This is a genomic window from Kaistella soli (genome assembly GCF_019038595.1).
Classification (GTDB): Bacteria; Bacteroidota; Bacteroidia; order Flavobacteriales; family Weeksellaceae; genus Kaistella; species Kaistella soli.
This window is the reverse complement of record NZ_JAHOPF010000002.1, coordinates 461,371-519,041: the sequence shown is the minus strand read 5'-3', so window position 1 is coordinate 519,041 and position 57,671 is coordinate 461,371. Positions and strand designations below refer to the sequence as shown.

At 38.9% G+C, this 57,671-nt stretch carries 54 protein-coding genes and 2 tRNA genes (2 of these 56 only partly in view); 36 read left to right on the top strand and 20 right to left on the bottom strand.

The features are described from left to right. Window positions 1-278 carry the start of a KpsF/GutQ family sugar-phosphate isomerase gene (locus KSK37_RS05465; RefSeq protein WP_088360135.1) on the bottom strand. 682 nt of this gene lie to the left of the window's left edge, so 278 of the gene's 960 nt are visible here — the first part of the coding sequence; the start codon lies at window positions 276-278; the stop codon falls past the left edge of the window. A gap of 232 nt (window positions 279-510) precedes the next feature. Between KSK37_RS05465 and recQ the strand changes: the two genes are divergently transcribed. The 6 genes from recQ to lpdA all read left to right on the top strand — a co-directional run bounded on the left by recQ (window position 511) and on the right by lpdA (window position 8,745). Beyond that, window positions 511-2,715 (top strand): DNA helicase RecQ, encoded by a 2,205-nt coding sequence (recQ, locus tag KSK37_RS05460; RefSeq protein ID WP_217199927.1) that lies wholly within the window; start codon window positions 511-513, stop codon window positions 2,713-2,715. 12 nt (window positions 2,716-2,727) lie between these two features. Then, window positions 2,728-2,979: a hypothetical protein gene (locus KSK37_RS05455; protein WP_217199925.1), complete on the top strand. Its 252-nt coding sequence runs from the start codon at window positions 2,728-2,730 to the stop codon at window positions 2,977-2,979. Continuing rightward, window positions 2,964-3,287, top strand: coding sequence for a hypothetical protein (locus KSK37_RS05450; protein WP_217199923.1), 324 nt, complete (start codon window positions 2,964-2,966; stop codon window positions 3,285-3,287). The genes KSK37_RS05455 and KSK37_RS05450 overlap by 16 nt, the downstream gene beginning before the upstream one ends. A 15-nt stretch (window positions 3,288-3,302) precedes the next feature. Continuing rightward, window positions 3,303-4,436, top strand: a complete 1,134-nt coding sequence (locus KSK37_RS05445; RefSeq protein ID WP_425514006.1) for a glycosyltransferase — start codon at window positions 3,303-3,305, stop codon at window positions 4,434-4,436. Window positions 4,437-4,656: 220 nt separating this feature from the next. Beyond that, a complete protein-coding gene (locus KSK37_RS05440; RefSeq protein WP_217199921.1) occupies window positions 4,657-7,209 on the top strand; it encodes an adenosylcobalamin-dependent ribonucleoside-diphosphate reductase in 2,553 nt (850 codons plus the stop codon). Between the two features lie 132 nt (window positions 7,210-7,341). Then, the gene (gene lpdA / locus KSK37_RS05435; RefSeq protein WP_217199918.1) at window positions 7,342-8,745 is read left to right on the top strand and encodes a dihydrolipoyl dehydrogenase; all 1,404 of its coding nucleotides are present in this window, start codon (window positions 7,342-7,344) and stop codon (window positions 8,743-8,745) included. A gap of 111 nt (window positions 8,746-8,856) precedes the next feature. Here lpdA and KSK37_RS05430 read toward each other — a convergent pair whose 3' ends face one another. Both KSK37_RS05430 and KSK37_RS05425 read right to left on the bottom strand, forming a co-directional pair. Next, window positions 8,857-9,027: a hypothetical protein gene (locus KSK37_RS05430; RefSeq protein ID WP_217199916.1), complete on the bottom strand. Its 171-nt coding sequence runs from the start codon at window positions 9,025-9,027 to the stop codon at window positions 8,857-8,859. 51 nt (window positions 9,028-9,078) lie between these two features. Beyond that, the gene (locus KSK37_RS05425) at window positions 9,079-9,273 is read right to left on the bottom strand and encodes a KTSC domain-containing protein (RefSeq protein WP_217199914.1); all 195 of its coding nucleotides are present in this window, start codon (window positions 9,271-9,273) and stop codon (window positions 9,079-9,081) included. Window positions 9,274-9,346: 73 nt separating this feature from the next. On the opposite strand from KSK37_RS05425, the gene KSK37_RS05420 reads away from it, so the two are divergent. After that, window positions 9,347-10,183: a CvfB family protein gene (locus tag KSK37_RS05420; protein ID WP_217199911.1), complete on the top strand. Its 837-nt coding sequence runs from the start codon at window positions 9,347-9,349 to the stop codon at window positions 10,181-10,183. Between the two features lie 39 nt (window positions 10,184-10,222). Here KSK37_RS05420 and KSK37_RS05415 read toward each other — a convergent pair. After that, window positions 10,223-10,296 (bottom strand) — tRNA-Pro (locus KSK37_RS05415). Window positions 10,297-10,405: 109 nt separating this feature from the next. Continuing rightward, on the bottom strand, window positions 10,406-10,753 hold the full coding sequence (locus tag KSK37_RS05410; RefSeq protein ID WP_088360125.1) for a hypothetical protein: 348 nt from the start codon (window positions 10,751-10,753) through the stop codon (window positions 10,406-10,408). 309 nt (window positions 10,754-11,062) lie between these two features. Here KSK37_RS05410 and hisG point away from each other — a divergent pair, with 309 nt between their 5' ends. The 10 genes from hisG (at window position 11,063) to mgtA (ending at window position 21,602) form a co-directional block, all read left to right on the top strand. Then, window positions 11,063-11,920: an ATP phosphoribosyltransferase gene (gene hisG, locus KSK37_RS05405; RefSeq protein ID WP_217199909.1), complete on the top strand. Its 858-nt coding sequence runs from the start codon at window positions 11,063-11,065 to the stop codon at window positions 11,918-11,920. An 11-nt stretch (window positions 11,921-11,931) separates the two neighbouring features. Beyond that, complete coding sequence (hisD, locus tag KSK37_RS05400) at window positions 11,932-13,224, top strand: histidinol dehydrogenase (protein WP_217199907.1); 1,293 nt, start codon at window positions 11,932-11,934, stop codon at window positions 13,222-13,224. After that, window positions 13,214-14,251: a histidinol-phosphate transaminase gene (gene hisC, locus KSK37_RS05395; protein ID WP_217199905.1), complete on the top strand. Its 1,038-nt coding sequence runs from the start codon at window positions 13,214-13,216 to the stop codon at window positions 14,249-14,251. Before hisD ends, hisC begins: the two co-directional genes overlap by 11 nt. Further along, the gene (hisB, locus tag KSK37_RS05390) at window positions 14,244-15,335 is read left to right on the top strand and encodes a bifunctional histidinol-phosphatase/imidazoleglycerol-phosphate dehydratase HisB (protein WP_217199902.1); all 1,092 of its coding nucleotides are present in this window, start codon (window positions 14,244-14,246) and stop codon (window positions 15,333-15,335) included. The genes hisC and hisB overlap by 8 nt, the downstream gene beginning before the upstream one ends. After that, entirely contained in the window at window positions 15,332-15,910 is a 579-nt protein-coding gene (gene hisH / locus KSK37_RS05385; RefSeq protein ID WP_217199900.1) for an imidazole glycerol phosphate synthase subunit HisH, read from the top strand. Before hisB ends, hisH begins: the two co-directional genes overlap by 4 nt. After that, window positions 15,907-16,620: a 1-(5-phosphoribosyl)-5-[(5-phosphoribosylamino)methylideneamino]imidazole-4-carboxamide isomerase gene (hisA, locus tag KSK37_RS05380; protein WP_217199897.1), complete on the top strand. Its 714-nt coding sequence runs from the start codon at window positions 15,907-15,909 to the stop codon at window positions 16,618-16,620. The genes hisH and hisA overlap by 4 nt, the downstream gene beginning before the upstream one ends. Then, window positions 16,614-17,369, top strand: coding sequence for an imidazole glycerol phosphate synthase subunit HisF (gene hisF, locus KSK37_RS05375; protein ID WP_217199895.1), 756 nt, complete (start codon window positions 16,614-16,616; stop codon window positions 17,367-17,369). Before hisA ends, hisF begins: the two co-directional genes overlap by 7 nt. Beyond that, window positions 17,366-17,953 (top strand): bifunctional phosphoribosyl-AMP cyclohydrolase/phosphoribosyl-ATP diphosphatase HisIE, encoded by a 588-nt coding sequence (gene hisIE / locus KSK37_RS05370; protein WP_088360117.1) that lies wholly within the window; start codon window positions 17,366-17,368, stop codon window positions 17,951-17,953. Before hisF ends, hisIE begins: the two co-directional genes overlap by 4 nt. Before the next feature lie 221 nt (window positions 17,954-18,174). Then, the gene (locus KSK37_RS05365; protein WP_217199893.1) at window positions 18,175-19,020 is read left to right on the top strand and encodes a class I SAM-dependent methyltransferase; all 846 of its coding nucleotides are present in this window, start codon (window positions 18,175-18,177) and stop codon (window positions 19,018-19,020) included. A 71-nt stretch (window positions 19,021-19,091) separates the two neighbouring features. After that, window positions 19,092-21,602, top strand: a complete 2,511-nt coding sequence (gene mgtA, locus KSK37_RS05360; RefSeq protein WP_217199891.1) for a magnesium-translocating P-type ATPase — start codon at window positions 19,092-19,094, stop codon at window positions 21,600-21,602. Window positions 21,603-21,653: 51 nt separating this feature from the next. Here mgtA and KSK37_RS05355 read toward each other — a convergent pair whose 3' ends face one another. Both KSK37_RS05355 and KSK37_RS05350 read right to left on the bottom strand, forming a co-directional pair. Further along, window positions 21,654-22,190 carry a DUF892 family protein gene (locus tag KSK37_RS05355; RefSeq protein WP_217199889.1) on the bottom strand — a complete coding sequence of 179 codons (537 nt, stop codon included), beginning with the start codon at window positions 22,188-22,190 and terminating at the stop codon, window positions 21,654-21,656. A 128-nt stretch (window positions 22,191-22,318) separates the two neighbouring features. Continuing rightward, window positions 22,319-23,461 carry a methionine aminotransferase gene (locus KSK37_RS05350; RefSeq protein ID WP_217199887.1) on the bottom strand — a complete coding sequence of 381 codons (1,143 nt, stop codon included), beginning with the start codon at window positions 23,459-23,461 and terminating at the stop codon, window positions 22,319-22,321. Window positions 23,462-23,570: 109 nt separating this feature from the next. Here KSK37_RS05350 and KSK37_RS05345 point away from each other — a divergent pair, with 109 nt between their 5' ends. After that, complete coding sequence (locus tag KSK37_RS05345) at window positions 23,571-24,590, top strand: M28 family metallopeptidase (RefSeq protein ID WP_217199885.1); 1,020 nt, start codon at window positions 23,571-23,573, stop codon at window positions 24,588-24,590. Window positions 24,591-24,655: 65 nt separating this feature from the next. Beyond that, window positions 24,656-24,730 (top strand) — tRNA-Arg (locus KSK37_RS05340). 275 nt (window positions 24,731-25,005) lie between these two features. Here the strand turns inward: KSK37_RS05340 and KSK37_RS05335 are convergent. Next, window positions 25,006-25,569 carry a hypothetical protein gene (locus tag KSK37_RS05335; RefSeq protein ID WP_217199883.1) on the bottom strand — a complete coding sequence of 188 codons (564 nt, stop codon included), beginning with the start codon at window positions 25,567-25,569 and terminating at the stop codon, window positions 25,006-25,008. Between the two features lie 11 nt (window positions 25,570-25,580). After that, a complete protein-coding gene (gene uvrA / locus KSK37_RS05330; protein WP_217199881.1) occupies window positions 25,581-28,367 on the bottom strand; it encodes an excinuclease ABC subunit UvrA in 2,787 nt (928 codons plus the stop codon). A 390-nt stretch (window positions 28,368-28,757) separates the two neighbouring features. Between uvrA and KSK37_RS05325 the strand changes: the two genes are divergently transcribed. The 5 genes from KSK37_RS05325 (at window position 28,758) to KSK37_RS05305 (ending at window position 35,864) form a co-directional block, all read left to right on the top strand. Then, entirely contained in the window at window positions 28,758-30,566 is a 1,809-nt protein-coding gene (locus tag KSK37_RS05325) for a TonB-dependent receptor plug domain-containing protein (protein ID WP_217199879.1), read from the top strand. An 80-nt stretch (window positions 30,567-30,646) separates the two neighbouring features. Next, window positions 30,647-31,363, top strand: a complete 717-nt coding sequence (locus tag KSK37_RS05320) for a DUF2490 domain-containing protein (RefSeq protein WP_217199877.1) — start codon at window positions 30,647-30,649, stop codon at window positions 31,361-31,363. Between the two features lie 167 nt (window positions 31,364-31,530). Then, window positions 31,531-32,661, top strand: a complete 1,131-nt coding sequence (dnaN, locus tag KSK37_RS05315) for a DNA polymerase III subunit beta (protein WP_088360109.1) — start codon at window positions 31,531-31,533, stop codon at window positions 32,659-32,661. Between the two features lie 187 nt (window positions 32,662-32,848). Continuing rightward, entirely contained in the window at window positions 32,849-35,251 is a 2,403-nt protein-coding gene (gene pheT, locus KSK37_RS05310) for a phenylalanine--tRNA ligase subunit beta (RefSeq protein ID WP_217199875.1), read from the top strand. Between the two features lie 214 nt (window positions 35,252-35,465). Beyond that, the gene (locus KSK37_RS05305) at window positions 35,466-35,864 is read left to right on the top strand and encodes an META domain-containing protein (protein ID WP_088360107.1); all 399 of its coding nucleotides are present in this window, start codon (window positions 35,466-35,468) and stop codon (window positions 35,862-35,864) included. A 65-nt stretch (window positions 35,865-35,929) separates the two neighbouring features. Here the strand turns inward: KSK37_RS05305 and KSK37_RS05300 are convergent, their stop codons facing one another. From KSK37_RS05300 to KSK37_RS05275, 6 genes are all read right to left on the bottom strand, one after another. After that, window positions 35,930-36,172, bottom strand: coding sequence for a hypothetical protein (locus KSK37_RS05300; protein ID WP_088360106.1), 243 nt, complete (start codon window positions 36,170-36,172; stop codon window positions 35,930-35,932). 37 nt (window positions 36,173-36,209) lie between these two features. Beyond that, complete coding sequence (locus KSK37_RS05295) at window positions 36,210-37,532, bottom strand: hypothetical protein (protein WP_217199873.1); 1,323 nt, start codon at window positions 37,530-37,532, stop codon at window positions 36,210-36,212. A gap of 61 nt (window positions 37,533-37,593) precedes the next feature. Further along, entirely contained in the window at window positions 37,594-38,484 is an 891-nt protein-coding gene (locus KSK37_RS05290; RefSeq protein ID WP_217199871.1) for a 3-hydroxybutyryl-CoA dehydrogenase, read from the bottom strand. Then, entirely contained in the window at window positions 38,485-39,375 is an 891-nt protein-coding gene (bla, locus tag KSK37_RS05285) for a class A beta-lactamase, subclass A2 (RefSeq protein WP_217199869.1), read from the bottom strand. 31 nt (window positions 39,376-39,406) lie between these two features. Beyond that, complete coding sequence (locus KSK37_RS05280; RefSeq protein ID WP_217199867.1) at window positions 39,407-40,228, bottom strand: M23 family metallopeptidase; 822 nt, start codon at window positions 40,226-40,228, stop codon at window positions 39,407-39,409. A 58-nt stretch (window positions 40,229-40,286) separates the two neighbouring features. Beyond that, window positions 40,287-41,249, bottom strand: coding sequence for a Gfo/Idh/MocA family protein (locus KSK37_RS05275; protein WP_217199865.1), 963 nt, complete (start codon window positions 41,247-41,249; stop codon window positions 40,287-40,289). A gap of 158 nt (window positions 41,250-41,407) precedes the next feature. Here KSK37_RS05275 and KSK37_RS05270 point away from each other — a divergent pair, with 158 nt between their 5' ends. From KSK37_RS05270 to KSK37_RS05250, 5 genes are all read left to right on the top strand, one after another. Next, window positions 41,408-42,058: a protein-L-isoaspartate(D-aspartate) O-methyltransferase gene (locus KSK37_RS05270; protein ID WP_088360100.1), complete on the top strand. Its 651-nt coding sequence runs from the start codon at window positions 41,408-41,410 to the stop codon at window positions 42,056-42,058. A 150-nt stretch (window positions 42,059-42,208) separates the two neighbouring features. Beyond that, window positions 42,209-45,505 carry a cytochrome c biogenesis protein CcsA gene (locus KSK37_RS05265; RefSeq protein WP_217199862.1) on the top strand — a complete coding sequence of 1,099 codons (3,297 nt, stop codon included), beginning with the start codon at window positions 42,209-42,211 and terminating at the stop codon, window positions 45,503-45,505. A gap of 159 nt (window positions 45,506-45,664) precedes the next feature. Then, on the top strand, window positions 45,665-46,582 hold the full coding sequence (locus tag KSK37_RS05260) for a ribonuclease Z (protein WP_088360098.1): 918 nt from the start codon (window positions 45,665-45,667) through the stop codon (window positions 46,580-46,582). A 22-nt stretch (window positions 46,583-46,604) separates the two neighbouring features. Beyond that, on the top strand, window positions 46,605-47,369 hold the full coding sequence (locus KSK37_RS05255; protein WP_217199860.1) for a TIGR02757 family protein: 765 nt from the start codon (window positions 46,605-46,607) through the stop codon (window positions 47,367-47,369). Window positions 47,370-47,393: 24 nt separating this feature from the next. Beyond that, window positions 47,394-47,945 carry a DUF1003 domain-containing protein gene (locus KSK37_RS05250; protein ID WP_217199858.1) on the top strand — a complete coding sequence of 184 codons (552 nt, stop codon included), beginning with the start codon at window positions 47,394-47,396 and terminating at the stop codon, window positions 47,943-47,945. On the opposite strand, the gene rsmA is transcribed toward KSK37_RS05250, so the two are convergent. Further along, the gene (gene rsmA, locus KSK37_RS05245) at window positions 47,942-48,709 is read right to left on the bottom strand and encodes a 16S rRNA (adenine(1518)-N(6)/adenine(1519)-N(6))-dimethyltransferase RsmA (RefSeq protein WP_217199856.1); all 768 of its coding nucleotides are present in this window, start codon (window positions 48,707-48,709) and stop codon (window positions 47,942-47,944) included. The genes KSK37_RS05250 and rsmA overlap by 4 nt on opposite strands. A 130-nt stretch (window positions 48,710-48,839) precedes the next feature. Here rsmA and KSK37_RS05240 point away from each other — a divergent pair, with 130 nt between their 5' ends. The 6 genes from KSK37_RS05240 to rluF all read left to right on the top strand — a co-directional run bounded on the left by KSK37_RS05240 (window position 48,840) and on the right by rluF (window position 53,355). After that, window positions 48,840-49,739: a cell division protein FtsX gene (locus KSK37_RS05240; RefSeq protein ID WP_088360094.1), complete on the top strand. Its 900-nt coding sequence runs from the start codon at window positions 48,840-48,842 to the stop codon at window positions 49,737-49,739. Between the two features lie 2 nt (window positions 49,740-49,741). Further along, window positions 49,742-50,044, top strand: coding sequence for a DUF3098 domain-containing protein (locus KSK37_RS05235; RefSeq protein WP_217199854.1), 303 nt, complete (start codon window positions 49,742-49,744; stop codon window positions 50,042-50,044). A gap of 94 nt (window positions 50,045-50,138) precedes the next feature. Continuing rightward, window positions 50,139-50,951: an undecaprenyl-diphosphate phosphatase gene (locus KSK37_RS05230; protein WP_217199852.1), complete on the top strand. Its 813-nt coding sequence runs from the start codon at window positions 50,139-50,141 to the stop codon at window positions 50,949-50,951. 415 nt (window positions 50,952-51,366) lie between these two features. Further along, the gene (truB, locus tag KSK37_RS05225) at window positions 51,367-52,068 is read left to right on the top strand and encodes a tRNA pseudouridine(55) synthase TruB (protein WP_217199849.1); all 702 of its coding nucleotides are present in this window, start codon (window positions 51,367-51,369) and stop codon (window positions 52,066-52,068) included. A gap of 4 nt (window positions 52,069-52,072) precedes the next feature. Further along, a complete protein-coding gene (locus tag KSK37_RS05220) occupies window positions 52,073-52,627 on the top strand; it encodes a hypothetical protein (protein WP_217199847.1) in 555 nt (184 codons plus the stop codon). A gap of 5 nt (window positions 52,628-52,632) precedes the next feature. After that, complete coding sequence (rluF, locus tag KSK37_RS05215) at window positions 52,633-53,355, top strand: 23S rRNA pseudouridine(2604) synthase RluF (RefSeq protein WP_217199846.1); 723 nt, start codon at window positions 52,633-52,635, stop codon at window positions 53,353-53,355. On the opposite strand, the gene KSK37_RS05210 is transcribed toward rluF, so the two are convergent. Both KSK37_RS05210 and KSK37_RS05205 read right to left on the bottom strand, forming a co-directional pair. Beyond that, window positions 53,352-53,795: a phosphohydrolase gene (locus KSK37_RS05210; protein WP_217199843.1), complete on the bottom strand. Its 444-nt coding sequence runs from the start codon at window positions 53,793-53,795 to the stop codon at window positions 53,352-53,354. The two genes, rluF and KSK37_RS05210, sit on opposite strands and share 4 nt — an antisense overlap. Window positions 53,796-53,798: 3 nt before the next feature. Further along, entirely contained in the window at window positions 53,799-56,057 is a 2,259-nt protein-coding gene (locus tag KSK37_RS05205; RefSeq protein WP_217199840.1) for a monovalent cation:proton antiporter family protein, read from the bottom strand. A gap of 241 nt (window positions 56,058-56,298) precedes the next feature. Between KSK37_RS05205 and KSK37_RS05200 the strand changes: the two genes are divergently transcribed. Continuing rightward, on the top strand, window positions 56,299-56,640 hold the full coding sequence (locus KSK37_RS05200; protein WP_217199839.1) for a hypothetical protein: 342 nt from the start codon (window positions 56,299-56,301) through the stop codon (window positions 56,638-56,640). A 73-nt stretch (window positions 56,641-56,713) separates the two neighbouring features. Here the strand turns inward: KSK37_RS05200 and KSK37_RS05195 are convergent, their stop codons facing one another. Next, complete coding sequence (locus KSK37_RS05195) at window positions 56,714-57,382, bottom strand: alpha/beta fold hydrolase (RefSeq protein WP_088360084.1); 669 nt, start codon at window positions 57,380-57,382, stop codon at window positions 56,714-56,716. Between the two features lie 12 nt (window positions 57,383-57,394). Further along, window positions 57,395-57,671, bottom strand: partial view of a phosphatidylglycerol lysyltransferase domain-containing protein gene (locus KSK37_RS05190; protein WP_217199837.1) — the 3' portion only. It continues 2,303 nt past the right edge of the window; the window shows 277 of its 2,580 coding nt (coding positions 2,304-2,580); its start codon lies off the right edge, out of view; it ends in the stop codon at window positions 57,395-57,397.

Sequence of the window (57,671 nt, the reverse complement as noted above, 5' to 3'; positions counted from 1 at the left end):
ACATCTGTTTTCTGGATGACGCCCAAATCGCCGTGAATTGCTTCTGAAGCGTGCAGAAACTGCGACGGAGTTCCGGTGGAATTCAGTGTGGCAACAATTTTATTTCCTACATGCGCCGATTTCCCGATTCCGACAATGATGAGTTTTCCTTTGGCTGAATGAATGATTTCAACAGCTTTGAGAAAATTTTCGTCAAGCCGGTTTTTCAGGCTTTCGAGTTCTGATATTTCAATGGAAAGAGCGTTTTGGGCTGTCTGAAGAATTTCGGAATGAGTCATTTTATTGGTTTGAAAATGAAAAATTTACTCCTTTAATATACGGAAATATTTTTATTATATTTCTATGAAATTTAGGGTGCAATATTTTTATTTTGATTTTTATTTTCTAACTTTGGGTAATATGCAAATTTAGCAAACATATTTAGATGAAACGCCAATGACCAATAATTTTGGAATTAAATGCAAGTGATTGTCGGCGCTGCATCTGTTGCTATAAAACTGAAAATTACAGATGAAAACAAATACCGCCGATTTATCGAAGGAACTCAAGAAATATTTCGGCTTCTCAACGTTTAAAGGTCAGCAGGAAGAAATTATTAAAAATTTACTCGAAGGTAAAGATATTTTTGTTTTAATGCCCACCGGTGGCGGAAAATCTCTTTGTTATCAACTTCCCGCGCTCATTTCTGAAGGAACTGCAATCGTGGTTTCCCCTCTTATTGCTTTGATGAAAAACCAGGTGGATGCCGTGAACGGGCTTTCATCTGATGAAGGCGTGGCTCACGTTTTAAATTCTTCACTGAATAAAACGCAGACCAAACAGGTTTTTGATGATATAAAAGCCGGAAAAACAAAACTGTTATACGTTGCCCCGGAATCTTTAATCAAAGAAGAATACCTTGAATTCCTGAGGGAAGTAAAAATATCTTTTGTCGCCATTGACGAGGCACACTGTATCTCCGAGTGGGGACACGATTTCCGTCCTGAATACCGAAATCTTAAACTGATTATCGATAAAATTGCTGACGTTCCTGTTATTGCCTTAACAGCGACGGCAACACCGAAAGTTCAGGATGACATTCAGAAAACACTCGGAATGTCCAAAGCTTTGGTGTTTAAAGAAAGTTTCAACCGCCCTAATCTTTTTTATGAAGTGCGCCCGAAAGTGAATATTGACCGGGAAATTGTAAAATTCATCAATCAGCATAAAGGGAAATCAGGGATCGTATACTGTCTGAGCAGGAGAAAAGTGGAGGAATTTGCACAGCTCCTTCAGGTAAACGGCATCAATGCGCTTCCGTATCACGCTGGTTTGGATCAGAAAACCCGGGTGATGAATCAGGACAAATTCCTTATGGAAGACGCGGATGTTATCGTAGCAACCATTGCGTTCGGGATGGGAATTGATAAACCGGATGTGAGGTTTGTGATTCATTATGATATTCCGAAATCGTTAGAAAGTTATTATCAGGAAACCGGTAGGGCAGGAAGAGACGGTGGGGAAGGGATTTGTCTGGCTTTTTATGACCCGAAAGATATTGAAAAATTAGAAAAGTTTCTGGCTCAGAAGCCTGTTTCCGAAAGAGAAATCGGTCTTCAGCTATTGAATGAAGTAGTAGGTTATGCCGAAACTTCGATGAGCAGGCGGCAGTATATTCTCTATTATTTTGGCGAGCAGTTTGATCCCGTCAACGGTGAAGGTGCACAGATGTGTGACAATTCTGTCAACCCCCCGAAACTGAAAGAAGTAACGAAAGAGCTGAAATTAGTGCTGACTTTGGTAAAGGAGCTGGAGGAGAAATTCAAAACAAAAGATTTAATTTCTGTAATTGTAGGGAAAGAAAATCCGGTTACAAAATCTTATAAACTGGAAACTTCAAAATATTTCGGCATCGGAAAAAATGAGGAAGAAAACTTCTGGAAATCGATTATCCGTCAGGCAACCGTTCAGGATTTTCTTCAAAAAGATATAGAGACTTACGGTGTTTTAAAAGTGACTGAAAAGGGTCTTAACATGATTGCCGGGAAAGACAAAAATCCTTTTCTCATCGCGGAAGACAAAGAATATGATTTGGCCCAAACGAAAGCAGATTCCGATCAGGTGCAGGTTCAGCAAAGCAGCGGACTCGACGAAAATCTTTTTAATCAGCTAAAAGAACTACGGAAAACCGTTGCTAAAAAACAGGGAATCCCGCCTTATACCGTTTTTATGGATCCGAGTTTGGAAGATATGACCGTGCAATATCCGATCAGCATTGAAGAAATTGGAAAAATTTACGGAGTTGGCGATGGAAAAGCCAAGAAATTCGGGAAAGAATTTGCTGATTACATCAAGAAATATGTAGAGGAAAACAATATCGAAAGAACTCAGGATATGGTGCTGAAACAGGTGGCGAATAAATCGAGCCATAAAGTTTTCATCATTCAGAGTACCGACAAGAAAATTGATCTGGAAGACATTGCTAAAGCTAAAAATCTTTCGATGGAAGATTTGTTGAAGGAAATGGAACGTATTGTTTATCAGGGAACTAAGTTGAATATTGACTATTATATCGACGAAAATTTTGATGAAGATATTGTAGAGGAATTTATGGAATTTATGGGCGAGAGCGAAAGCGACAGCATGAAAGTACTTCTGTCGGAATTCGGTGATGATTTGAGTGATGAAGAGGTGAGAATGTTGAGGATTAAGTTTATATCCGATGTAGCAAATTAAAATTTTTTGACAATGCACGAAAAAAGCTTACATCAAAAACAGGAAATCCTCAATTGGCTTTTGTCTCTGGAGGATGAAGCAATGATTAGTAAGATCGATGAGTTCCGTAAAGAAATGTTGTTGCATCCTATCGTAAGTGAGCCTCAAACTGAATTTAGTGTAAAAGATGATTTTGATGAAAGGTTTGCGAAGGGTTTGACTTCAAATGAGTTGCTTGGTGAAGTTTTTCAACATATTGATTCTCTGCCTTGGAAAGAAAAGTGATTTATCGTCAAGATGTAAAATTTTTTCTAAATGAATTAATTGACATTCTATTTGAAAATGAATTTTTCGGTTTTAAAAATGATGCAAAAAATTATGTTTTGGAAATTATCACCTATATAAATAATCATAATTTTAAAACCGGAGTGCGTGAATCACCTGTTGTGTTGCGGAGATTCGGACAAAAATTTATTAAATACAAAGCCAACCCACAGACGACCTGGTATATTTTCTTTGATCATAAGGATGGAAAATATCTTGTTAATCATATTCTGAACAATCATTCCAAAGATTTTCCTGAATTGTTGTAGATTTGGTTGAATGACATCTTAAGGCTTTTTCAATTCATTAAAAACAGCAAAACCTTGGCAGAAGACCGGAAAAAAATCACCATTATTTTTATCCTTCCCGATTTGGAAACCGGCGGTGCAGAACGCATTGTTACAACTATTGCCAATCATTTACCCAGAGAAAAATTTGAGCCGAAAATTCTTCTGTTAAGGAAAGAAGGTGGTTATCTGGAGTTCCTAAATGATGATGTTGAAATTATTGATATCCAAACTCCCAGAATCAGGCATTCTTTAAAACCGATTTTACGCGAAATTAAAAGAAGAAAACCAGATATTGTTTTCACTGGTTTTGGCGAAATAAACGCGTATCTTTCTTTATTTATAAGGTTTTTTCCTAATACAAAATTCATAGCGAGAGAAACAAATGTCGTTTCAAAACATGTGACACGAAAGGAAATCCGTTTTTTTTACAAATTTTACAAGAATTATCACCGCATTATCTGTCAAAGCGACGATATGATGAATGATTTAATTGAAAATTTCAGTATTAAAAAAGAAAAAATCTTCAAAATCAACAATCCCGTGGATTTTGATTTTATTGAAGAAAAATTGAACATTTCAAAAAAACCTGAAAGTTTTAAGACTGATTTTAGAAATATCGTGGCCATCGGAAATCTTTCTTCCAGAAAAGGCTTCGACAATCTACTGAAGGTTTTCAGCCACTTAAAAGGAGAGAAAATCCAAATTCATATTTTGGGTGACGGAAGAGATAGAGAGCTGTTGCTACAGATGAAAACTGATCTCTATCTTGAAAATGTGATTTTTCATGGACAGCAGAAAAATCCTTATCAGTTCCTGAAATTTGCAGACCTATTTATATTGTCGTCCCGTTATGAAGGTTTCCCGAATGTATTGCTGGAAGCTGGTGCGTGCGGAACTTATTCTTTGGCAAACGAGTGTCCGGGCGGGATTTCAGAGATTATTCAAACTGATGTCAACGGCGAAATTTTAGATATTGAAGATCATCGGCAATTCGCGGAAAAAATCTTAGCGGTTTTAAAGAAGGATCACAATAGAGAATCAATTAAAAATTCGGTCCGATTACGTTTTTCAAAAGAGTTGATACTTATTAAATATGAAAATCTATTTCTGGAAGTTTTAAAAAAATAAATCTGTTTCCTATGGGAAAATTGTAGATTCTCCATTTGACTTTAAGCAAGAATGAAATTATTATTATGACTTTGGTCATATGAATTTACAATATTTGTAAACTTTGAGATGTCCGGTAAAATTTATATATCTAATAATCAGTTTTATAAGTAAATAAATATGTAAACTTTTTGTTATTCAGGTAAACTGTTGTACTTTTAAAATTAATAAATATACAACTATGGAAGCCGGAGTATTCGCTAAAAAAAGTACCACATTTACTTATGAAGATGCATATCAATCAACCCTAAAATATTTCGAAGGCGACGATCTCGCTGCAAAAGTTTGGGTAAGCAAATACGCGCTGAAAGATTCAGACGGCAATATTTACGAACAGACTCCCGACGATATGCACCGACGGATTTCTTCGGAAATTGCCAGAATAGAAGAAAAATATCCCAATCCGCTTTCAGAACAGGAAATATTCGATCTCATTAAAAATTTCAAATACATTATTCCGCAGGGAAGTCCGATGACAGGAATCGGAAACAATTTTCAGATTGCTTCGCTTTCCAACTGTTTTGTCATTGGCAGCGGAACCCAGAGCGATTCCTATGGAAGCATCATGAAGATTGATGAAGAGCAGGTTCAGCTGATGAAAAGACGCGGCGGTGTTGGTCACGATCTTTCAAACATCCGCCCGAAAGGCTCTGCAGTGAAAAATTCCGCGCTTACTTCTACCGGTTTGGTTCCGTTCATGGAAAGATATTCCAATTCCACGCGGGAAGTTGCACAGGATGGAAGAAGAGGAGCGCTTATGCTTTCCGTTTCCATTAATCATCCGGATTCTGAAGATTTCGTGAATGCCAAACTGGAGCAGGGAAAGATTACAGGTGCAAATATTTCGGTAAGAATTGATGACGACTTCATGAAATCGGTTGTCGGAAAAGAAGATTACATTCAGAAATACCCGATCCACAGCGACCATCCTAAGTTTCAGAAAAAAATTAAAGCAACGGATTTATGGGATAAAATCATTCATAACGCCTGGAAATCGGCAGAACCGGGAATTCTTTTCTGGGATACGATTATCCGCGAATCTTTACCCGACTGCTATGCGGATTTGGGTTATGAAACGGTTTCCACCAATCCGTGTGGAGAAATTCCGCTGTGTCCTTATGATTCGTGCAGGCTTTTAGCCGTAAATCTCTTTTCTTACGTGGAAAATCCGTTTACAAAAAAAGCAAAATTTAATTTTGAACTTTTTAAAAAGCACGTCGGCTATGCCCAGAGAATGATGGATGATATTATCGATCTGGAGATGGAAAAAATCGATGCAATCCTTCTTAAAATCGATTCCGATCCGGAAGGAAATGAAATTAAAGCAACGGAAAAAAATCTGTGGACAAAAATCCGCCAGAAAACCATAGAAGGCAGAAGAACCGGTGTGGGAATTACCGCGGAAGGTGATATGTTAGCGGCTTTAAATATTCAGTACGGAAGTAAAGAAGGCAACGAATTTTCTACTTTAGTTCACAAAACCTTAGCGCTTGCGGCTTACCGTTCTTCCGTAGATATGGCGAAAGAAAGAGGAGCTTTTGGAATTTATGATGCGAAAAGGGAAGAGAAAAATCCTTTCATTCTAAGGATTAAAGAAGCTGATCCTAATTTATATAAAGACTTAAAGAAATTCGGCAGAAGAAACATTGCACTTCTTACGATTGCGCCCACAGGAAGTACTTCGCTGATGTCGCAAACCACATCGGGAATTGAGCCTGTTTTTCTTCCTGTTTACAAAAGACGGAGAAAAGTAAATCCTAATGATAAAGACGTTCGGGTTGATTTTGTAGATGAAGTAGGGGATTCCTGGGAGGAATATCTGGTTTTCCATCACCGTTTTAAACAGTGGATGGAAGTAAACGGAATGGATACGGACAGAAATTATACTCAGGAAGAAATCAATAAGATAATTGAAGTTTCTCCTTATTACAAAGCCACTTCCAATGATGTAGACTGGCTGAGCAAAGTAGAAATGCAGGGCGCGATCCAGAAATGGGTAGATCATTCGATTTCAGTGACGATTAATATTCCGAATGATGCGACAGAAGAACTGGTGAATCAACTGTACATCAAAGCCTGGGAAGTCGGCTGCAAAGGCGTTACCGTTTACCGTGACGGTTCACGGTCCGGAGTTTTGATTTCGAATGACGAAAAAAAGGAAGAAAAAACTGAAGTTCTTCAACCAGCATTTCCGACAAAAAGACCTCACGTTCTAGAAGCTGAAATCGTCCGTTTCCAGAACAATAAAGACAAATGGATTGCCTTCGTTGGGCTGATCGACAAAAAACCTTATGAAATATTCACCGGTTTGGCCGATGACGAAGAAGGAATTGCCCTACCGCGTTGGGTAAGTCAGGGACTTATTATTAAAAACCGCGATGAAGACGGCAAATCCCGTTACGACTTTCAGTTTACCAATCTTCGTGGCTACAAAACTACGATTGAAGGACTTTCACACAAGTTCAATCCTGAATTCTGGAATTACGCTAAATTGATTTCCGGAACCTTAAGACACGGTATGCCGATTGAAAACGTCGTGGAACTCATCAACAGACTAGAACTCGATTCTGAGTCCATCAACAACTGGAAAGCGGGTGTTGCAAGAGCTTTGAAACGTTATATTCCGGATGGAACGGATGCCGGCGGAAAATGTTCCAATTGCGGTTCCGATCAGGTTGTTTATCAGGAAGGATGCCTGATCTGCAAGAATTGCGGAAGCAGTAAATGTGGTTAAGAAAATAATATCGAATTAATTGCTTTCCGTTAAAATATTAGTTTAAAATCTATGGGAATCTCGCTTTCCACAGGCAAAAAATTTCGTAATTTTGTACAACTTTAATTTTTAATAAATCAAATAAATATAAAAATGAGTCAATTCGATGTTACCGTTATCGGTTCCGGTCCTGGAGGATATGTTGCTGCAATCAGATGCGCACAGTTGGGTTTAAAAACAGCTATTATTGAAAAATATCCCACCATGGGCGGTACCTGTCTGAATGTTGGATGTATCCCTTCCAAAGCACTTTTGGACAGTTCAGAACATTTCGAAAACGCAAAACACAATTTCGCCAATCACGGAATTATCATCGACGAGCCAAAAGCAGATCTGGCAAGAATGATCGCGAGAAAAAATGAAGTGGTAGACCAAACGACGAAAGGAATCACCTTCCTGATGGACAAAAATAAAATCACAGTTTTCGAAGGTGTTGGAAGTTTCGAATCTGCGACTCAGATTAAAGTAACGAAAAACGACGGTTCTGCAGAAACCATCGATTCAAAATACACCATTATTGCGACAGGTTCCAAACCAAGTTCGCTGCCTTTTATCAGTTTAGATAAAGAAAGAGTAATTACTTCTACAGAAGCTTTAAACCTTAAAGAAATCCCGAAACATTTAGTTGTAATCGGCGGCGGTGTAATCGGGCTTGAACTTGGTTCAGTTTACAAAAGATTGGGTTCTGAAGTAACTGTCGTTGAATTTATGGATAAAATCATCCCAACCATGGACGGTGCTTTATCGAAAGAACTCAATAAAGTTTTGAGAAAACAGGGCATGAAATTCATGCTTTCTACGGCGGTTCAGGCGGTTGAAAGAAACGGAGATACCGTAAAAGTTACCGCGAAAGACAAAAAAGGCGAAGAAGTAGTGGTAGAAGGCGACTATGTTTTGGTTTCTGTAGGCAGAAAACCTTACACTGACGGACTTTCCCTTGAAAAAGCCGGTGTTGATCTGGACGAAAGAGGTAGAGTGAAAACCAATGAGCATTTGCAGACTAACGTTTCAAATATTTATGCAATCGGTGATGTAGTTGCCGGAGCAATGTTGGCGCACAAAGCATCTGAGGAAGGCGTTTTGGTGGCAGAACAGCTTGCAGGACAAAAACCGCACATCAATTATAATTTAATTCCTGGAGTGGTTTATACTTGGCCAGAAGTTGCTGCGGTTGGAAAAACTGAAGAACAGCTGAAAGCAGAAGGCGTTGCCATTAAAGTGGGTAATTTCCCGATGAGAGCTTTGGGAAGAAGCCGTGCTTCCGGTGATTTGGATGGTTTCATCAAAATCATTGCTGACGAAAAAACCGATGAGGTTTTAGGCGTTCACATGATTGGAGCAAGAGCTGCCGATATGATTGCAGCTGCTGTAACCGCGATGGAATACCGCGCAAGTGCTGAAGATATTGCAAGAATGTCTCACGCGCACCCAACTTTTGCAGAAGCAATTAAAGAAGCTGCATTAGACGCGACCGGAAAGATTGCGATTCACATGTAAAAATAAGAATCTAAATTTTAGATATTTAAAAGAGAAGTTTCGGCTTCTCTTTTTTTTGCCCATTTAAATACGGCCATTTATCAGTCGTTTTTATTGAATTGATAAATTTATTTAGTTTTTAATATCAAATTTTTTAAAAATGCATGGAATGTTTGAGTTATCAGCTACAGAAATCGTTCCGCAATATTGTTTTGTCACTTCTGTACGTTGCGGAGCCATTTCTTCAGGTTGCGGAACCATTTCTTCAGGTGGCGCATCAATTTCTGCATATTGCGGATTCATTTCTGTTGCCTGTTATTCCGTTGCTCACGCTTGCGATTATATTTAACGGTTTCAAACTTTCTTGTATTTAAAAAAAGGTTTAATATTTTTATTCAGATACGTTCCTTTTGAAAATGCCGCGCGGAAATCATCGAAAACCTCCTGCGGCACGTCCAGATAGTCATACACAGCTCCGGACACATAAACGATAGTCAGGATCTGGAGTTCGGGCTTATAAAAATATTTTCTGATGACTGATGAAGGCATAATTCCATTTCAGCAATATCCGTTCCTTTAGTTTTCTTACCTTTGCAGTCAATATATAATATCAGGCTAACCTATGGATCTCGGCAAAACTCAATTATTAAAAATCGCAGAAAAAAATTATTCCGGTTTATTTCTGGAAGATGAAAACGGAGAAAGAGCATTTCTTCCTAAAATTTTTGCTTCAGAAGACGCCGAAATCGGGACGGAAATGGAAGTTTTTGTGTACCAGGACGACGACAAACTGAAAGCAACAACTGAAAAACCCAACGCCGAAGTAGGTGAATTTGCCGTGATGAATTGTGTGCAGAGTCTTCCCAGCGGTGCTTTTATGGATTGGGGAATTATCAAAGATTTATTCATTCCGTACAAACAGCAGAAACAGAAAATTGTTGAAGGAAAACGGTATTTGGTTCACGTTTATATTGATGAATTTTTAAACCTGATTACCGGAACTACCAGATTCAAAAGAAATCCTCAGTATGAAGATCTGCCTTTCCGAAAAGGCGATAAGGTGAATCTGATTTTAATGGGTGAAGGCGAACTGGGCTGGAATGTGATCGTGAATAAAAAGTATATCGGATTGATTTACGCTTCTGATGTTTATAAAAAACTGTTTCCCCTTTCTGAAGAAATCGGTTACATAAAATCCATCCGTGAAGACGGAAAAATAGATGTTTCCCTTCAGCCGGAAGGTTATGAAAACAACGATGAGTTTCAGCAGATTATTCTTGATAAACTTAATCAGAATTACGGATTGCTTTATCTTTCCGACAAATCTGAACCGGAAGAAATAAAGCAGGAACTTCAGATGAGTAAAAAGAATTTTAAGAAAGCAATCGGCGGATTGTACCGGGATAAAAAAATTGAGATTCTGGAAGATAAAATAAGATTGATTGACGGTCTTGATTAAAAAATAAAAAAAGAGCAGTTTCAAACTGCTCTTTTTTTGTCGGGATGACTGGATTCGAACCAGCGACCCCTTGCACCCCATGCAAGTACGCTACCAGGCTGCGCTACATCCCGAAACGCCATGCAAAAATAAGGATTGGCGCATTATTTTCAAAATGAAATGCTCTTCTAATTCCTGTTTTTTATCAGCAGCCAACCGTTCAGGATACGCCCGTCAGAAACTTTATTCCTTCCTTACCAACAATATCCAGTCTTCCTCCAGTAATTTATAACCGATATCATAAACGAAACGGTATTCTGCACCATTTTTATAGATTTTCAGGCTGGTGAAATATTCAAAATCGAAACCTTCCGACGTGAGTTTATTTCGTGTGGTTTTTGCCTTACCTTCGGTAAATTTCTGTTCACTCAGGATGCGGTGGTTTTTGCGCAGTTTGTTGTTGATGTTGCGCATCAGGTTGGTGGAATCTTTGTTGTGTTTATTGTTGAAAGCATTTCTGCAGCCATCGTTACAGAATTTTTTATCACTTCTTCCGATGATTTTGTCGCCACATTCCAGACAGTTTTCCATGCTTAATATTTTGATAATCAAATATAAAGAATTATCCGTTTACAAACGGTTTTGAATTTTTTCAGTAAAAAAATAAATTTTTTGCCACGGATATAAAAAATAGTTTATACATTTGTCCCTACAAAACAAACAGAATGTTCAATCAGTTACATCATCATCATTTTCATACTTGCACTCTCGCGAGCTGATTATGATATGCTGTAAATTCAACAAATATTTAATCCCGCCTGAGTAAATCAAGGCGGGATTTTTCTTTTACTAAAATCAATTTCCAGACTCCGGTTTACTCACGCATTTAGAAATAAAATTATGAGTAAACTTAAAATTGCCATCCAGAAAAGTGGCCGGCTCAGTGAAAAATCGGTCGCACTCTTTGAAGAATGCGGTCTTAAATTTCCCAACGGAGGCGGAAAACTGATTACAGAATGCACCAATTTCCCTGTGGAAATCCTTTTTCTCAGAGATGATGATATTCCGCAGTATGTGGAACAGAATGTCGCTCACATCGGCATTATCGGCGAAAACGTTTTCCTCGAAAGCCAGAAAGAAATCCGCATCGTCGAAAAACTTAATTTCTCCGGATGTCGCTTAAGTCTGGCTGTTCCTAAGGAGACTGAATATCAAGGATTGAGTTTTTTCAATAATAAAAAGGTAGCGACTTCTTATCCCAATATTCTTCAAAAATATTTTAAAGAAAATAACATTGAAGCAATGGTCGAAGTCATTTCCGGCAGTGTTGAAATTGCGCCGGGAATTGGCTTAGCTGACGGAATCTGTGATATTGTGAGCAGCGGTTCAACCTTGCTTTCCAACGGATTAAAGGAAGTGGAAACGGTGATTGAAAGTCAGGCTGTAATCGTTTCCAGTCCAAATCTTGAAGCTGAAGTTCAGGAGATTTTAAATAAACTGCTTTTCCGCATACGGTCAGTTCAGAAAGCCAAAGAGAACAAATATATTTTGCTGAATTCCCCAAACAACCAACTTGAAAAAATCATCCAGATTCTTCCTGGAATGAACAGTCCTACCATACTTCCGCTCGCAAAAGAAGGGTGGAGCAGTCTGCATTCTGTTATCGGCGAAGGTAAATTTTGGGATGTAATCGACGAGCTTAAGGAAGCTGGTGCTGAAGGAATTCTGGTGGTTCCAATTGAAAAAATGATTCTTTAAATACAAATAAAATGAAAATACTCATCAATCCGCCTGCTTCAGATTGGGCCAAAATTTGCGAAAGACCGGTTTTTCCTGCGGAAGATCTGGAAGATAAAGTGAAAGATATTCTCGGGAAGGTTCAGCAGAAAGGAGACATGGCGCTGAAAGAACTCACTTCACTTTTTGACGGTGCTAATATTGAAGATCTGAAAGTAAGCCAAGATGAAATAGAAAAGGCAAAACTAGAGGTTTCAGAAGAATTAAAGGACGCAATTTCTATCGCTGCTCAGAATATCCGGACATTTCACTCCTCACAAAAAGAAAAGGAAACCATTGTGGAAACCATGCCCGGTGTTGAATGCTGGAGAAAAAGTGTCCCCATTGAAAAAGTCGGGCTTTATATTCCCGGAGGTTCTGCGCCTTTGTTTTCAACGATTTTAATGTTGGGAGTTCCCGCCAGAATCGCCGGATGTAAAACCCTCGTTTTATGTACACCGCCCGACAAAAACGGAAAAATCAATCCCGCAGTTTTGTACACGGCAAATTTTCTGGGTATTACCGAAATTTTTAAAGTGGGTGGCGCGCAGGCGATCGCGGCATTGGCTTACGGTACGGAAACGGTCCCGAAAGTTGATAAAATCTTCGGACCCGGAAATCAGTTTGTCACCAAAGCAAAGGAGCTTGTTCAGAAAAACGGCATCGCCATAGATCTTCCCGCCGGACCAAGCGAAGTTCTGGTAATTGCAGATAACAGTGCTGATGCTGATTTTGTCGCTTCGGATTTGCTTTCCCAAGCCGAACACGGTCCGGACAGTCAGGTTGTTTTGCTTTCAGATTCGTCAGCATTTATTGAGAAAGTTAAAGTTGCGTTAGATGAACAGCTAAGTGATTTACCCCGGGCTGCACTTGCTGAACAGGCACTTCAAAACAGCTTTTCAGTGGTGTTAAATTCGATCAGTGAATGTATAGATTTCAGTAATTTGTACGCGCCGGAACATTTAATTCTAGCCATTGAAAATGCGGAAGAATTTGCTGATCAGATCAAGAATGCAGGTTCGGTGTTTCTTGGAAGTTATTCCTGCGAAAGTGCTGGTGATTACGCGAGCGGCACTAATCACACGCTGCCCACTAACGGTTATGCCCGAAGTTACAGCGGTGTTTCATTGGACAGTTTTGTGAAAAAAATTACTTTCCAGAATATCAGTAAATTAGGGTTGCGAAATATCGGCAGAACAGTGGAAGTGATGGCTGAAGCGGAGCAGCTTCTGGCACACAGAAACGCAGTTTCCATAAGACTCAAAAAAATACAGGATGAAAAGTAAAATTAAAGAACTCGTAAGAAAAAATATTCAGGCTTTGGCGCCGTATTCCAGCGCAAGAGACGAATATTCCGGGAAAGAAGGAATCTTTCTGGATGCGAACGAAAACCCTTTCGGGATCTACAACCGTTATCCGGATCCGTATCAGCCGGCTCTGAAAAAGAAGCTTTCTGAACTCAAAAACATTTCGCCCGACAATATTTTTGTCGGAAACGGCAGTGATGAAGCCATCGATCTGGCATTCCGGATTTTCTGCGAACCGGGTCAGGATAAAGCACTTACTTTCGTTCCCACTTACGGCATGTATGAAGTTTCGGCCAATATCAACGATGTGGAACTCATTAAACTTCCTTTAAATAAGGATTTTCAAATCGACAGAACTACGTTGCAGCCTTACTTTTCGGATGAAAAGCTGAAACTTATTTTCCTGTGTTCACCTAATAATCCCACCGGAAATTTATTGAGTATTGCTGATATTGAATTTATTCTTAATAATTATAATGGAATTGTAATCATTGACGAAGCGTATATCGATTTCTGTGATCAGCCTTCATTTATTCAGAAGATCGAGAAGTATCCGAATTTAATCGTCATTCAGACCTTAAGCAAAGCCTGGGGATTGGCCGGGATCCGTCTCGGGATCGGGTATATGAGTGAGGAAATTCTTTCTTATTTCAACCGTGTGAAACCGCCGTACAATATCAGTTTAATCAATCAGCAGACTGCGCTCGATATTTTAGATGATGAAGCACAATTCCAGAAGAAAGTACAGGATGTTTTAGCCGAAAAAGCGAAGCTGATTCAAAATCTTTCCGGCTTAAGTGCAGTCAGGAAAATATATCCTTCCGACGCAAATTTCATCCTAATGGAAGTGGAGAATGCCGATGAACTTTACGAAAAACTCATTGATAGAAAAATCATCATCAGAAACCGGAATTCCGTTATCAGAAACTGTGTGCGGATTTCGGTAGGAACTTCTGAGGAAAACAATGAATTATTAAATGCTCTAAAAGAATTCAGCAATGACTAAAAAAGTTTTATTTATAGATCGCGACGGAACGATAATCCGCGAACCTGAAGATTTCCAGATCGACAGTTTCGAAAAGCTGGAATTTCTGCCTAATGTCGTCAGCAGTCTTTCAAGAATCGCCAGAGAACTGAATTATGAACTCGTTATGGTAAGCAATCAGGACGGTTTGGGAACCGATTCTTTTCCCGAAAACACTTTCTGGCCTGTGCAGAATTTCATCATAAACACTTTAAAAAATGAAGGGGTGGAGTTCGCCGAAGTTTTGATTGATCCGTCTTTTGAACATGAAAACAAGCCCACAAGAAAACCGGGAACCGCCATGCTTCAGAAATATATTTACGGAAATTATGACCTCGAAAATTCGTTTGTAATTGGTGACCGACAGACCGACATCAAACTCGCGGAAAATTTGGGTTCTAAATCAATTTTCATTAACAAAGCGGAAAACGGGGAAGCGACATTGGTAACCAACGACTGGAACGAAATTTACAAATACCTAAAAGCCGTTCCAAGAATCGGAAAGGTAAAAAGAGATACTTTGGAAACTTCCATCAATATTGAATTGAACCTGGATGGAAGCGGTGTTTCAGAAATTGATACCGGTTTACCATTTTTCGATCATATGCTGCAGCAGATTTCAAAACACGGAAATCTCGATCTGAATATTCAGGTAAAAGGCGATCTTGAGATTGATGAGCATCACACGGTTGAAGATACCGCCATCGCCTTGGGTGACGCTTTTCTTCAAGCACTCGGAAACAAGAAAGGCATTTCGCGTTACGGTTTTTTACTTCCAATGGACGACTGTCTGGCTCAGGTGGCGGTGGATTTTGGCGGAAGACCGTGGCTGGTTTGGGGAGCGGAATTCAAGAGGGAAAAGATTGGTGACGTTCCGACAGAATTGTTTTTCCATTTTTTTAAATCATTCAGCGACCAGGCAAAATGCAATCTCAATATCAAAGCCGAAGGAGACAATGAGCACCATAAAATTGAATCGATATTCAAAGCTTTTGCAAAAGCCGTAAAAATGGCGGTAAGTCAAACTGAAAATTACAACATCCCAAGCACCAAAGGAATTTTATGATCGCAATATTAAAATACAATGCAGGCAACGCACTTTCCGTAGAAAATGCAGTGAAGCGTCTTGGTGTTGAAACGGTGATTACGGATGATATTTCTGTGCTGAAATCGGCTGAAAAAGTGATCCTTCCGGGGGTTGGCGAAGCCGGTTCTGCGATGCAATATCTCAAGGAAAGGGGTTTGGATGAGGTCATAAAATCTCTTAAACAGCCGGTTCTGGGAATCTGTCTTGGCATGCAGCTGCTTTGCGAATCATCGGAAGAAGGTAATAGTGAAACATTAGGAATTTTTAAAACCAAAGTGAAAAAATTTCCGCCCAAAGACCTCGTACCGCACACGGGATGGAATAATTTTACTTCAGTGAAAGGAAAATTATTTGAAAATGTTGAGCCTGACGAAAACTGCTATTTTGTTCACAGTTATTACGCGGAAATCAGTGAAGAAACTGTGGCGGTTACTGATTATATTCTGCCTTTCAGTGCGGCTTTGCAGAAGGATAATTTTTATGCGACCCAGTTTCACCCCGAAAAATCTGCAGCCACCGGAATGCAGATTTTAAAAAACTTTTTAAGCTTATGAGAATTATTCCGGCCATCGACATTATCGGTGGAAAATGTGTGAGACTGACGAAAGGCGATTATGCCACGCAAAAAACATACAGTGAAAATCCTTTGGACATGGCTAAAATGTTTGAAGATGCAGGCATTAAATATCTCCATGTCGTAGACCTCGACGGTGCCAAAGCCAAACAGATCGTCAACCATAAAACCCTGGATCTTCTTGCCTCGCAAACCGGTTTGCAAATCGACTTCGGTGGAGGCATTAAAACTGAAAACGACATCAAAACCGCATTTGAATCCGGAGCAAAACAGATTACCGTAGGAAGTGTTGCCGCACAAAACCCGACTCTGATGCTGGAATGGCTGATGAAATACGGAGCGGAGAAAATTATCCTTGGCGCCGACTGTAAAAACAGGATGATTGCGACCAACGGCTGGCTGGAAAGCAGTAATCTCGATGTGGTGGATTTCGTTAAAGAATTTACTAGTAATGGAGTAAAATATAGCATCGTTACCGATATCGATAAAGATGGAATGCTTTCGGGACCGGCTTTCGAACTCTACGAAGAAATACTGAAAGAGACCAAGATCAACCTTATTGCGAGCGGAGGAATTACTACGATAGAAGATGTTCAGAAATTAAAAATTATGGGCTGCGAAGGAGCAATTATCGGTAAAGCTATTTATGAAGGCACCATCAATCTCAAAGAATTAACAGAATTATGCTAAAGAAAAGAATCATTCCATGCTTGGACATAAAAAACGGAAGAACGGTAAAAGGAATTAATTTTCTGGACATCAGAGATGCCGGCGATCCTGTGGAACTCGCCAAAAGGTACGTGGATGAAGGTGCCGACGAACTGGTATTTCTCGATATTACCGCAACACTTGAAAACAGAAAAACACTTAAGGAACTCGTAACCAAAATTGCTTCCGAAATTAATATTCCGTTTACGGTTGGCGGCGGGATCAATACACTGGAAGACGCGAAAGCGATTATCGATTCCGGGGCGGATAAAATAAGTCTCAACTCTGCGGCAATTCTTCGGCCGGAGCTGATTTCTGAGATCGCTCTTGAATATGGAAACCAGTGTGTTGTGCTGGCGGTTGATACCAAATTCATCAAAAATGAATGGATCGTTTTCCGCAGCGGCGGAACCATTATTACTGATTTAAAAGCCACGGAATGGGCACAAAAAGGCGCCGAACTTGGAGCGGGAGAAATCCTTCTGACTTCCATGAATAACGACGGAACAAAAAACGGTTTCGCCCTCGATATCAGTAAAGCGGTTTCTGAAGCCGTTACCATTCCGGTGATTGCGTCAGGAGGCGCGGGAACAATGGAGCATTTTGCTGAGGTTTTTAACCTGACAAAAGCAACCGGCGCTTTGGCTGCAAGTGTCTTTCATTTCGGGCAAATACCAATTCCTGACCTTAAGCAATATTTAAAAACCCAAAATATCCCCGTGCGACTATGAAACCTGATTTTAATAAAACCAACGGCCTTATTCCCGTAATCATTCAGGATGAGGTCACCCTGCAGGTCCTGATGCTGGGTTATATGAATGAAGAAGCCTTTAATAAAACCATCAACGACCAAAAAGTAACCTTTTTCAGCCGGAGCAAAAACCAGCTTTGGACGAAAGGTGAAACCTCCGGGAATTTTCTTTGGGTAAAAGACATCAGACTTGATTGTGATGAGGACACTTTACTTATTCTCGCAAAAGCCGACGGACCAACCTGCCATAAAGGAACAGTTTCCTGTTTCAATACTGAAGTGAAAAAAGGTTTTCTCTACCGTTTGGAGCAGACCATTCAGGAAAGAATTGACGGAAACATTGAAAATTCTTACACCAATCAGCTTTACCGGAGAGGTATTAATAAAGTGGCCCAAAAAGTAGGAGAGGAAGCGGTAGAGCTGGTCATAGAAGCAAAAGACGACAATGCTGAACTCTTTAAAAATGAAGCTGCCGATCTGATGTATCACTTTTTAATTCTCCTTAAAGCAAAAGGATTTACGCTGGAAGAAATTGAGCAGACTTTAAGGGAGCGGGAGAAATAACCATTAATTCTCCCATTTTTTAATAGAAGAAAGAGGAGGGGGAAATGTTCAATTTTTGTCTTATGTTGAACATGACTTTATAAATATTCGTAATTTAGTTAGTTCAAAAACAAGATTAGGTCAAAAACCTTCTTTCGCTTTCATCCGCTTTAATCGTTGCTGTATTTGAGCTTCATTAAACGGTTTCACACAAATGACAATTATTTAAAAACACACAAATCATGGAAAAAGAACTTGAAAAAATCCGTACCCAGCAAAAGGAGTCATGGAATCTGTTTTCTTCGGGATGGAAAAAATGGGATAATCTCACGATGGAATTTATGAGACCTGTTGGCGATGAAATCATCCGTGTGCTGCACCCTGCAGACCACCAAATGATACTTGATGTGGCATCCGGGACCGGAGAGCCTGGACTAACAATAGCTTCGATGCTGAAAGACGGCAAGGTGACGCTCACTGATCTTTCCGAAGATATGCTGACTATTGCCAGGGAAAACGCAGCAAAAAAAGGAATTAAAAATATTGAAACGGTAGTTGCTGATGTATGTGAACTTCCATTTAAAGACGGCGTCTTTGATGCCATAAGCTGCAGATTCGGACTGATGTTTTTTCCGGATATGTCAATTGCAATGAAAAAAATGGTAAGGGTTCTGAAACCTGGAGGCAAAATCGCCGTTTCGGTTTGGAATATTCCTGAAAAAAATTTCTGGATTACTGCACTGATGAGCGCTATCAATAAAAATATGGAACTTCCGATCCCTCCGCCGGGTTCGCCGGGGATATTCCGATGTGCCGGGAGCGGAATGATTGCCGGTTTATTTCGAAAGGCAGGATTAAAAAATATTACTGAAAAAGAAGTCGCAGGAAAACTGAAATGTGAAACAGCAGATCTTTACTGGTCGATGATGACTGAAATAGCAGCCCCCGTTGCAGCTGCATTAAGCAAAGCCGGTGATGAGGTGAAAGAAAAAATAAAACGGGAGGTCGCCGAAGCGATCCATCATCAATATCCTACGGATCCTTTCTTTTTGGATTCCAGTGCGCTCGTGATTTATGGTGAAAAATAGCAAAAGTCTTTTGAGGAATCAGGTAAAGTCGCGCTCAGTGCCGAAGTGACTCGACTTCAACAAAAAAACGTATGCCAACCAAGGAAAATACATTTTGGCAATTCGACACCAGTTATTGGTTTCAAAAACTAAACAGTTCGCCGCAGGGATTATCACAGGCTGTTGCTGATCAGATTTTGTTTGAAAAAGGAAGGCATCCCAAAAGTAAATCTGTACTTAAAAAGGATTTATTACTTTTTGCCAGTCAGTTCAAAAGTCCTCTCATGCTTCTCCTGATCGGGGCGGTTATTATTTCTGCATTCCTGGGAGACCGGTCAGATGTTTTTATTATTCTTTTCATTGTTTTATCTACCGGGTTGCTGAGTTTTTTTCAGGAACGAAATGCGGGGAGAGTCGTGGAGAAACTTCAGTCCATGATTTCTTTGAAAGCAGCTGTAATGCGCAGTGGTGAACAGAAGGAAACTGCATCCGACCAAATCGTAACCGGTGACGTAATTATTCTAAATGCCGGGGATATGCTGCCTGCAGACTGTCTGATTATTGAAGCCAGCGAACTTTATGTCAATGAATCGAGTTTAACAGGAGAGTCGTATCCGGCAAGAAAAGAAGAGGGAGTCGTGGATGAAGCTACCGAACTTACGGACCGCACCAACTGTCTTTGGCAGGGGACGAATGTGGTAAGTGGAAGTGCCAAGGCTCTGGTGATTCAAACAGGTGAGCAAACCATTTTTGGAACTATAGCCAAAAGCGTATCCGGAACAGTTGAAACCTCATTTGAAAAAGGTATCAAAGATTTCGGCTTTTTTCTGATGAAGATCACCATGACCCTTGCGGTCTTTATTCTGGTTGTCAACCTCTTCAATCACAAAGGCATTATCGAATCCGCGCTGTTTGCTCTTGCTCTTGCTATTGGTATGGCTCCAGAACTTTTACCGGCTGTAACCACCATTGCCATGAGTGCAGGTGCAAAACGGCTGTTGGAAAAAAAAGTAATTGTAAAAAAGCTGAATTCTATACAAAATCTCGGGGAAGTGAATTTGTTATGCACCGACAAAACAGGGACGATTACTGAAGGAACTATTACCGTTGCCGGCCTCGTAGATGGATCCGGAGTTGAAAGCGGGTTTGTAAAACAGCTTGCTTACTGGAATGCTTCTCTTGAAGCAGGATATTCCAATCCCATAGATGAAGCTTTAAAACAGCTGAAATTTGATTCTAAAGTTATCGTAACGAAACTTGGTGAAGTGCCTTATGATTTCATTAGAAAAAGACTGAGTATTGCGCTCAGCACCGGAAAAGAACAGCTGATCATCAGTAAAGGCGCTTTTTCCCAAATACTCAGCATCTGCACGGCCTTAAGACTTGGTAATGACAGCGTTGAAGATATTGCTGCACATCGTGAACAGTTAGAAAAGAATTTTGCACAGTATGGTACCAAAGGTTTACGGGCAATTGCAGTTTGCTATAAACCCATACCGGAAGATAAAATTTCAAAAGACTCTGAAACAGCAATGATTTTTGCGGGATTTGTGCTGATGAATGATGCGGTGAAATCAGGCATTACCGACACCATCAACGCACTGCACCAACTTAAAGTAGGATTAAAAATCATCACAGGTGACAATAAAAACGTAGCACAATCTATTGCGCTGGATATCGGTATTAAAAAGCCGGTGATTATGACAGGGAAACAGCTTTCCAAAACCAGTCCGGAAGCATTAAAACAAGTCGTAAAGAAAGTTCATATTTTTGCTGAGGTAGAACCTCAGGAAAAAGAAAGGATTATCCTCGCACTGAAACATACCTATACCGTTGCGTATATGGGTGATGGCATCAATGATGTTTCCGCCATTAATGCTGCAGATGTGGGCATCTCCGTTGAAAATGCGGTAGATGTAGCCAGAGAGGCTGCAGATTTTGTGCTGATGGAAAAAGACCTGATGGTTTTGGCTGAGGGTATCAGAGAAGGAATAAAGACCTTTGCCAATACCCTGAAATATATTTTTATCAACACAGGCTCTACCTTCGGCAATATGTTCAGTGTTGCATTTGCTTCCTTGCTGCTGCCATTTTTACCCATGCTTCCAAAACAGATTCTTCTTCTGAATTTATTAACAAGTTTTCCGTTTCTTGCAGTAGCATCCGATAATGTTGACCGTGAGCAGCTAGCAAAACCCGGTAAATGGGATTTGAAAATGCTTAGAAACTTTATGGTGATTTTCGGATTTCACAGTTCTTTTTTTGATGTGATGACCTTCCTCATTTTATTTTATGTTTTCAAATTCGGCCAGGCATCATTTCAAACTGGGTGGTTTATTGAGTCGATGCTAACACAGTTGTTCATTCTGTTCATCATCCGCACCCATCAGAATTTTTTCAAAAGCAAACCCGGAAAATATCTCTTAATCTTCAGCGTGATTGCTTTAATTATTACCATTCTGCTTCCTTATTTGCCATGGGCAAAAGATATAGGTTTAGCCCCACTTCCGGTTTTTAATCTTTGTGCGATGTTACTGATTGTTGCAGCCTACATTTTCACAGCAGATCTGCTGAAAGTCTGGTTTTTTAAAAAACATCTGTAATTTAAATGGAAACTAATTCTTAAGGGAAAGATTTTCTTCTTATAGCCGTTTTTATCGGTAGGGGCCTAAAAACTGATGAGTGATATCATTCAGATGATTGTTGACGAAATCTTCCTCTTCCTGAACATCGATGGCGAGAAGCGTTGCTGCGCGGTGATTATTTAAATTAATTGCTAAATGTGCCGCGGCTCCGTATGCCGCTATTTTATAATGCGCAAGTTTTCGTGAAGTGAGGAGAAGCGCGATTTCCCAATTTACTATATCATCAGAAAATACAGTGAAATGTTCATTTGCATCATTCAGCAATGCAATAATGGCCGCGCTATATTTAGTTTCAACCGCTTCATCCTGCATTTTAAAAATTTTTGCCAGCCGCTCCTTATGATTCAGATGAATTTGATAATGATTATTAAGAATAGTCCTCAGCTGAGGTGCAGATATTTTGCCGCTGATCTCATTAAAAGCTTCTGAAATTGCATTTTCTGCAAAGTACAGTTCTTTTAGCGACTCAGAAAAAAACAGGTGTAATGTTTTTCTGGAGTCTGAATTTTCCTGGCCGGAATCGTTTTGCTGCAGAGGGTTTTCCATGATTGCAGATTATTAAATGGCAAAGCATTGTAGCTTATAACTAAAAGTTCTTCGCCAAATGATGATTTATGAGTAGCATCATAACCAATTTTATGCCGATAATTAATGAAGAAATTCTCTAGAAAAAATTACCAAAGGGCTTTCTGCAGAAGTTCAGCTGCATTTACGATGGTTTCTTCTTTTTTGGCGAAACAGAACCGTGTTTTTCCGGTGTTGGCTGTTTCGTGATAAAACGCTGAAAGAGGAATGCCGGCTACTTTAGCGTTCTGCGTAAGCCAGACTGCAAAATCTTTGTCGGACAGATCTGTAATTTTTCGGAAGTCAAGAATCTGAAAATAACCAGCCTCTGCTTTTTCGGAAAGGGTAAAAGGTAAATCTTTAAATGAATCCAGGAAAAAATCTCTTTTCTGCTGCATGAATTTCCGGTTTTCTTCCACATCAAAAATTTCAAGATATTTTGCGAGTGCATATTGCGCCGGCGCATTCACGCTGAAACTTAAATACTGATGAACGCGGCGATAGGCCAGCGAAAGTTCTTCAGAAGCCAGCACATAGCCCACTTTCCAGCCAGTTGCGTGAAACATTTTTCCAAAGGAAAAGATACTGAAGCACCGTTCCCGAAGTTTCGGATGGTGAAAAGCACTGTAGAATTCATGATGATCATAGGTAAGAAGGTCGTAAACTTCATCCGAAATGACGGTGATCTCAGAGTTGTCAATAATATTGGCGAGCTGGTCCCAGTCTTCTTGTTTCCAGATTTTTCCGGACGGATTGTGGGGCGAGTTCACAATTATGGCTCGGGTTTTTACGGTTATTACGTTTTTTAATGCTTCAAAATCAACCTCAAAATGATTTTTCAAACTCACAAAAACCGGAGTTCCGCCGTTAACTTCAATCGCGGGAACGTAAGAGTCGTAACAAGGTTCCAGCACAATCACTTCATCACCCACATTTACAATAGCTGCCAATGCTGTATAAATTCCATAGCTCGCGCCTGGAGAGACCGTGATGTTTTCTTTCGAAACCGATAAGGTGTTTTTTCGCTGTTGATTAAATTCCACTAAATTATCGATGAGCATTGGAAGCCCGGCCATTGGGGCATATTGATTAAAATTTTTTAGGGTCCCTTCGCCCAAAAGTTTTTTCAGCCGGTCGTCAATCTCATAGTCCGGGAAACCCTGCGAAAGATTCACAGCATCGTGTTTCTGAGCAAGAGCAGTCATTTCCGAAAAAATGGTAAGGTCGCTTCCCGAATGTTTTCTTTTAATCATACTCAAATTTATAAATAAACTTTTTAAAAATAACTCATCATTAACGCAATATCTTCAAAAAGGAATTTTAAAAATATATTTGCTATTTTTAAAACTTCAAAAAATATCTATGAAAAAATTCTTTATTCCGCTGTTCTCAGTGGTTTTACTCAGCAGTTGTGCTTCCGTTAATTATTCGTACGACGGAAAAGCCTTCAATCATTCTTTAGAGACTATTACTCAGCAAAACCTCAAGAAAAACCTTTACGTGATCGCATCCGACGAAATGGGCGGCCGCGACACTGGCAGTCCGGGGCAGAAAAAAGCGGGCGAATATATGATCAAACAGTATCAGGACATGGGAGTTTCCCATCCGGATGCATTGGATTCTTTCTACCAGAAAGTTCCCGCAGCTTACATGAATACCGGTAGAGGTGCAGGATTACCCGATTCTGAAAACATCCTCGCTTTTATCAAGGGAAGTGAAAAACCTGATGAAATTATTGTTATTTCGGCGCATTACGATCACGTAGGAACCAAAAACGGCGTGGTTTACAACGGTGCGGACGATGACGGCAGCGGGACGGTCGCGGTCATGGAAATTGCAAAAGCTTTTAATAAAGCCAAAAAAGCTGGCCACGGCCCTAAAAGGTCGATCTTGTTTTTGCATGTTACAGGTGAAGAGCACGGGCTTTTAGGATCGAAATATTACGCAGACCATCCCATCTATCCGATGGCAAATACCGTGGCAAACCTGAATATCGATATGATCGGAAGATGCGACCCGGGCAACTGCGGAAAGAATTATGTGTACGTAATCGGTTCGGAAATGCTCAGCACTGATCTTAAGAAAATCAATGTGGAAGCGAACACTAAGGTTACCAAACTGGAACTTAATTATAAGTATGACGATCCCAAAGATCCTCAGCGGTTGTATTACCGTTCCGATCATTATAATTTTGCTAAAAACGGTGTTCCTGTTGCGTTTTTCTTTGACGGAATTCATGAGGATTACCACAAACCCACTGATGATGCCGAGAAAATCGATTACGCAGCATTACAGAAGCGTACCCAATTGGTTTTTGCTACCGCATGGGAACTGGCTAACAGAAAGGACAGGATTGTAGTGGACGGGACGAATAACAGATAAAAATCACAACAATTATAATCACGGATCCGTTGCTTTCGCAGCGGATTTTTGTAAATTTGGTCTACGGCTCCATAGTTCAACGGATAGAATAGAAGTTTCCTAAACTTTAGATCCAAGTTCGATTCTTGGTGGAGTCACCAAAAAAAAGAATCCGCTGTTTAGCAGCGGATCCAGTAGATAAAATCATCTCATTTTTTTAATTAGACAACAAGAAAAAAGAGAAGCCGACGGTGCTTCTCTTAAATTTTTATATCAATTTAATGGTATTTCGGTACATGGAGTAAAAGGATATTGTTTTCACTTCAGTGTTATTTCAGAGTAAAAGTAACAAATAATTCAATACGGAATGTAAACTGAATGTTAAAATTCACACTTTACTCACATTTTTTTGTGGATAAGTCTGAAAGCCAAGTTATTATTTAAATTTTTCTTTTATAGCTTTTTGTTCAAATGGTGCTGTTTTTCGGACATTATATTGATGAAAACCCAAACTGTCAATGCTCTCTAAAAGTTTGTAAATGTCGTATTTTTCGATAGTGTCAGATTCAAAAGAAAAAGATATTGGCTTCAATATATTCCCAGAATTTTTCATTCTGTGTTGACGAATGGAGTTTTTCAAAAATGGATAAATATTTTCAAATTTAATTTGATGTAAACTGTCAGCAGATAAAGTCCTTTTGAAGAATGTTTTGTCTAAATCATGTACACACAAAAAATCAATTAGATCTTCATAATGATAATAAATTTTATTGTCGTTTGTAAAAATAAAATTGATTTCACCTTTTGGGTAATCGTATGTTTTTATTTCAGGAATAATTTGTAAAGTAGAATCCTTGTCTATAATTTCTTTTAAATGTTTTTCAAGATCATTATTAAATTTAGAAGTGATGAAAATTCTCTTTTCAACTCTTTCCTTGTCATCATTTTTACAGGATGAAATAATAATTAAAGTAATGAGTAGAAAAGTGAAAATTTTCATGGAATACAAACCTAAAATTTCTCCTTCAAATACTTCGCTGTATGCGATTTTTTATTCTTGATTAAATCTTCAGGTGTTCCCTCAAATACTACTTCACCGCCATGTTTTCCAGCTTCCGGACCAATGTCGATGATGTAATCTGCAGATTTTATGATATCGGGCTGATGCTCAATAACAATCACCGAATGACCGAGACCTATCAGAGCCTGAAGGGAAATAAGCAATTTATTGATGTCGTGAAAATGCAGACCCGTAGAAGGCTCATCGAAGATAAACAGTGTTTTTTCAGTGGTTACGCCCTTCACAAGGAAAGAGGCTAGTTTTACCCTTTGCGCTTCCCCTCCGGAAAGTGTTGAAGAACTTTGCCCGAGCTGCAGATAACCTAAACCAACTTCCTGTAGAGGTTTAAGTTTGGTTACAATTTTCTGTTCATGATTCTCAGTGAAAAATTCAAGGGCTTCGTCCACGGTCATGTGAAGGATATCTGAAATATTTTTTTCATCAAATTTAATCTCCAGAATTTCATTCTTAAAACGCGTTCCGTGGCAGGGTTCACATTCAAGTTCAATATCTGCCATGAACTGCATTGAAACGTTGATAACACCTTCTCCCTTGCATTCATCACATCTTCCGCCGTCTACATTGAAAGAGAAATGTTTGGGTTTCAGTCCCTGCACTTTTGCCAGTTTCTGTTTTGAAAACAGATCACGGATGTCATCATATGCTTTCAGATAAGTTACGGGATTGGAACGTGAGGATTTGCCAATTGGATTCTGGTCGATCAGTTCAATATTTTTAATCAGTTTTTTAGGGAATTCAACAGAATCGTAATCTCCTTTTTTACCGCCCATGCCAAGCTGAACCTGGATATCGTTCGTAAGGATTTCTTTCATCAGCGTAGATTTTCCGCTTCCTGAAACTCCGGAAATTACGACCAGGCTTTCCAAAGGAATATCGACATCAATATTCTTTAAATTATTCTGGCGCGCACCTTTAATATGAATCCATTCTTTTGCTTTTCTGCGGGTTGACGGAACTTTTATTTCCAGGGTTCCGGTAAGATACTGTGCGGTTAAGGATTCGGAATTTTTAAGTTCCTTAAAATCTCCCGCAAAAACCAACTCGCCACCCAGATATCCTGCTTCCGGACCAATATCGATGATATAATCTGCGGCTTTCATCACATCTTCATCGTGTTCTACAACGATTACGGTGTTGCCAAGATCACGGAGGTTTTTCAGTACTTCGATCAGATTTTCGGTATCGCGGGAATGCAGGCCGATAGAAGGTTCATCCAAAATGTAAATAGAACCTACCAGTGAACTTCCGAGCGATGTTGCGAGATTAATTCTCTGGCTTTCACCTCCGGAAAGGGTGTTTGAAGTTCTGTTGAGCGTAAGGTATCCTAAACCTACTTTTTCTAAAAACTCCAGACGGGTCGTAATTTCATAGACAAGTCTTTTCGCAATTTCCGCATCGTGCTGATTGAGTTTTAAAGATTTAATCAGCGGTAAAAGCTCATCCAAAGGAAGTTCAATCATTTCCTGAATGTTGTGCCCGTCAATTTTCACATATTTCGTCTCTTCGCGCAGCCTTAAACCTTCACAGGTCGGACAAAGCGTTTTCCCCCGAAATCTGGAAAGCATAACGCGGTACTGAATTTTGTATAAATTTTCTTCCACCATTTTGAAGAAATTATTCACAGAAGGAAAACTCCTAGTAGCGTCGCCTTTCCATAAAAAATTCTTCTGCTCTTTGGTCAGCTCGTGATAGGGTTTATGGATCGGAAATTCAGTCCCGGCTTTTTTGATGAATGCTTTTTTCCATTCGCTCATGCTTTCGCCTTTCCAGCTGGCAACGGCATCCTCAAATACCGAAAGATTTTTATTCGGAATCACCAGATCTTCATCAATTCCGATCACTTTTCCGTAACCTTCACATTCGGGACATGCGCCGTAAGGATTGTTGAAACTGAAAAAATGAACATTCGGTTCCATAAATTCCATGCCGTCGAGTTCGAATTTATTGGAGAATTCGGTAATTTTTCCGGTTTCTGTATTTTTAAGAGAACAGTAGCCGCGGCCTTCATAAAATGCCATCTGAATGGAATCTGCAAGCCGCTGAAGAAAATTCTCATCATTTTCATAACGGAAACTGTCAATAACGAGCTGAATTTCCATTTCTTTTTCAGGAACGAAACCGAAACTTTCCAGATCTTCAATTCCGGCGACATTTCCGTTGACTTCAAGACGGGTAAATCCTGACAGTTTAAGGGTTTTCAGCTGTTCAGCAAATTTAGAAATATCAAAATGTAAAGGATTTCTCAGGAGAAAGGTTTGATTTTCATTTTTCTTAATGAAATCAATCACATCACTCACCGAATCTTTTTTTACTTCATTTCCCGAAACTGGTGAAAACGTGCGTCCGACTCGGGCAAAGAACAGCTTTATATAATCGTAAACCTCCGTCGACGTTCCAACCGTGGAGCGTGGATTGGAGGAAATTACTTTCTGCTGAATTGCGATGGATGGAGCCAAACCTTTGATGTCGTCCACTTTCGGCTTTTCCAGTTTTCCCAAAAACTGACGCGCATAGGAACTCAGACTTTCAACATATCTGCGCTGTCCTTCGGCATAAATGGTGTCGAAAGCAAGGGACGATTTTCCGCTTCCGGAAACTCCTGTAATCACAATTAATTTATTCTTCGGCAGAAGAACATCAATGTGTTTCAGGTTATTGAGGTGTGCATTTTTTACGAAAATCTGCTTTTTTATATCGATATCAGGAATTGTAGCCATGGGTAAAATTAAGACCTACAAAATTACGGTTTTTTTGAAGAAAAAATTTTATAATATTTTTCATTCAAATATTGCTGTGTCCTCTTTATTTTGTCTAAATTTGTTGTACAAATAAGTAATGATATCATGAGAAAATTATTAAATGATCTGATTACGCATTTGATGAGAAAAAGATGAGGTTCTGAATCTCAGAATTTTATAAGATGCAGTTCGCAGGAGCTGCATCTTTTTTTGCCAATACTTTTTAATTTAATAAAAAACCGCTTTTTATTTTGTTTAATTCTTAATTATATTTGCCGCTGAATTTAATGGAAACCCTTTTTGTTACTGGTATTTTTATCATGGTTATCATTATTGAATCAGCAAAATAATAAGAATTAAGTTGTAGAAATGAGAAAGATAATTTGTTATGCATTGTTTTTAGGAAACGTAATACAGTTTTCAGCACAGGAAAAATCAGATGAGATCGCGGAAGTTACCGTTCATGGGAAGTTTCTGAGTCTGCCGCTGAAAAAAGTAAACGAAAACATTACGGTAGTTTCAAAAAAAGAAATTTCAAATTCTCCGGCTAAAAGTATTGAAGAAGTTTTAGCACATTATACCGGTATGGATATCCGCAAAAGAGGCGGTAACGGGGTTCAGGCAGATATTTCGATGCGCGGAAGCAGTTTTGAACAGGTGTTGATCCTCGTGAACGGAATCCGGATGAATGATTCGCAAACCGGTCACAATTCCATGAGCATCCCGTTTGATTTAGCATCTGTGGAAAAAATTGAAATCGTAAAAGGACCTGCTGCTAGGAGATTTGGACAGAATGCTTACGCAGGAGTTATCAATATTATCACCAAACCGGGATCGGAAGAAAATGCAGTCGTTTCTGCAAGCGGCGGCGATTATAAAACATATTCTTTGGGACTTGGTGCCAATTTTGGAAGCGAAAAATTTTCGAATTTTGTTCAGGTAAATTCTTCGGGTTCAGAAGGTTACCGCTATAATTCGGATTACAAAATCAATAATGTTTTTTATCAGAATCAGTATCTACTGGATGATGGAAGCATTAAATTTCAGGCCGGCATTCAGGAGAAAAAATTTGGAGCCAATGGATTTTATGCTACTCCGGCTGCCACAGATCAATATGAGGAAACCCAGACTTCTATTGTGAGTTTGGGAATAGACAAAAAGTTGCAGAAGTTCAGTTTAAATTCTAATATCTATTGGCGAAGAGGCCAGGATATGTATGAATATATCCGTAACAGGCCTGAAGTCTACCGAAACATGCACATCGGGAATAATATCGGCGGAGAGCTTAACGGAACTTATCTGTCGAAATTGGGAACCACTGGTTTGGGACTTGAACTCAGGAAAGAGTTTCTAGCCAGTAATAATTTGGGCCACCGGGAAAGGTTTGTTACCCAGATTTTTCTGGAGCATCATTTTTCTTTTTTCGGAAATTCACTGAATATTTCTCCAGGAATTTCGTGGGCAAATTATGATCAGGAAGGCAATTTTTTCTATCCCGGTCTCGATGTTGGTTATGATTTTAATGAGAACCACAAAGTTTACGGAAATATCGCAAAAGTTAACAGAGTTCCAACTTTTACCGATCTTTATTATATCAGCAAAACGGAGTCAGGAAATCCGGATTTGAAGCCAGAAAACGCAGTTTCTGCAGAGATAGGTTACCGGTTTCAGAAGAACAGTTTTCTGGGTAAGATCAGCGGTTTTATGAGAAATTCTGAGAACTCCATAGATTGGGTAAAATCAAATGCAAATGAAATCTGGCTTGCTGAAAACATTGGAAACATTGAAACAAAAGGGATAGAAGTAGAATTTGGACAGCATTTCGATTCTTTTGTGAAATCCTACTCGGTGCAGTATACTTTTTTAGACAGCAAAAATACGCAGCCTCAGCATTTAATTTCCAGATATGTGATGGAAAATCTGAAACACCAGTTTGTCGCTAAGCTGCAGAATCGGTTTTTGAAGAAATTCACGAATCAGTTAATTTACCGTTACGATGAAAGAGTCTCAACCGGAAGCTACCAAATTCTTGATGAAAAATTAAGTTATGATTTCAGCAACCTTAATCTTTACGTTTTGGTCAATAATATCACGAATTCAAATTATACCGAAACCTTTGGTGTACCAATGCCGGCACGCTGGTTTCATGTAGGATTTACCTATAAAATCGGTCTTTAAATTAAAGGATGAGAGATAGTAGGTTGCAGAAAAGGGGAATTCACTGCCATCATTTTCTTAAAAATCATTATTTTCGCAAGATGAAAAGGCTGTCTGCACTTCTGATGTTTTTAGTAACTGGTTACTATATTTCCGCTCAAACTGAACATATTTCAAGTTTTAATGCGGTAACGGTTACCTATAAGGTACACCCGAAATATTTCATTTATGCGGAAGGGCAGCTGCGCGGAATAGAAGACTACTCCTATCCTGATTATTATGAAATAAAGGGTGGAGTAGGATATAATTTAACCAAAAATCATAAACCTTTCATAGGGATCGGTCGTTACGGCACTTACAAAGATCGCCTGATGGATAAGGAAGAATTCCGTGTCTGGCTTCAGGATGTGATTGATGTAAAGGCAGGGAAATTCAAGTTTGAAAACCGTTTCCGGGCAGAAAAAAGCTGGTTTTACGAGCCTAAAAAAGACGCACATTCTGACAGAATCCGACTCAGATACAGACTGAATATTTCAGTTCCGCTGAACTCAGAATCGGTAAAACCGGGAACATTGTTTGCCAATGCTTATGATGAAGTTTTCTTTGTTACAACAGAGAAACCATTGTTTGCGCGTAACAGAGTTTTTGGAGGTTTCGGTTATCAGATTGATGAAAATTTCGGCATTGCATCCGGCTATCTTTGGCAGAGAGAATTTGCTCAGTCGGGCAACAAAAATCTGCATTTTCTGTATCTCGCTCTCAACATCACGATCGATGATTCCGACGATAAACACTATCATTTTCCGGGTGCCGATTAATGTTGATAACTTTTATGAAATTTAGTTTTTAATTTCAAAGTTTGTTTCCTTTTTTTGCTTCAAATTCATATATTTGTAAAAATAATAAGAAATAGATGTAATTGTAAAGATTTAATGAGTTATTTAAAACTTTACCGTTACATTTTACCAATAAAATAACATAACATATGAAATTTATTGTTGCAAGCGGAGAATTACAGAAAGCACTGAACACGGTAAGTGGGGTGATTTCCAGTTCTCAGTCAAGACCTATTCTTGAAAATTACCTGTTTGAACTTGAAGGAAACAATTTAAAAATAACAGCTTCCGATGGCGAAACTACTTTAGTGACGGCTTTGGAAGTGAAATCTGACGATACGGGAAAATTTGCTGTTCCTGCGAAAATTTTTCAGGATTTCGTGAAAACTTACGGAGAACAGCCTTTAACCCTGTCAGTAAAAGATTCTGAGGACGGAAACGGAAGTCTGCTCGAAATTTTGGACGAAAAAGATAATTTCGCTGTAGCACTTGATAACGCAGAAGATTATCCTGAACTTCCTGAATTTGACGCTTCACAAAGTGTAAAAATAGGTGCCGGAGTTTTGTGTGAAGCTTTAACCAATACGCTTTTTGCAACAAGCAACGATTCCCTGAGACCTGTAATGACCGGGGTTTTATTCCAGTTTAAGGAAGATGAAACCAATTTCGTTTCTACAGATTCTCACCGTTTGGTGGTTTATAAACGAACCGATTTGATCAATGCAGAACCTATTGAGTTTATCATGCCGAAAAAACCTTTGGCTATTTTCAAAAATATTCTTGCCAATTCCAACGAGGAAGTTATTATTGAATTTAATGAAAACATGGCGAAATTTACCTTCGGAAACAACATCTGGATCTGTAGGCTGATCGACGGAAAATATCCGAACTACACCGCAGTAATCCCGAAAGAAAACCCGAATGTATTAACCATCAACAGAAACTTATTGCTGAGCTCAATCAGAAGAGCTTCGATTATGTCGAACAAATCTACGAATCAGGTTCGTTTTAAGCTTTCCGGAAATATCCTTCACCTTCATGCAGAAGATACTGAATATGCGAACAAAGCTGATATGCAGATCCCTTGCGATTACAACGGTGAAGATATCAACATCGGTTTCAGTTCAAAATTCCTTACAGAAATGCTTTCCGTATTAGGTTCTGACGATATCACAATGAAAATGTCTCAACCCAACAGACCGGGAATTATCGAGCCGGTTGACGGTTTGGAAGCGGAAGAAAATATCCTCATGCTTTCGATGCCGGTTATTGGAATGTAAAATAAACTATACCCTTATAATTAATTGAGATTTGAAATTTTTCAGATCTCAATTTTTTTTTAAACTGCAAAATCACGATATTTGCAAACTTATCGGTATTTAAAATTCTGCTTTTTAATGCCACATTTTAAATTATCCAAGAATGAAACCGAAAGGTAACATTGCCCTCAAAAAATAGGAACAGCAAATGAAAATCTCAAACAACTGGCTTAAAGATTACATCAACACTGATTTAAAATCAGATAAAATCGGAGAATATCTTACGGATATTGGTCTGGAAGTAGAAGGAATCGAAAAGTACGAATCTGTAAAAGGAAGCCTGGAAGGAATCATTATCGGAAAAGTATTAACGTGTGAGCAACATCAAAATGCCGATAAATTAAAGAAAACAACCGTTGACATTGGAAACGGCAAAATATTGAACATCGTTTGCGGCGCACCAAATGTGGCAGAGGGACAAACTGTTCCGGTTGCTGTAGTTGGCACAAAAATTTATGGTAAAGACGGAAGCTCATTTGCGATTAAAGAAGCAAAAATCCGTGGTGAAGTTTCTCAGGGAATGATCTGTGCGGAAGATGAGTTGGGTTTAAGCGACGATCACGGCGGAATCATGATTCTGGATGAAAATAAGTTTGAAGTCGGAAAAAATTTCGCTGATTATTTTGAACTTTCCAATGATGAAGTATACGAAATCGGGTTAACACCAAACAGAACCGATGCGATGTCGCATTATGGTGTTGCACGGGATTTGAACGCGTTCTTGGTTTCCAACCAGATGAAATCGGAGTTTGAAAAAACAGTTTCTAAATCTTTAACTGCTGAAGGAACTCATGATTTTCAGCTGGAAGTGGAAGATTCAGCATTGGTTCCAAGATATATCGGTGCAGTAATCGATAATGTAAAAGTTACCGATTCGCCGGACTGGCTGAAGCAAAGACTGAAATCCATCGGTCTGAGCCCGATTAATAATATTGTAGACATTACCAATTATATTTTGCATGGATTGGGCCAGCCGCTTCATGCTTTTGATGCGGGTCGCATTGCCGGTAAAAAAGTAAAAGTAGGCGTTAGTCCTGAGGGAGCCAAATTCACAACTTTGGATGGCGTTGAAAGAACGCTCAACGGTACCGAAATTATGATTAAAGACGGCGAAGATCATCCGATGTGTATAGCCGGAGTTTTCGGAGGTCAGCATTCCGGAGTGTCGGAAGATACAAAAACAATCTTCCTGGAAAGTGCTTATTTTAATCCGGTTGCAGTAAGAAAGGGAGCGAAATTCCATGGGTTGAATACCGATGCCTCTTTCCGTTTTGAACGCGGCGTGGATCCGAATAATACCAGAACCGCCATCACTCACGCCATTTCGATGATTGAAGAAATCACCGGCGGGAAAATGACAGGCGGACTTTTAGAGCATTACCCGGAAAAAATCGAAAACAATTATGTGATTTTAAGATTCTCTAAAGTCGAGCAGATTTTAGGAACAAAAATTCATAAAGAGAAAATAAAAGAAATTTTGAAATCGCTTGATATTGAGGTTCTCAATGAAATTCAGAACGGTTTGGAAATTTCTGTTCCCGCTTACAGAGCGGACGTTACGAGAGAAATTGATGTTATCGAAGAAATTCTAAGAATTTACGGTTATAATAAAATTGATGCTCCACAGAAAATCTCTTTTACCCCGGTTAAATTAAGTTCTGAAGATCAGGACGCACTGGAAAATTCCTGGGCGAGAACTTTACAGAGCAATGGTTTTAACGAAGTGATGAACAACTCGCTCACTTCCGTAAAAGATGAAACTGATGCTGTAAAACTGTTGAATCCTTTAAGCGGAGATTTAGCATTTATGAGAAAGTCTTTACTGGAGGGTCTTTTATCGAATGCAGATTACAATATCAAAAGAAAAAATCAGGATATTAAATTTTTCGAGCTCGGTAAAATTTATCTTAAAAAACAAAAATACGAGGAGAGAAAACAGCTGGCAATTTTGGTTTCCGGTAGAAATAGCGCTGAAAACTGGCTTCAGCCTAAATCAGCAACCGATTTTTATTACCTTAAATCGTATGTGAAAATTCTTCTGGACAAACTGAACCTGAATATCACGGAAAAGGATCTTGAAGATGCCCGTTTTTCTGATGCTTTGGAACTGACTTCCGGAGGGAAAACGATTGCAAGATTAGGTAAAGTTTCTCCAGAATTACTGAAAGACGCGGATATTGATCAGGAGTGTTTTTATGCAGAAATTGAGTTGGAAAACTGTCAGGAACTGCGGCCAAAAGGAAATCTGAAGTTTACTGATATTCCTAAATTCAACACCATAAGAAGAGATCTTGCTCTACTGATCGACAAAAATGTAACTTACGGCGAACTGTATCAGTCTGCAAAGAAGAATCCATCAAAATATCTTAAAAACATCAATCTTTTCGATGTGTATGAAGGCAAAAATCTTCCTGAAGGTAAAAAATCTTATGCACTGAGTTTTGAGCTGCTGAATGAAGAGAAAACTTTGGAGGAAAAAGAAATCAATGAAGTGATGAATTCTTTGATTAAGAATTTCCAGAAAGAATTTTCGGCAGAACTTCGGTCATAAAAATTCAAACATTAATAATAAAAAGCATCTCATCCGGGATGCTTTTTGTTTTATAAAAGCTTTATTTGTGCATAACCGCGGATAAATAAATTATATTACTTAAATTTGATCAAACAAAAAAAGCTCATGCAACCGTCTTCTATATTTGGTCAGGAAAAGATATTTATAGAGAAAGGATTTGCATATCATCATTAAAAATAAAAGATAACGACTTATGAAAAATATTTTTTTATCAATATTTGCTGCTGTAACATTGGTTTCCTGTGCATCAATGTCGACATCTAAAGTAGGAAGCACCCAGGTGAACATCGCAGGCACGAAATGGACCCTGGCTGACCAGGTGAAAGGGAAAACGCCGACGCTCAATGTGGAGGCTGGCAAAATTACCGGTAACGGAGGCTGCAATAACTATTTTGGGGAACTTTCTCTGGATCCTACAGCGGGCAATTTTTCAGCTAAGAATATTGGTGCAACTAAAATGGCCTGCCCTAATATGGAAGTAGAAACTCAGTTTTTCAGCATGTTGAACGCCGCCACTAAATATGTGGTGAAGGGAAATACACTCGAGTTATATAAAGGGAATCTTCTCTTGCTGAAATTCAATAAATTATAGCATTTTTTTCTGTAATAACCATAAAAAAAAGGAACTCAAAACTGAGTTCCTTTTTTATTTTTTATTTATTCTTCGTCTTCTTCCTCATCATATTTTGCGAGTTCGTCATCGCACCATTTGAAGGCTGCTTCTACAACTTTGGTAGCTTCATCTGCCATCGTTTCCTCATCGTCACCTTCCAAATCATCCAACCATTCAACTTCCTCTTCTTCTACATTAAGGATAAATCTCGGATATTCCGTGTGAACAACAAATAAATCTTCAGGAAAATCTGAATTGTCGGCTAATAAAAATTTTGGTACTTTCATTTTTCTAATGTTTAAACTTCTCCAAAGATAAAAAATTTTATTGATATTTATTCTCGTCGATTTTAATTTTTCTTAAAACTTTGTATTTGGTCAAAGTATTCGTTTGAAGCGTATCCTTAGGCACAAAAGTAACTTTCACATTTGGGTTGACGGTGCTGATCAGTTCGGCAATCTGCATCCTGTCGAGTTGTTCTTCGTTTTCCATATAGAAATTGATCCGGCCTTTTTCGAGCTTTTCAGATTTCAGGAATTTTGTTATTTCCCGACGGTTTTCAAGATAGTTTCCTTTTGAAAGCCAGGTGAATACAAAGCCGGTTATCAAACTTAAAACTGTAATTCCGTAGGTAGGTTTTCCGAAAATCTGATACATTTTTTTGAAATAAACCAGCCAGATTGGAAAGGAAAATGGTGCCATAAGACGGTAATCAATTGGATTTACCGAATAGAAATACTGAATAAAGAATGAACAGATAATTCCGGTAACTCCAGTGAACACAGAAAATTTCTCTGTTTCTGAAAGTCTGCTTTTAATGAAGAGAAATACAATCAACAGAATATTCAAAAAACCGATGCTGTAAATTCCGTAATTAATGATTCCGCCGGCTGGATTTGCGATATGAATAAACGGATTAAATGTTGTTGCCAAACCCTGAAAAAGTTCCACCAACAGTTTGGAGGTTGGATGAAGCCCTATTTCTAAAAACTGGTCAACGTATTTTTCATTAAAATAATCAATAAAAAGAAATTTATACAAAACCACGAAAGCAAAACCCACAAGTCCGGAAAAGATAAAAGTTCTGCCGTAGTGTTTCCTGTAGTTCCAAATTCCGAAAAGGAAAACTCCGCCCATGATAAAAAGTGCCGGATAACGGATGTTGTAAAGAACCAACAGTGACAAACTCAAATAGAGAAATGCTTTAAAGCCCTTAAGTTCCCCAATAATGATCTGTCTTGCCACAAAGAGAAATATGAATAAAAATGGCAGAATCAGAGATTCGCTCATCGTGTAGGAAAATATGGAAACGAAACTGAAAAGTCCGCCTATTAAAATGGTTTCTTTCAGATAGAATTTCTTTTTCCAGGCGAAATAAATGATGAAAAGATAAGCAAGAATTCCTATTGTTTTACTCGCCCAAAATTCATCCATACCCAATAAGGTAAAGAATTTTAAACTCAATGGATAACCCATTGGCGTCGTGGTATTATCAATTACAGGAAAAACATTTGCAGTCCGCATAAACCGGATAGAATCAGGATTGGTTCTTCCTTTTTCGTTCAGCAGGAAACGTAAAACGGTAAAGATAACAGTAGCAAAAATCAGAAGAATCTGAATTCTTTGTTCGAGGACTTTTCTTCTCATTTTTTATTAATAATTTGAAAGCGCTGTCAGCATTTTAAGCTCTGACAGCGCCTTTGATCATCTACTTTAGGAAGACTCTTGATACTTTCTCAGCTTTTCTGCTTTCAGAATAATCATAAAAACCTTCACCAGATTTTACACCCAGTTTCCCTGCAGTTACCATATTAACCAACAAAGGATTTGGTGCGTATTTCGGATTTTTGAAACCGCCATGCATTACATTCAGAATGGCCAGACAAACGTCGAGTCCGATAAAATCTGCGAGCTGCAAAGGTCCCATTGGATGTGCCATACCAAGTTTCATTACCGTATCAATTTCCTCAACACCGGCAACGCCGTTGTAAAGCGTTTCTATGGCTTCATTGATCATCGGCATTAATATTCTGTTCGCCACAAAACCTGGATAATCGTTTACTTCAACCGGCACTTTTCCCAAAGTTTTGCTCATTTCGGAAATCTCATCGAAAGTGGCTTTGGAAGTGGAGTAGCCTTTAATGATTTCCACAAGTTTCATTACAGGAACCGGGTTCATAAAGTGCATTCCGATTACTTTTTCGGGGCGTTTTGTTACCGAAGCGATTTTAGTAATGGAAATGGAAGAAGTATTGGTGGCGAGAATACAGTTTTCAGGAGCTAACTCATCCATCTGTTTGAAAATTTTCAGTTTCAAATCGAGGTTTTCTGTCGCTGCTTCCACGATTAATTCAGCATTTTTTGCAGCATCCTCCAATTGGGTAAAAGTAGAAATATTGCTTAAAGTAGCTGCTTTCTGTTCTTCGGTAAGATTGCCTTTCGCAATGATTCTGTCCAGATTTGCAGTGATTGTTTTCAGTCCTTTTTCTAAAGCTTCAGTAGAAACATCTACCAAGTTGACGTTAAAGCCGGTTTGAGCAAACGTGTGAGCAATTCCGTTTCCCATTGTTCCGGCTCCGATTACGACAATGTTTTTCATTTATTTATTTTTATGAGTTGAATTAAAATAGTCCCATACTTTTTTAGAAATATCAGAAATCATTTTAGTATTTACCGCTTCCGATTCCGTCGAATCGATCACAAAAACTGTAATCGCATAATGTTTTCCATCGGGAAGGGTAATGATTCCTGAGTCATTTTCAGCAATGGTCAAATTGCCGTCTTTTCCGGAAGAGCCGGTTTTGTGGGCAATCGCTGTTCCAGCTGGAAGCTGTTCCTTTAATTTGTTGGCGCCGGTGGTTGTTCCCAGCATGATATTCATCAAGTATGCTGTCGATTTTTCAGAAAGAATTTTCTTTTCGAAGAAACTTTTATAAAGCAAACTTAGAGATTTTACCGTCGTATAGTTCGGGTACAGATATTCTTTTCCTTTGTGCATCCATTCTTCATTATACTTGATCTGGAATTTTTTTATGCCTTTCGAATCCATGAATTTCTGCACGGTTTGTGTTCCGCCAATTAATCTCAGCAAGATATCGCAGCCGTTGTTATCGCTTTGCGCGACGGTATACTTGATAATTTCATCCACCGTCAGTTCTACATTTGCGTTCGGATATTTATCGCGAAGCGGACTGTGTGTGTTTTCCAGTAAATCGGATTTCTTTAGCGGAATTTTCTGATCAAGTTTCAGCTTTCCATGGTCAACTTCATTCAGCACTGCTGCGGCAATATGGAATTTAAAAACGCTGAGCATCGGCAGTTTTTTGTCTGCATTTTCATTATTAAATTCGTACGGAAAATCGATTCCCTTGACAGAAACAGCTACGGTGGCATTTTTGTCCTTAGTTATTTTAAGAATTTCTTTCTTTAAATTCTGAGAAAAATTTAATACAGAAATAAAAAGCGCAAATAGTATAAACTGTTTTTTCATAAGGAAATAATGATGCAATGATCAATTAAAATTACAAACTTCGGGTATAAGTTTTGCCCTCAGCAAGATAAACAGGAATTTCACTTTCTGCAACATTAAATTTAGTTTTAATAAAGGTCCGGTCGCCGTTGATCCGGTTGATAAAAACCGAAAAATGCAGATGCGGTCCGTTGGAAAAGCCCGTGTTTCCGCTGTAACCAATGAACTGTCCCTTTTCGATTCTGTCCCCGGGTTTCAGATCTGTTCCGTTTTGTTTTAAGTGTGCATAATCGGCGAAAGTTCCGTCGCTGTGCATGATAAGAACCTTATTAGCAAATTTCGCGCAGGAAATATCGGGGCAGCTCTGGGAATTGTTTTTTACAACTTCCACCACAGTTCCTTCACGAGCGGCAAAAACTTTATCGCCGGTTTTTAAATTGAAATCAAGGGCTGCAGCGTTCTGGTGGGAAAATTTCCCGTTATAACCCTGAAAGATGAGCTGGGTTTTTCCTTTTTCAAAAGGTAAAGAATAACTGTAATCAGTGTCATAATTTTCCTGCAGCACATTTCCGAAATTGTAGGTGTTGGTGTACGAAAACATATTGGCTGCATTTGGTTTGACCGGTGCCAGTTTTGCGACAGGAAATTTTTTGGTTTTTGGTGGAATGACAACAATCTGTCCGTTTTCCAGCGTAGAAGTCATGTTCTGAAGTTTGAAGCTGAACTTTGCTGACATCGGCATTTCTTCGTTATTATCAGCGAAAATCTGTGCATTACTTCCGTTGACCTCGTTATAAAAGCGGATATTCCAGCTTTTCTGGGAAAAACAGAAGAGGGATATTAAAAGAAATGTAATCGAAAATGTTTTTGTCATTAAAAAAAGAATTTCACGTGTTTTACTCCTAAAATTTATCAGGAATATTTTTACAGATTTACGAAATCATTTTCATGATTTCCAGCGCCACTTTCAAAGCCTCGGTTCCGTCTTCCAGGGAAACTTCTACATTTTTATTTTCAGTAATAGCTTCAGCAAAACTTTCAAGTTCGTCTAATATGGCATTGTTAGGCTGAATGTTTGGATATTCAAAAATAATCTGGTTTTTTTCGCCTTCTGCGTTTTCAATGATCATATCGAAATCGGTCGGATGTTCCGGCGCCTCTTTCATGCGGATCACTTCTGCTTTTTTCTCAAGAAAATCTACCGAAATATAAGCGTCTTTCTGGAAAAACCGTGATTTTCTCATGGCTTTCATCGAAATTCTGGAGGTTGTTAAATTTGCCACGCAGCCGTTTTCAAATTCGATTCTCGCATTCGCGATATCCGGAGATTTCGAAACTACGCAAACGCCTGAAGCATGAATGTTTTTTACTTTAGATTTCACTATCGAAAGCAGAATATCAAGATCGTGGATCATCAAATCCAGAACCACTGAAACATCAGTTCCCCGCGGATTAAATTCTGCAAGCCGGTGAATTTCAATAAACATCGGATCGTTGATGAATTCTTTTGAACCGATGAACGCCGGATTATATCTTTCAACGTGACCTACCTGAGCTTTAATACCAAATTCTCGGCATTTGTAAAGGATCTCTTCAGCTTGCTGCAGGGTTTGGGTTACGGGTTTTTCAATAAAGAAATGCTTGCGGTTTTCAATCGCTTTTATCGCATAATCGTAATGGTAAAGGGTGGGAGTTACAATATCCAGCATGTCGATTTCCTGCAAAAGGTCTTCGAATTTTTCAAAATACCTGTACCCGAATTCGGCTTCGAGTTTTTTTCCGTTTTCTTTGTCGGCGTCGTGAAAACCGATTAATTCGTATTTTTCCGACTGATTCAATAATTTTAAATGGATTTTACCAAGATGTCCGGCTCCAACTAAACCTGATTTTAGCATAGAAAATTTATTTTTTCAAAGATAAGAAATTGGGCTGAAATACATGATTAAGGTTTGAAGAGAATCCAAAGGGTTTTTGTAAAGTCGGATAAAATATGTTAGTTTTGTTTTTTGTCGGGATTTAACCTCAATCCCGCATCTGGAAACCCGTAACAATTATGCAGGATACATTTTTACACAAAGGAAAAAGAAAGTTTTTGGTACAATATCTTCGGGAAAAAATAGGAATTTCCGACGAAAAGGTTTTGAAGGCGATGAATGAAGTGCCGCGCCATCTTTTTCTGGAAAGTATTTTCGAGGATTACGCCTATGAGGACCGTGCTTTCCCTATTTTGGCAAAGCAAACCATTTCGCACCCTTCCACAGTTGCTGAACAGAGTGAACTTTTACAGCTTCGCGGAAAGGAAAAAGTTCTTGAAATCGGTACAGGATGCGGTTACCAGACTGCAGTTCTGGTGGCCATGGATGCGGTGGTTTATACAATTGAAAGGCAGAAAGAGCTTCACGATTTTGCGGTTAAAAAACTTGGAGCGCTTCATCTGCGGCCGAAATTCCAAAGTTTTGGCGACGGTTTTGCGGGACTTCCCACTTTTGCGCCTTTCGATAAAATTCTGGTGACCTGCGGTGCTGAAACTTTGCCGACCGAGCTGCTTCATCAGTTAAAAGTGGGCGGAATGATGGTAATTCCATTGGGAAAAACCGATGAACAGATACTGACGAGATTTACCAAAAAATCGGAAAAAGAATTCGAGAAGGAGGAATTCGGCGCTTACAAATTTGTACCGATGCTGAATAATACCAACCAATAATCATTATAAATATTTTTTTCGGAAAACGCTTTATTTTGCTTCGCAATTTTTTTCAAACCTGATAAATAACATACCCCAAATTCGCTATTTCAAAATATAGAATGTATTTTTGCAACTATTTGAATTTTATAAATCTGATAGTTTCTTACAATGAAAAAAATACAGAGTATTCTTATTTCTACCCGTACGATGGCGATTTTGTTGCTGGTTTATGCATTTGCAATGGCGTACGCTACTTTTCTTGAAAACGATTACGGAACACCTACCGCAAAAGCACTGATCTATGAAGCCAAATGGTTTGAAGGCGTAATGCTTCTTTTAATACTAAATTTTATTGGAAATATTTCAAGATACCGTCTGTGGAGACGTGAAAAATGGCCGGTTCTAATCTTTCACCTATCATTTATTTTAATTTTCATTGGTGGCGCTATTACCCGTTATATCAGTTATGAAGGGATTATGCACATCCGTGAAGGTGAAACTTCCAATGAAGTGATTACCGATAAAAATTTCTTTAAAATTCAGATCGAAGAAAAAGGGGATATTTTAAATTATCAGGATGTTCCTTATCTGATGTCACCTCTTCATAAAGATTTAAAAGCGAGCTACGATTATCATGGCAAGCAGATTTCAGTAAAAGCAACAGATTTTATTCAGAGAAAAAAGGATAGTCTGGTTACTGATAATAACGGAACAGAATTTTTGCATGTAGTTTCAGCAGGAAATACAGGGCGTGAAAATATCTATATCAAAGCCGGTGAATCCAAATCGATCAACGGAACTTTAGTTACATTTAACCGGGCAATTGAGGGCGCTGTAGAATTTAATAATACCAGCGGGAATTTAATGATAAAAACTCCTGTGGATGCCTCATTTATGACGATGGCAACGCAGGCAACGGGAACTACGAAAAAAGATGAATATCAGCCGTTAGTTCTTAGAAGCTTATATACAGTAAATGATCTGAAACTGGTTGTTCCTGAAGGTTTGAAGAAAGGAAAACTGATTGCTTACGAAGGCGACCGTAAAAAAGACAAAGACGTATCAGATCAGCTTACTGTAGAAGTGCAGGGTCCAAAAACAAAACTTCTTGTTGATTTACCGGTAGAAAAAGGAAATCCTAACGCATTTAAGCAGATTTCTCTTGACGGGATGAATATTATCCTCGGTTTCGGACCGAAAGTATATAACACGCCTTTCTCTCTAAAATTAGAAAAATTCGTGATGGAAACTTATCCGGGAAGTTCATCGCCAAGTGCTTATGAAAGCCACGTGCAGATTATCGATAACGGAAAACAGACGCCTTATAAAATTTATATGAACCACGTTTTAAATCATGGCGGTTACCGCTTTTTCCAGGCGAGTTTTGATCCGGACAGAAAAGGAACTGTTCTTTCCGTAAATCACGATTTCTGGGGAACTTTAATTACCTATATCGGTTACTTCTTCCTGTTTGGAGGCATGTTTGTGATTTTCTTCTGGAAGGGAACGCACTTCTGGAAACTTAATAAAATGCTGAAGGATGTAAACCGTAAAAGGATTACAATGGCACTGCTGCTTTTGCTGAGTATGAATTTGTCTGCTCAGAAAATTGATACCCATGGTACCGACGGATCTTCAAAAACGACTCATTCTGCAAATGATGGCCACAATCACGGTGATGTAGATTTACTTTCAGAAGAACCTGCACCTAAAAAACAACAGAATTCATTAGCCCTAAGAACACCGCGTCAGATTACAGCCGATGAAATTATTGCTAAAAATACCATCAGTAAAGAACATGCCGATAAATTCGGTTACCTTCTGGTTCAGAATTATGAGGGAAGAATTGTTCCTGTAAGTACACAGGCACTGGATGTTCTAAGAAAGCTTTACAAGCACGATAAATTTAACGGCACGGACGGAAAATCTCTTACTGCAGAACAGTGGTTTCTCTCAATTAATACTGATACAGCAAGCTGGACGATGGTTCCGCTGATTAGAGTTGGATCTAAAGGCGGAGAAGAGTTGAGAAAAAAAACCAAAGCTGATTATAAAGATCCAAAGTCTTTGGGTGATCAGTATTACACTTCTTTAATGAATCTTTTCCCGGCAGATGCAACCGGCGCGCTGCATTATGTTTTGGAAGAGGATTATCAGGAAGCTTTCCGGAAAAAACCGGCAGAGCAGACCAATTATGATAAAGAAGTAATTGCGGTGAATGACCGTGTTCAGGCATTTAATGAGTTTTTCAGCGGTCAGTTTATGAGAATTGTTCCGGTACAGAATGACCCTAATAATACCTGGCATTCATGGCTCGATCAGAATTTTGAACCGGATATGGAAGCCCAGAAAGTGATGGGACCATATTTCTCAGAAGTTTTGGCTGCTCAGAAATCCGGAAACTGGAGTAAGGCTGACAGCGAACTGCAAAAACTTTCCCAATATCAGCAAACCTGGGGGAAAAACGTGGTGCCGGCAAAATCAAAAGTTGATTTGGAAGTTTTAATGAATAAAGTGAATATCAACTTTCACCTTCTTATTTTTTACTCCATCATCGGCGGATTACTTCTCTTGCTTGGATTTATTGAGTTATTCAAACCGAAAAAAATCCTTAATCATTTAATCCGTGGACTTATTTTAGTCGGATTAGTGGGGTATTTCTTCCAGTTCTTAGGTTTGGTGGCGAGATGGTATATATCCGGTCATGCACCGTGGAGTAATGGTTACGAAGCTATTATTTTCATCTCTTGGGTAGGAATTACCGCGGGATTACTGCTTTACCGAAATTCGAATGCACTTATTCCGGCGGCAGGATTTATGGTTGCGGTAATTATGATGGGGTTTGCTCATGGCGGATCCGCGCTTGATCCTCAGATTACTCCGTTGGTTCCTGTTCTTAAGTCTTACTGGCTGATCATTCACGTAGCGATTATTACCGCGAGTTACGGCTTTTTCGGATTGTCGATGGTTATTGCGGTCATTGTACTGATGTTTTATATCTTCTCCAACAGAAAGATATTTAAAATTCATAATGATACCACGATAAAGGAATTGACGATTGTCTCTGAAATGGCACTTACAATCGGTCTTTACGCATTAACGGTAGGAACTTTTCTCGGCGGTATTTGGGCAAACGAATCCTGGGGAAGATACTGGAGCTGGGATCCGAAAGAGACCTGGGCTTTTATCTCGGTAATGGTTTATGCATTTGTATTGCACATGCGTCTGGTTCCGGGTCTGCGCAGCAGATGGTCTTTCCACGTAGCGTCCCTTTTTGCGATCAGTACCATTGTGATGACGTACTTTGGGGTAAACTATTATCTTACGGGCCTTCACTCTTACGCAGCGGGCGATCCGGTTCCTGTTCCGGCTTGGGTGTATATTGGTCTGGCTTCAATGTTTACCTTATCAGCCGTTTCTTACGTATGTTTCAGGAAATTGAAGAAATCTTCCAAGACAGTATAAAACTAAAAATCCCGAACATTGTTTCGGGATTTTTTTATTTCTGTTCTTCTGTAAAAATCTTATTATAGATAATTTCTAATTCAGCTTTCTATTTATTATCATTAAATATTCATTAGATTTGTAGCTTAAACAACTGGCATTTAACATCATCAAAATACTTTGAGTACTTATCTTACCATTCTCGGCTTCAATTCAGCAATACCAACGGTGAATTCATCACCAACCGCACAGTTTCTCGAAATGGAAGAACGTGCTTTCCTGATCGATTGTGGTGAAGGAACCCAGGTTCAGCTCCGAAAAGCTAAAGCCCGATTTTCAAAAATCAACCATATATTTATTTCTCATCTGCATGGGGATCACTGTTTTGGTTTACCGGGACTTATAGCGTCTTTCAGACTTTTGGGAAGAGAAATGCCGTTGCATGTTTACGGACCGAAAGGTATTAAAGAAATGCTCGAAACCATTTTCAGGATTACTGAAACGCATAAAGGTTTTGAGATCGTTTATCACGAACTTGAAAGCAAAAAATCAGAAAAGATATTCGAAGACAACAGGGTAGAAGTGTTCACCATTCCCCTTAATCACAGGATTTACTGTAACGGATATCTCTTTAGGGAAAAACCGAAGGAAAGACATTTGAACATGGCAGAAATTTCGAAATATCCGGAAATCGAAACCTGCGACTATCACAACCTTAAACTCGGTAAAGATTTTAAACTCAGTGACGGCTACGTTTTAAAGAACGAAATCTTAACAACAGAACCAACAAAATCGGTTTCCTATGCATTTTGCAGTGACACCCGTTATCTGGAAGCTATATTGCCGGTTATTGAAAACGTCGACGTCCTTTACCACGAATCTACTTTCCTTCATGATCTTAAAGAAATGGCCGATTATACCGGTCATACCACCGCTTTGGAAGCCGCACGCATTGCAAGAAAAGCGAACGTCGGTAAATTGATTTTAGGTCATTTTTCTAATCGATATCACGATTTGAATGTCTTCACCGATGAAGCAAGAGAAGTATTCCCGAATTCTTTTCTGCCAAAAGCTTTGGAAGCTGTAAAAATCGGATAATTATTAACACTGGAATTTATTAATGACATTTTCAGAACTGAAAACTTTTCTCGATGAAAAGGCAGATTTTTACAATAATCTCGATTTTATTGAAAATGATCCCATTCAGATTCCGCACCGCTTTTCACTGAAACAGGATGTTGAAATCGCCGGATTTTTAGCCGCAACCATTTCGTGGGGAAACCGCAAATCAATCATCAATGATGCCGAAAAAATGATGGATTTCATGGGGAATTCACCTTACGATTTTGTGAAGAATGTGTCGGAAAAGGATCTTGAAATTTTAGAGGGAAAAAGTATTCACAGAACATTTAACGGTGAAGATTTCAGGGAATTTATACTGAATTTAAAAAGAATCTATATCGCTCATGACAGTATGGAAAGCCTGTTTTTAATGCGTGAAAATGAGGAAAACTTTTATCATGCACTTGAAAGATTCAGACAGGATTTTATTGGAGAAAATGTTCACAGAAGCCGGAAACACGTAAGTTCTACGTACAAGAATTCCTCTGCAAAAAGACTGATGATGTTTCTGCGCTGGATGGTGCGGAAAGACAGAAAAGGCGTTGATTTCGGAATCTGGGAAAATATCGGTCAGCAATATCTTTCCGTTCCGCTGGATGTTCACACCGGAAATATTTCCAGAAAACTTAATCTCGTTCAGAGAAAACAGAACGACTGGAAAACCGTTGAGGAAATGGATCTTGTATTAAGAAAGTTTAATGCTGAAGATCCGGCGAAATACGACTTTGCGCTTTTTGGCTTGGGTGTTTCGAAGGATTTTTAAGTAAATTTGCATAAATTTCAGAAAATGAGCCGAAAAGAATTACGCGAAAGAAATATTAAGTTTCTTGAAAAAGTAACCGACGGAGTAATGTGGTGGATTGGCTCTATTCCTTCACTCATCGTGCATTCCATTGTTTTTATCACGGCATTTCTGTTGCCTTTATTTAATATTGTTTCTGTCGATAAAATGCTGTTGGTTTTAACCACGGTGCTGTCTTTGGAAGCCATTTACCTGGCGATATTTATTCAGATGTCAGTCAACCGCAGTCACGAACATATTGAAGACATCCGTGAAGACATCGAAGAAATTCAGGACGATATTGAGGAAATTAGTGAAGATATCGAAGAAATCAGCGTTGATATTGATGATATTCAGGAAGATATCGAAGACATCGCCGAAGATGAAGACGAAGATGACCACAATGAAAGAGCGAAAAATGTAATGCTGAAAAGCAATGTTTCTTCCAATAAAAACGACATCAAAGCCCTGAGGGAAGTTATTTCACAACTTCAGCAGCAGCTTGAAAATTTAAAAAAGGACGATGAAAAACTGGAAGAAAAAACGCCTGAAAATTAAGCATTTTTCCATTCATTGGTGAACGATATAAAATCCTGAATGCTCAGTTCTTCTGCGCGTTTATCTAAAAAAGGATGATTGTTCAGTGCTTCAGGAATTTCAAGAATTTTCAATGAGTTCGACAGCTTTTTTCTTCTTTGGTTGAAACCTGCTTTCACGATCTGCTTAAAAAGAATCTCATTGCCAACCAATCCTTCCTTTGGGTTTCTCGTCAGTTTTATAACGCCGGATTTTACTTTTGGCGGCGGATTGAAAACATTTTCATGGACAGTGAAAAGATATTCCACATCATATAAAGCCTGAACCAGAACCGACAGAATTCCGTACGCTTTCGTCCTTGGCACGGCCGCAGTTCTTTCTGCAACTTCTTTCTGAAACATTCCAACCATTTCCGGTACGTTACTGTAGAAATCGATAATTTTAAACAGAATCTGCGAAGAAATATTATACGGGAAATTTCCGATGACTGCGACCTGACCGCCGAATGTTTCTTCAATATTGATTTTCAGAAAATCTCCTGTAAAGTGATCATCCTGAAGTTTTTCGTAATGTTGCTTTAGATAGGCAACAGATTCTGTGTCAATTTCCGCCACGAAAATTTCCACATCTTTGTCTAAAAGATATTTGGTGAGCACGCCCATTCCCGGACCTACTTCCAGCACTTTTTTATAATTTTCGAGACTTAGCGCGTCCACGATTTTTTTAGCGATGTTTTCGTCTGTAAGGAAATGTTGACCGAGATGTTTTTTGGCTTTTACGCTCATAAATGCTGTATTCAATAATTAAAAAACGGTGTTGAAGAGATATGCTTTATGTTTTTTTTAACACCGATTTTCTTGGATTCTCCGCAAATTACGGAAGATTTTTTCTATTTTAGCAGAAATTTTTTATTTAATGGCAAAGACAGTTGAAGATTTTAACAAGAGACGGCTTCGCTCAAGCAATATTACGGTTGTCGTGAGTATTGCACTGGTGTTATTTTTATTGGGATTAATGGGTCTTATATTGATCAATGCTCAGAAATACTCCGATTATATCAAAGAGCAGCTTGTGGTGAATGCCTATTTTGATGAAAATTACGATGCGAAAGATTCTGCAAAAATTGTTAAAAGAGAAACCGAAGCTTTCCAGAAAATTCAGAAATTGGCGCCTGTGAAGCGTACGACTTACATCAGCCGCGAAATGGCTGCCGAGGAAGCGAAGAAAAGTATGGGCATTGAAAGCAGCGCACTTTTCGAGGAAAACATTTTTCCTTCTTCTGTGGAAGTTGCCTTAAAACCTGAATACGTAGATCCTGCCAAAATTGACGAAGCCATTAAACAGATAAAAACAGTACCGGGAATTGTTGACGTAAAAAACAACAGTACTTTAATGGTGGAAGTGTACAATAACCTGAACAACATCCTGAAATGGATCTTGGGATTTTCGATTCTTTTTCTCATTTTAGCGGTGGTTTTGATTAATAACTCCATCCGTCTTAAAATATTCTCTAAAAGATTTATCATTAAAACGATGCAGCTGGTTGGAGCAAAACGCAGATTCATCCTGAAACCATTTATAAAAGAGGCTGTTATCTTGGGAGTAATCGGTGCGGTGCTTGGTTTGGCGGTGCTTTTCGGGGCGTGGTATTATTTTATTACCCAAATCGGAACTCCGTTTGCGCAGGACAATAATCAGCTTATTATGCTGGTTGTCGGAATTTTCCTGTTGGGAGTTTTCATAACGGTTTTCAGTACGATTTTCGCGACCTGGAGATTCCTCAGATCAAGTGTTGACGACTTATACTATTCTTAAAAATGGCTAAAAAATATAAAAACTTCTCTGCTGAGAATATCGGAAAAAAAGAAGTGGAAGTTCCCCAGGAAAACACTTTCTATTTTGGTAAAGAAAACTATAAACTGATGCTGATTGGTTTGGCACTCATTGTTGTAGGATTTCTGCTGATGATGGGGGCAGACGCCAATACGGTAGACGGGAAATATGATCCAAACTCATGGAACGAAGGGATCTTTTCCATCCGCAGAATCCGGATCGCACCTTTGTTGGTCATCGCCGGTTTTGTGGTAGAAGTATACGCCGTTTTAAAAAGAAACAAGTAGTATTTATTAAAAATAAAGTTCAAACTTTGTCAGTATTTATTTTCAGGGAGAATAAATTTTGGCAAAGTTTTTTAATTAAAAGTTTAGCAGAATAATGGATCTAATCAAAGCAATTATCATTGCAATTATTGAAGGTTTAACGGAGTATCTTCCGGTTTCATCCACCGCACACATGATTTTCACCAGTTCAATTTTTGGGATTCAGGAAGATGAATTTGTAAAAATGTTCCAGGTTTCTATACAGTTCGGGGCCATTCTCGCGGTAGTTTTTCTCTACTGGAAAAAGTTTTTCGATTTCAAAAATATTAACTTTTATCTGAAACTGGCAGTGGCAGTAGTTCCGGCTTTGGTTCTCGGCAAATTGTTTGATGATAAGATCGAAGCCGTTCTCGGCGATCCTGTTCCCATCGCAATCGTACTGATTTTAGGCGGTGTTGTACTGCTTTTCATCGACAAACTTTTTAAAGTTCATATTGTGGACGATGAGAAAGATATTTCTTATAAAAGTGCCATTATCATTGGTTTTTGGCAGTGTCTTGCAATGATGCCCGGAACCAGCAGAAGTGCCGCTTCCATTATCGGCGGAATGCAGCAGAAACTGACCAGAAAAGCAGCAGCAGAATTTTCATTTTTCCTCGCCGTGCCTACCATGTTGGCGGTAACCGTTTATTCTATTTTACTGAAAAACTGGAACCATAACGGTTTAGAACAGAAAGGCTACGAAATGCTGATGCAGGGCAATAACCTGATGCTGTTTTTGGTGGGAAATGTCGTAGCGTTTGTCGTAGCGGTAATTGCCATTAAATTTTTCATTGGTGTTTTAACGAAATATGGTTTTAAACCTTGGGGGTGGTACCGTATTATCGTAGGAATTGCTTTGTTGATTTATTTTACGCAGTTTCAATAGATGTGGAGTTTTCGTGAAAGTAATTCCTCAGATTCTATATTCACAAATACTAAAGGATTTATTTTTTTTGTCATAATAGCAATTCCAGTTTTTTTCGTGTTTTTTAACAATACGCAGAATGAGACTAAGGTAAATAGGATCAATGGAATTTTGGTTAATAATATAAATTATGTACAAAATTCCGAAATTATTGAAAAAAATATTGTAGATAATTGAGGTGGAAGGAAAGGATCTTGGATTAAATTCAGTAATTTAAATAAGAAGGATTTTGATATTTTGTTTTGGGAAAAATTGAGAATTGGTGATTCAATATCTAAAAGGATAGGTAATTCAAAGTTTACTGTTTACAGAGATGATTCTACATTCGTTTTTGATTATTACAATGTTTATTTAAAATATAAAGATCTTCCATAATATGACCCCAGAGGACCTCCTTTCCGGACAAATTATTTTACTCGACAAACCTTTGGACTGGACGAGTTTTCAGGCCGTAAATAAACTGAAATACAAACTCAAAAGCGAGTTTAGCCTTCCAAAGAAATTCAAAATCGGGCATGCAGGAACGTTGGATCCCCGCGCTACAGGTTTGCTTATCGTCTGCACCGGAAAATTCACCAAGAAAATTCCAGAAATTCAGGATGCGCCAAAAGAATATTTAACGGAAATTAAAATCGGCGTGCAGACCGAATCTTACGACACCGAAAAACCGGAAATTCTTCAGCAGGATTATTCCCATATTTCAGAGGATTTTATAAAGGAAACGTTGGAAAAATTCGTTGGAGAAATTGACCAGAAACCTCCTGTTTTTTCAGCCATTAAAATCGACGGAAAAAGAGCGTACGATTTAGCCAGAAAAGGCGAAGAAGTGGAAATGAAATCACGGAAAACCACCATTCTTTATCTTCAGGATGTAGAAATTGATCTGCCTTTCGTCCGTTTTACCGTTGGCTGTTCAAAAGGAACTTATATCCGCAGTCTTGCTCACGATATCGGTCAGGAATTGGGTGTGGGAGCATATTTAACGAATTTAAGAAGAACAAAAATTGGTGATTATTCCATCAAGGATTCTTCGTCAGCCTATCTTGAAAATGATTTCCGGTTTTCGGAAGATAATTAATAAAATGAAGAAGTTTTATTTTTTATTCATCTTTATTTCTGTGTTTGGATTTGCTCAGGAAAAGCCCAATAAACTGGCAGTTTTCGGCACGCTTGAGGTCGGTGCAGGTTTTGATTTGGCAGATATAATCAGGACCAGTCAGGCTAAAACTGATTACGAAAAAAGTCAGCTTCCGCCAGGGAAATTTAATTACGGATTTACTTCGCAGATCGGTTTCCAGCCTCTGCACTGGTTTGCATTAAGCGGCGGTTTGCGCTACAGCTACATTGATCCCAATTATCATATGCTTTATGCGATGGTGCAGCCGAGTTTCTTTCTCGGTGATCCGAAAGATGAAGATTTTCTTTATATTTATGGAAGTTTCGGAACGAAGATTAATCATACCGCCTCTAAAAATGCCGGTTTTGCAGGGATAGGAGTCGGAAAGATTGAACCGTTAAATAAACATTTTGGTCATAAATTTCAGCTTTATCTCGAGGATCAGATTTTGGATGGTGAAGGGAATATTTTTATTGGACTTTCTTATGGAATCGTTATTTTCAGCAACAAAAATTTATAATTACTGTGGATAAAACACGCATCAACAAATACCTTTCCGAAGTCGGATTTTGCTCACGGAGAGAAGCCGACAGAATGCTGGAGCAGGGAAGGGTCACCATCAACGGCAAAGCACCCGAGATGGGCACGAAAGTTTCTGATGAAGACGAAATCTTCGTTGATGGAGTTTCCATCCGCAAAACAGATGAAAAACACGTCTATATCGCGCTGAACAAACCTGTGGGGATCGTATGTACCACCGATACAAAACGGGAGAAAAACAATATTGTAGATTTCGTTAACCATCCGAAAAGAATATTTCCGATCGGAAGACTTGATAAACCCAGTGAAGGTCTTATTTTACTGACTTCTGACGGTGATATTGTGAATAAAATTCTCCGTGCGAGAAACAATCACGAAAAGGAATATATCGTAAGAGTTGATAAACCGATAACCCCGCAGTTTCTTCATAAAATGCGGAATGGTATTCCCATCCTGGGAACGGTTACCAATAAAAGTGAAGTGGAACAGATTGATACTTTATCTTTCAGAATTATCCTTACACAAGGCCTGAACCGACAGATCCGCAGAATGTGCGAATATCTCGGCTATGAAGTAAAGAAACTGAAACGCATCAGAATCATGAACATCAAGCTTGATTTGCCCATCGGAAAATGGCGCGATTTAACGGACGCAGAAATGACGGAGCTGGAACAGTTGCTTGGAGATTCTGAAAAAACCGTGGATTAATATTTATCTTTCAGATATAAATAGGCGGTAAGATATTTATTCAGCCTTTTCGCATCTTTTTCTGTCATCGGTTTGGTGAACCGTGTTAAATCCATATTATCGCGGAGATCATTCAGTTTTACCGCCACAGCAAGCGGAGATCTTTCGGTTTGCTTAATGAATTCCGTATAATCCTGTTCTGGTGGATTTTTCGTCAGGCACTCGACGGCGAAAACGATATCATTCGGGAAACCTTCTTTTAGGAGATATTCATATGATATTTCCGGGCAGTCTTCAATGATATCATGCAGCACTCCTACAATTTTTTCATTATAGGTTTTTCCGTAATTCATCACTCTCATCACATGCCCGATATAAGGCGCCCCGAACTTGTCGGTTTGTCCGCGGTGTGCTTTATCTGCAATTTTTACGGCTTTATTTAAAAGCTCTTCTTTGCGCATTGCTTAAATTTCAGTGTTGAGTTTTTCAATTTTTTTTCGGTTTCCTACTACCCAGACGATATCGTCCAGCTGAAGGATTTCCGAGGATTCGGGATTCAGAATTCTTTCATCACCACGCCTGATGGCGATCACCAAACCATCGGTTTTGTCTCTGATGCCGGACTCCCGGATAGATAAACCTTTTTTTGGGGAATGATGATTGATAAGTATTTTACCCAGTTTAATATAGTCGATGCTTTCCTCATGTACCACTTCCTGGCTGTCAAATACGGGCCTGAAGATCTGGAACTGATCATCAGTTGCAATAATTCCCACTTTATCGTAAGGCATCAGAATCTGAAAACGGTCCGGGGTGTGAATTAGTTTTTCACCTCTACGGATGTAGCCGATGTTTACTCCGTATTTTTCGCGCCACTGCAGTTCGAGCAGGCTTTTTCCAATATAATCAGCAAGCGGCTTCACTTCCAGTTCGATGATATGTACATCCCATGCGGCAAGATTGCTGATTACCTCGGTGTTGCCTGTTAGTCTTGTAAGTGCGTCTTTGTCGGTCTTATTGGAACGGTCGTTCAGATTGGTAATGAATCTTCTTTCAATTCTGTTGTAAAATCTGTTGATTCTCTTCGAGAAAATAATAATCAGAATCATCGCCACCGGAATGGTGATGAAAAACGAAACAGTAGTGGACGCAAACCGATCAAGGAAAAATCCGAGAATCGCAATTCCAAAAGCGATACGGGCAATTTCAATGATTAAAAGCGGGCCGCGGTTGTATTTTGTTTTGGTCCAGAGTTCTTTGTAGGCAACTGAACTCGGTCTTTTTACCATTAAAGCCCATAAAAACGGCAAAATAAATAGGATAGGAAGCGCATTGCCGATAATATTTTTAATATCGTTGCTTTCGACATTTGCATTAATTGCCGGAATTACAAATCTGGAGAACAGCAGATATATCGCAATAATGATAATTCCGTTGATGACGATAATACGGCCATAGTTTTTCAGAATGGTCTGCCAGCTGGTTTCGGCCTGAATATTTTGGGTGTTGGAAGAATATTTATTGATTCTTGCAATATATTTTGGCGGTATTACTTTAACGAGCCAATTGTAAAACGGCTCGGAAAATTTAATTAAGTAAGGAGTTGTAAAGGTGGTAATCGCTGAAACTCCTACTGCTACAGGGAAGAGGAAATCTGAAATTACGCCCAAAGACAGACCCAATGTCGCTACGATAAAGGCAAATTCCCCAATCTGAGCCATACTCATTCCCACCTGGACCGACTGTTTCAAGGGCTGCCCCGCAATTAAAGCACCCAGCGCTGAACTGAACATTTTCCCGAATAAAGTTAATAAAGTCACGATTAAAATAGGCCACGCATAGGTAATCATCGCTTCATAATTAATCATCATTCCTACCGAAACGAAGAAAACAGCACCGAATAAATCTTTAACCGATTTCAAAGTGTGTTCCACTTTTTCGGCAATGGTGGTTTCAGCAATAATGGATCCCATCACGAAAGCGCCCAATTCGGCAGAAAACCCTACTGAAGTGGCTATCAAAACCATTCCCAGACAAAGTCCGATTGATATGATCATTAAGATTTCATCATCGACAAGGTGTTTGATTTTCTTCAAGAAAGTTGGAAGTAAAAATATTCCCAGCAAAAACCAGAGACTCAAAAAGAACAGCAGTTTTGCTACAGTAAACAGGATTTGGGTACCTTCAAATTCTTTGGTAACTGCAATGGTGGAGAGTAATACCATGAGTAAAATCACCACGATATCTTCCACAACGAGAACGCCGAAAACCGTTTTGGCAAAATTTTTCGTCTTGACACCAAGTTCGTCAAACGCCCTGATAATAATGGTAGTGGAGGAACTGGCGAGCATACCGCCGAGAAACATACTGTCCATCGTAGACCAGCCGAGCATTTTACCGGTGAAATAACCGGCGATCGTAATGAAGATAATTTCTACAAAAGCGGTCACAGATGCGGATCCGCCGACATTCATCAGTTTTTTAAAACTGAATTCGAGTCCGAGACTGAAAAGGAGGAATATAACGCCGATCTCTGCAAGTGTTTTAATATTTTCCCCATCAGCGACAGAAGGAAAAATTTTGAAATTTGGGCTCACTAAAAATCCTGCAATAATATATCCTAAAACGAGCGGCTGCTTTATTTTCCGGAAAATAAGAACGACAATTGCCGCTACGATTAATATTAATGCTAAATCTTCAATTAACTTTGGTAAGTGTCCCATCTTGCGTAAATCTTGGTTTTTCCCAAAAATAAGGAAATGCTTTAATTTCTCAAAGTATTTCCCCTTTTAATTTTCTGCAGTGTATTTTTTGCTTCTCTGTTCTTTCTACTTGATAGATCTTTTGGTTAAATTGATGAATAAGTAATAAATTTTAGTTAAAGTTTTGATTTTTAATGTATTGGTTTTTATTTATTGATAGATTTACTAGATCAAATCAACTAAATTTAAATTTTAAAAAACAATGAAAAAATTAGTTACCGCAATGTCACTGCTCTTAGGATTAGGACTTGCTTCCGCACAACAAACCCATCCTGCCGCAGTTTCTAAAACTGCACCTGTGAAAGCCGTAAAAGGGGATCAGCACAAAAAAGAAATGCCTGCCACAGTACAGGTTCATTCAAAAGAAAAAGCCGTTGTTGCAAAACCTGCGGTAGCTGTAACTCCGGTTCATAAAACTGAGCCGAAGATGGTGGCAAGTACTGGCATGAAAATGAAAAAAGACGGTACACCGGACAAGAGATATAAAGAAAACAAACATCTGAAAAAAGACGGAACGCCGGATAAACGATACAAAACAAACTGACAGATTTTCTGTAAAAATGGCCTCACTTTAAGAAGTGAGGTTTTTTTCGGTTTATTCTCTAAATTATTAAAGTCTAAAAGTAAGGAATCAGACGGTCAGCAAGCATTTTAGTATTTCCGCTGAAATGATGGTTTCCTTTCACATGAAGAAACTGGTAACCTTTAAGCGAAATTTCAGCAAGCGGAAAATGATAGTATTCGAAATCGCTCACCACCAAAAGCAGAGGTGCTTTTTTAAGGCTGTTGATTTCGTGAACGACACTGAAACCGTATTCTTTATCGCTGATATATTCGGAAAGACGGACTTCAAAATCATTTACTTTTGAGGGCCCGATAATGACCAGTTTTTTGATGTTTTTTTTAAATTCTGCATCGAAACGGTTGTAAACAAAAGGCGAAACATCCGCGCCGTAAGAATAGCCGATGATAATGATCTGCTTATTTTTCCGTTTGGAAATGATGTTTTTCAGATAATTTTCGCTGTCCTGTGAGGTTTGTAACGGTGTTTTCTTGTCCCAAAAGTATTTTTTAGAATTTAAAGCGAAAACATCGTAACCGTAACGGTGCAGATTTTCTGCAAAACTTTTGGAAAAATTATTGAAACCGCCATCACCGCTGATATAAAAGATAACCGGTTTATCGCTGTTGCTGTTCCATACAGTCACTGGAAAAGCTTCTTTTTTACTGCAAGAAACTGCGAGCAGGAAAAGGAAAACTCCGAATATTTTAAATGTTTTTTTCATGATCTTTCTCCCTTACGGCTTCATAATTTTATTCAAAGCGGTGGAGATCTGAAGCAAATCAAAATCGTTGCCGTAAACCAAATATTTGTTTTCCCAGGTATCGGCATATTTTTCCTTGAAATCGCGCAGCGACTGATAATGCCTGAAACTTCCCAAACGGTTATAAACAAATTTCAGTATTTCTTCAGCAGTATTATCCGGTTCTTTTTCCCCGCCAAGTGGTGTCAGACCGAGATTGATGTATTTTAAATTCTTCTGTTTGGTGTATTCCACCAGTTTTACGATCATG

Excerpts from the sequence above, each read along its gene's own strand:
- hisA (WP_217199897.1), top strand. The coding sequence starts at position 15,907 with ATGAGAATTATTCCGGCCATCGACATTATCGGTGGAAAATGTGTGAGA.
- KSK37_RS05440 (WP_217199921.1), top strand. The coding sequence starts at position 4,657 with ATGGAAGCCGGAGTATTCGCTAAAAAAAGTACCACATTTACTTATGAA.
- hisB (WP_217199902.1), top strand. The coding sequence starts at position 14,244 with ATGACTAAAAAAGTTTTATTTATAGATCGCGACGGAACGATAATCCGC.
- KSK37_RS05220 (WP_217199847.1), top strand. The coding sequence starts at position 52,073 with ATGAAGAAGTTTTATTTTTTATTCATCTTTATTTCTGTGTTTGGATTT.
- KSK37_RS05410 (WP_088360125.1), bottom strand. The coding sequence starts at position 10,753 with ATGGAAAACTGTCTGGAATGTGGCGACAAAATCATCGGAAGAAGTGAT.
- KSK37_RS05250 (WP_217199858.1), top strand. The coding sequence starts at position 47,394 with ATGAGCCGAAAAGAATTACGCGAAAGAAATATTAAGTTTCTTGAAAAA.
- KSK37_RS05325 (WP_217199879.1), top strand. The coding sequence starts at position 28,758 with ATGAGAAAGATAATTTGTTATGCATTGTTTTTAGGAAACGTAATACAG.
- KSK37_RS05280 (WP_217199867.1), bottom strand. The coding sequence starts at position 40,228 with ATGACAAAAACATTTTCGATTACATTTCTTTTAATATCCCTCTTCTGT.
- hisH (WP_217199900.1), top strand. The coding sequence starts at position 15,332 with ATGATCGCAATATTAAAATACAATGCAGGCAACGCACTTTCCGTAGAA.
- rsmA (WP_217199856.1), bottom strand. The coding sequence starts at position 48,709 with ATGAGCGTAAAAGCCAAAAAACATCTCGGTCAACATTTCCTTACAGAC.
- hisC (WP_217199905.1), top strand. The coding sequence starts at position 13,214 with ATGAAAAGTAAAATTAAAGAACTCGTAAGAAAAAATATTCAGGCTTTG.
- KSK37_RS05350 (WP_217199887.1), bottom strand. The coding sequence starts at position 23,461 with ATGATTAAAAGAAAACATTCGGGAAGCGACCTTACCATTTTTTCGGAA.
- hisIE (WP_088360117.1), top strand. The coding sequence starts at position 17,366 with ATGAAACCTGATTTTAATAAAACCAACGGCCTTATTCCCGTAATCATT.
- KSK37_RS05335 (WP_217199883.1), bottom strand. The coding sequence starts at position 25,569 with ATGAAAATTTTCACTTTTCTACTCATTACTTTAATTATTATTTCATCC.
- KSK37_RS05365 (WP_217199893.1), top strand. The coding sequence starts at position 18,175 with ATGGAAAAAGAACTTGAAAAAATCCGTACCCAGCAAAAGGAGTCATGG.
- bla (WP_217199869.1), bottom strand. The coding sequence starts at position 39,375 with ATGAAAAAACAGTTTATACTATTTGCGCTTTTTATTTCTGTATTAAAT.
- KSK37_RS05230 (WP_217199852.1), top strand. The coding sequence starts at position 50,139 with ATGGATCTAATCAAAGCAATTATCATTGCAATTATTGAAGGTTTAACG.
- KSK37_RS05345 (WP_217199885.1), top strand. The coding sequence starts at position 23,571 with ATGAAAAAATTCTTTATTCCGCTGTTCTCAGTGGTTTTACTCAGCAGT.
- KSK37_RS05320 (WP_217199877.1), top strand. The coding sequence starts at position 30,647 with ATGAAAAGGCTGTCTGCACTTCTGATGTTTTTAGTAACTGGTTACTAT.
- KSK37_RS05200 (WP_217199839.1), top strand. The coding sequence starts at position 56,299 with ATGAAAAAATTAGTTACCGCAATGTCACTGCTCTTAGGATTAGGACTT.
- KSK37_RS05255 (WP_217199860.1), top strand. The coding sequence starts at position 46,605 with ATGACATTTTCAGAACTGAAAACTTTTCTCGATGAAAAGGCAGATTTT.
- KSK37_RS05240 (WP_088360094.1), top strand. The coding sequence starts at position 48,840 with ATGGCAAAGACAGTTGAAGATTTTAACAAGAGACGGCTTCGCTCAAGC.
- uvrA (WP_217199881.1), bottom strand. The coding sequence starts at position 28,367 with ATGGCTACAATTCCTGATATCGATATAAAAAAGCAGATTTTCGTAAAA.
- KSK37_RS05355 (WP_217199889.1), bottom strand. The coding sequence starts at position 22,190 with ATGGAAAACCCTCTGCAGCAAAACGATTCCGGCCAGGAAAATTCAGAC.
- KSK37_RS05270 (WP_088360100.1), top strand. The coding sequence starts at position 41,408 with ATGCAGGATACATTTTTACACAAAGGAAAAAGAAAGTTTTTGGTACAA.
- KSK37_RS05305 (WP_088360107.1), top strand. The coding sequence starts at position 35,466 with ATGAAAAATATTTTTTTATCAATATTTGCTGCTGTAACATTGGTTTCC.
- hisF (WP_217199895.1), top strand. The coding sequence starts at position 16,614 with ATGCTAAAGAAAAGAATCATTCCATGCTTGGACATAAAAAACGGAAGA.
- KSK37_RS05455 (WP_217199925.1), top strand. The coding sequence starts at position 2,728 with ATGCACGAAAAAAGCTTACATCAAAAACAGGAAATCCTCAATTGGCTT.
- KSK37_RS05290 (WP_217199871.1), bottom strand. The coding sequence starts at position 38,484 with ATGAAAAACATTGTCGTAATCGGAGCCGGAACAATGGGAAACGGAATT.
- mgtA (WP_217199891.1), top strand. The coding sequence starts at position 19,092 with ATGCCAACCAAGGAAAATACATTTTGGCAATTCGACACCAGTTATTGG.
- recQ (WP_217199927.1), top strand. The coding sequence starts at position 511 with ATGAAAACAAATACCGCCGATTTATCGAAGGAACTCAAGAAATATTTC.
- KSK37_RS05430 (WP_217199916.1), bottom strand. The coding sequence starts at position 9,027 with ATGAATCCGCAATATGCAGAAATTGATGCGCCACCTGAAGAAATGGTT.
- pheT (WP_217199875.1), top strand. The coding sequence starts at position 32,849 with ATGAAAATCTCAAACAACTGGCTTAAAGATTACATCAACACTGATTTA.
- KSK37_RS05275 (WP_217199865.1), bottom strand. The coding sequence starts at position 41,249 with ATGCTAAAATCAGGTTTAGTTGGAGCCGGACATCTTGGTAAAATCCAT.
- KSK37_RS05210 (WP_217199843.1), bottom strand. The coding sequence starts at position 53,795 with ATGCGCAAAGAAGAGCTTTTAAATAAAGCCGTAAAAATTGCAGATAAA.
- dnaN (WP_088360109.1), top strand. The coding sequence starts at position 31,531 with ATGAAATTTATTGTTGCAAGCGGAGAATTACAGAAAGCACTGAACACG.
- hisG (WP_217199909.1), top strand. The coding sequence starts at position 11,063 with ATGAGTAAACTTAAAATTGCCATCCAGAAAAGTGGCCGGCTCAGTGAA.
- KSK37_RS05420 (WP_217199911.1), top strand. The coding sequence starts at position 9,347 with ATGGATCTCGGCAAAACTCAATTATTAAAAATCGCAGAAAAAAATTAT.
- KSK37_RS05295 (WP_217199873.1), bottom strand. The coding sequence starts at position 37,532 with ATGAGAAGAAAAGTCCTCGAACAAAGAATTCAGATTCTTCTGATTTTT.
- KSK37_RS05195 (WP_088360084.1), bottom strand. The coding sequence starts at position 57,382 with ATGAAAAAAACATTTAAAATATTCGGAGTTTTCCTTTTCCTGCTCGCA.
- KSK37_RS05205 (WP_217199840.1), bottom strand. The coding sequence starts at position 56,057 with ATGGGACACTTACCAAAGTTAATTGAAGATTTAGCATTAATATTAATC.
- KSK37_RS05265 (WP_217199862.1), top strand. The coding sequence starts at position 42,209 with ATGAAAAAAATACAGAGTATTCTTATTTCTACCCGTACGATGGCGATT.
- KSK37_RS05425 (WP_217199914.1), bottom strand. The coding sequence starts at position 9,273 with ATGCCTTCATCAGTCATCAGAAAATATTTTTATAAGCCCGAACTCCAG.
- truB (WP_217199849.1), top strand. The coding sequence starts at position 51,367 with ATGACCCCAGAGGACCTCCTTTCCGGACAAATTATTTTACTCGACAAA.
- KSK37_RS05300 (WP_088360106.1), bottom strand. The coding sequence starts at position 36,172 with ATGAAAGTACCAAAATTTTTATTAGCCGACAATTCAGATTTTCCTGAA.
- hisD (WP_217199907.1), top strand. The coding sequence starts at position 11,932 with ATGAAAATACTCATCAATCCGCCTGCTTCAGATTGGGCCAAAATTTGC.
- lpdA (WP_217199918.1), top strand. The coding sequence starts at position 7,342 with ATGAGTCAATTCGATGTTACCGTTATCGGTTCCGGTCCTGGAGGATAT.
- KSK37_RS05235 (WP_217199854.1), top strand. The coding sequence starts at position 49,742 with ATGGCTAAAAAATATAAAAACTTCTCTGCTGAGAATATCGGAAAAAAA.